Raw genomic sequence first — 43,856 nt, forward strand, 5'->3', positions numbered from 1 at the left:
CTGGCACAAGCAGGCGCGCGCGACTTCTACGAAGGTCAAATCGCCGAAAAGCTCATTGCCGATTTGTGCGCTGGTGGCAGCCTCATCGACAAGGACGATCTGCGCAACTTCCAGCCTGAGTGGAAAAAGCCGCTCACCATTGATTATCGCAATACTACTGTTCATGCTATGCCGAGGCTTTCCGGTGGGCCAACACTCGCACGCGTTCTTGAAGAACTCGACAGAACATTGCCGCAGGAAGATGCCCTTTCGGGAAAAACCGCGCTCGCCTTTGCGCGAGCTATTCGCCGCGCATCCGAAGAACGGCTTCGTACACTCGGACATGGCAGCAGCGGCGAAAGCTGCACAACACATATCAGCGTTGTTGATCGTGATGGAACCATGGTTTCGCTCACCAACACGCTGTTGTCGCGCTTCGGTTCGAAAGTCGTTGCGCCCTCGCTCGATCTTCTCATGAACAATGGCATGATGTGGTTCGACCCGCGCCCCGGGCAACCAAACTCCATAGCGGCTGGTGTGAAGCCGCTTGCAAACATGTGCCCGATCATTGCAAGCAAAAATGGTCAGCCCCATATCGCGCTGGGAGCTGCAGGTGGGCGTCAGATCATGCCAGCCGTCGCTCAGATACTGTCCTATATAGACGTATTCGGCCTTTCGCCAGAAGCGGCATTTCATGCACCGCGTATCGATGCAAGCGGCGTAAAGCTTCGCGTTAGTGAACGCGCGCAGCCCGATGTGGCAGCGCGTTTAAGTGAAGAATTTCCGGTCGAAATCATCGCCGACACACTCTATCCGGTGAACTTCTCCATCCCCTCCGTCGTGATGCGCGAAGACGGCCAGAATACCGGCATGGCTCATCCCTATCATCCATGGGCAGCGGTATGCACGGAGGCGGCATGACGAAACCTGTGCTTACAGTCGATGAACTTGTCGTCCATATTGCAGGCCAACCGGTGGTGGATGGGGTGAGCTTTCAAGTCAATGAAAGCGAAATCCTGTCTGTTGTGGGCGAGTCCGGCTGCGGGAAATCGCTGACGGCCTTCTCCGTCATGGGACTATTGCCCAGGGTAGCAAACATAGCATCCGGACGCATTCTATTCGGCGAGCAGGATCTTGTCAGTACGCCTGAAAAGACCAAACGCGACTTGCGCGGCAATGACCTCGCAATGATCTTTCAGGAGCCGGTCGCATCGCTTAATCCACTGATGAAAATTGGCCGGCAGATCGAAGAAAGCCTTGTCGTACACCGCGATCTGAGTGGCAAGAAAGCGCGCCACGCAGCCATTGCCATGCTCGAAGAAGTGGGAATTCCAGAACCTGAAATTCGCTTCGGACAATATCCTTTCGAACTTTCAGGCGGCATGTGCCAGCGCGCTATGATTGCCATGGCCCTGATCTGCCGTCCTCGCCTTCTGATCGCGGATGAGCCGACGACAGCTCTCGACGTGACCATTCAGGCGCAGATACTCGACCTCATGAAAAAGCTGCGCGACGAGACGGGAACAGCAATCCTGCTCATCACGCACGACATGGGCGTTGTCGCCGATATGGCCGATCGTGTGGCTGTGATGTATGCAGGCCGCGTCATCGAACAGGCGCCCGTCGATGCGATTTTCTCCCGGCAGGAGCATCCTTACACAAAGCTGCTGCTCTCAACCATTCCACGTCTCGAAGGCGAACCGAAAACCCATCTTCCGACGATTGAAGGCATTGTGCCTGATATCGGCTCATGGCCTAATGGTTGCCGTTTCGCGCCACGCTGCCCGATATCGGAAGATCAATGCAGGACGCATGTACCGCCGCTTTCAGCGCGCATGGATGTTGGTGCAGCGGCCTGCTGGCGCTCGCAACAAGTGGGAGCGGTGGTATGAGTGACATGTTGCTGTCCGTTGAAAATCTCAAAGTTCATTATCCCATTCGCGGCGGTCTGCTGGGCCGTGCCGTCAACTTTGTGAAAGCCGTTGATGGCGTCGATCTTGAGATTGGCCGTGGAGAAAGCGTGGCACTGGTCGGTGAGTCTGGTTGTGGTAAATCCACGCTCGGCACAGCTATCCTTGGCATGACCAGAGCGACATCCGGCAATATCAGCTTTGATGGGAAACCAGTCACGCATGGTCTATCTGAAACAATACGCGGGCTTTCGCGTGATATTCAGATCGTGTTTCAGGATCCTGCATCGGCACTTAATCCGAAATTGACGATTGGCGAGAGCATTGCCGAGCCACTGGCTATACACAATATCGGCACAGCATCCGAACGGCGTGCCCGCGTTGCAGAACTACTCAAGCTCGTAGGCTTGCATCCTGAACACGCGCTCAGAAAGCCAGGTGCATTTTCAGGCGGACAAAGGCAGCGCATCGTGATTGCCAGAGCACTGGCACTTAATCCCAAGCTGATGATTTTGGATGAGCCGGTTTCAGCGCTCGATGTTTCGATCCGCTCGCAGATACTCAACCTGCTGCTCGATCTTCAACGACAATTCCGACTGTCCTATCTGTTCATCAGCCACGATCTCTCGGTTGTCCGGCATTTCGCAGATCGTGTAGCGGTCATGTATCTTGGAAGGATCGTCGAAACAGGCGAAGCCTCCGAAGTCTTCAACCGTCCTGAGCATCCTTATACGGAGGCTCTGCTATCAGCCATTCCACTGCCTGACCCAATCGCCCAACGTCAACGTAGGCGTATTGTATTGCGTGGTGATCTGCCGAGCCCAGCCTCCCCTCCGAAGGGCTGCGGCTTCTCGACAAGATGTCCTCTCGCTGTCGCAGAGTGTCATCAAATTGCACCGTCTTTGGTGGCACGAACCATGACACGGCATGTGGCGTGTCATGTTCGACACAAATAAAATCTGGTGTTTTCTTGCGCCACGCGACTGGCCTATCACGCCGCAACAGCTTGTTTGCAACAACAGCAGGTGGTATCTCGATCACACCGCGACGGGCAAAATTACCCTCCTGCATCAGTCATAATCGCTTACGTAATAGTATCGTAACTTCGATTAGGTAACGTAGGTTAATGTATTTGGCGTTGCATCGCACCGCACGACTTTGACGAAACGTGGGTAAGCGCCGGCAAATGGTAGCGCGCGCTTAACAGTCTTCAATGTCTGTGAGACAAATCATCTGATTGCCAGTCAAGAGCACATCATACGCGCATCGGATAGAAAACCGCGACCATTTACTTTTTGATCAAAGCGACAGCGAAGTTTGGATTGCCGCTACGGGCGGTAAATCTCAGAATTCGTTGATCAGTCCTTCGTATGCTTTGTTAATCTCTCTCACATCCCGTCGATATTCATCGATGATCCAGTCGCAAATGTCGCGAATGAACCATTCATCCGGTTTGATCGAAGTCACTAGATTACAGCTTCTGCCAGTCGAAACCACAACAGGATGCGATGGAACGAGCGAGCCGTTGGCCAGCAAAGTTGACACTACGCTTAACCAGCCGATAGCGTTGCCTTGTCCCATCAGCGCGGCCTGTACAACGACATTGTAATCCGAGAATTGAAGTTCCCGGGCTATCTCTTTCAGTGCATCAACGGAATACAAATCTGCCCACCTGAACTGCGACCCGCTAAGAGTGATCACCTGATTCAAACCCGATTGGAACTGTGTCGAACTGGAAGCGAAAGCAGGAGATCGCACAGGCAACAGAAGCTCTGGCATAAGTGGCAAAATTCGATACCGGTCATCCACTTTGGGATCGAACCGCATCGCGATATCGGAGTCATTAACCGGACAATCGAGCGGCCCAATGATCAGTTGCCACTGAATGTCTACATCAGGAAACAGCGCTTGGAATTGGTTCATCCGCGGCATAAACCAATGCGTAGCGAAAGCCCCCGAGACTGATATTCGCACTGTACGTCGCTTCGTTTGCGCATTTTGTCTTAGTCCAGCCAAAACACGTTCAATGTTTGAAAAGCTTTTCGAGACTTCCGCAAAAAGATCACCTCCATGTTCAGTTAGTTCTGCTCCCGTCGGCGTTCGCTTGAAAAGCTGCATTCCGAGATGAAGCTCCAGACGCCCAATGGTGCGGCTGACTGCGGGACTTGTAACCCCAAGTTCCCGTGCCGCGTTTGCAAATGTTCCGCATCGGACTGCCGCTTCGAAGGCGACGAGTGCGTTGAGCGAGGGAAGGAGCCGTCGAATATGTGACATTACAAAATGTAACCCCAGAGGTGATTATTTTTGGAATTGATGGATTTGTCTCAAGTATCCCAATGTAGCCACACAACTGGCTTTTGCCCGGAACAGGAGAGACAATTCATGGGCTTCGAAAATTTTAAAGTTCTGACTTTTGATATCGTCGGGACCTGCATCGACTTCGAGAAGGGTATTCTGGACGGTTTCCGCGCCGCAGGCGGAGAGGCGGCGAAGACGCTGACTGATGATCAGATTTTCCAGCCCTATCTGAAAGCAAGAGAGAAATTTCCAGGCCGCGCAAGTGAGGTCATGCGCGACGTTTATCTCTACGCTGCGAAGGAACTTGGATTGTCGGACGACAGCGCCGCGGGGGACAAATTCCACAGCCACTTTTTTGATTTTCCCGCATTCGAGGATTCCGCTGAAGCGCTCAGACGATTGCGTAGGCATTTTAGACTGGTCGCGATGACCAATTATGATCGTGTCGGTTTCAGCGCCAATTCGAACAAGCTCGGCAACCCGTTTCACGACAGCGTCACTGCTGACGATGCAAGGTATCCAAAACCGGATCCACGCTTCTTTTCCTACAATCTTGGGCGCCAATCGGCATTTGGTTTCATGCAGGATGAAATCCTGCATGTTGCCCAGAGCCAGTACCACGATATAGGCGTCGCTAAAGAGCTTGGGTACAAAGTCTGCTGGATCGAGCGCCGAAAGGGTCTCAAGGGTTTCGGTGGAACGCCTGTTCCGAAAGTAGTGACGACGCCGGACTTCCATTTTTCGACTTTGCGAGAGCTCGCCGATGCTGTCGAAAGCGAGAGACAATAACTTGTAAGTAAGCCCAGGTATTTTCCAGATGCGAGAACTCGACCTACCCCGATCTTTGTGGCGGGAGACTGCAACACCACCTCTGAACTGCAAGACATTGCAGGACGACATTGCCGCTGATTTGGTCATCATCGGAGGTGGGTATACGGGCTTGTCGGCCGCCGTAAGAGCAATTGAACTTGGTTTGAGACCTGTTGTTCTCGAAGCAGAGGAAGTCGGCTTCGGCGCCTCTGGAAGAAATGGCGGCGTGGTATCGACGAAGTATCGTGTATCACTAAGCATCATGGCGCGAACTCACGGCAGGCAAGTCGCTCAACGCATGAACGCGCTCGGTCACGAAGCGATGAATTGCGTTGAAAGTTATGTCGAGCGATTTCAGATCCGAGAAGCGAATCTGACAAAAAACGGGAACATTCGCTGTGCGCATAACGAGGCCACCTTCGCGGCGCTCATGGAAGAAGCGAAGACGATCAGGGACATATTCGGCGATACGAGCATCACAGTGCTCGGGGCGAATGAGGTTGCGAAAGAGACCGGAAGTACGCGCTTTTATGGAGGAGTTCTGAACTCCCATGCTGGCACCATACATCCTCTTAGTTACTGCCGGGGTTTGGCCAACGCCGTTCTTTTGGCGGGAGGCCTCATTTACGAAAATAGTCCCGCTCTTCGCATCGCGGAAGAAGGCCCGGCAAAACTCGTTTGTACAAAAGCCGGATCGATCAGTTGCAAACAGATTCTGATCGCGACGAATGCCTATTCCGACATCACTCCTGCCACCGGCAATGTGAGTAAGACCATCATACCGTTCAGGAGTGCGATCATCTCGACGGAAGCGTTGCCCAGTTCTGTTTTTGATGAAATTCTTTGCAACAATCGGAGCTACAGCGAGACGCGAAGAATGATGCGATGGTTCCGACGTAGCGGCGACTCCTTGCTTTTTGGTGGCAGAGGCGCATTCGGCAAAAATGACTCCATGGCCGCCTATGCGACCCTTGAAAGAGCGATGTCTGATATCTTCCCGCAGTTGAAAGACTACCGGATTGCCAATCGCTGGTCGGGGCTTGTTGCCATGACGATGGACAGTCTTCCACAAATCGGGTTGATCGATAGGAATATTGGCTTTTCGCTCGGTTACAATGGAGCAGGAATCGCGATGTCGAGCCTTCTGGGGCGTTACGCGATTGAACTTTTGCAAGGCGAAAAGCCTGATCTGGCGCTGATGCGGCGCCAGAAACCGGTAGATATTCCATTTTTCTCGATGAGAGCGCCAGCCGTCCGTACAGTAGCCGCATGGTATCAGCTGCTGGATAAATTCGGACGCTGAATACGCTCCCAAAATTCTCAAAGCGAGCTGCATATTCTTATTGCGTCCAACATCGCGGAGTGAATGTTGCGACTGGCAAGAGCATCTCCTATCCGGTGAAGCTCAAATCCAGGTCTTTCGCAGATAGGCTGACGCGTGGCGTCAACCATAGCGCGCAGGTCGGTCACACCGTCGTTTGAAGAATGGGATCGCAGTGCTTCGAAAACTTCGTTGGACGGAACACTTCCTTGCTCCACGACAACATGATCGACCACAATCGTTTCTGCTTCTCGCGTAATATCGTTCACAAGCGTTGCGATCAGTCGATTGTCCTGGCGGTGGACTTCCGTCAAACGTGTTTCGGTTTTGGGATAAAGGCCAAATTTCAGAAAGAGCTTTTTCCAGCGTACCCGTTCGGCATAAGTCAGTTCTTCACAGATTTGGGCGTCTATGGTGACGAATTTCACCTTGGCGCCAAAGCCAACGGCCTTCTCGGCCGCCAGCGGAGCCGGATGTCGCCCGGTGCCATCAAAAACAAGAACTTCACCCGATAGCTTGGACTGACCTGCCAGAATATCCCACGTGGAGATGCATAGATCTCCGCCGTGCAGAAGATCAATTTGCGGCATACCGCCCGTTGCTAGCAAAACAACATCGGGATTCTGCGCCAGGATTTCGTTTTCATCAAGATAGGCATTCGTTTGGAGGGAGGCGCCGAGACGATTAAGTTCAGCCACGCGCCACTCAACTATGCCGATGAGGTCACCGCGCCACGAACCCTTCGCGCCAAGAAGAAGCTGGCCGCCGAAATCGGATGCCGCTTCAAACAACGAAACCTCATGACCCCGTTCCGCGCATATTCTGGCAGCCTCAAGGCCTGCGGGCCCCCCGCCAACCACGACGACCTTACGTTTGGTGCTTTCGGTTTTAGTAAAGACCTGAGGCAGGACTGTTTCTCTTCCCGTTGCCGGATTATGAAGACACGCGGGACGATGCGGCGACTGGCAATGTGTAGCGCCTACGCATGGCCGGATTTCGCTTTCTCGTCCCGACGCTATCTTACTTGCAAGGTATGGATCAGCGATCTGCGCTCTGGTCATGCCCGCCATATCCATTTTGCCTTCGCGGATAGCGTACCGGGCGGAAGCAGCATCGGAAATACGTGCGGCATGGAATACCGGAATATCGAGCTCCCGGCGGAACCGTCCGACCGGCTCGACCCAAGGTGCAAGCGGCGATCCCATTCCAGGCATAGCGTCTTCCGCGAGACCACGGGTCGTGTCCATCATGCCATAAATCGCATTGAAAAAATCGATCCCGCCAATATCGCGAAGTGCTTGTGCAACCTTCAGAGATTCATCGAAACTCATGCCGCCATCGGGTCCTTCATCCACTGCCATGCGGATACCAACGATGAAATCATCACCGACGGCCTTTCTGATAGCTTCATGCACCATAAGCGGAAACCGCATTCGGTTTTCGAGCGATCCGCCGAAGCGATCGGTTCTGCGGTTGGAAATCGGAGACAGGAACTGCCCTATCATGTGACCACCAGCATGCGTTTCGATGCCGTCCAGCCCTCCCTCCTTGCATCGCAGCGCCGCAGCAGCAAATGCCTTCACAACGCGATTAATATCATGGTCGTCCATCTCTCTTGGGATGCTGCGATGAAGCGTTTCCCGGAGAGGCGACGGTGCTATCATTGCCAGCCTATCGCCACCATAACTTTCGCCACGTCGACCGAGATGGGTTATCTGACACATGAGCGCTGCGCCGTGGCGATGCATACGCTCGGCAAACTGCTGAAAATGTGGGATGATGTCATCTGTTCCTACATTAAGTTGCCGAAAGACATTCGGGGAATCGATATCGATATTGGAGGATCCACCGAACATCGACAGGGCTATTCCACCCTTGGCCTTTTCTTCATGATACCGTTGATAGGCTTCAAGCGGTAGCCCGCTGACCTCCAGACCACACGCGTGGCTGGTGCTCATGATGCGATTCCGAAGTTCAAGATGCTTGATTTTCAGCGGCTGCAGCAGTGGGTCATTTTTGACACCGTTTGAGGCATGCTGGTACATCGCTTTTCCCTTTGGTTTATAGAAACCCGTTCACACCTGGCGCTCGGCCTGGCATGTTCCTGATGCTACTGATGATTGTCGTGTCGTAATACGGCTAGAATATCTGACTTAAGAACTGTTGGGTCCGAGGATCCTTGGCTGAGGTAAAGAACTCTTTCGGTGGAGCATGCTCGACGATCACACCTCGATCAGTGAAGTAGATGTGATCGGCCACTTCGCGTGCGAAGCCCATTTCATGGGTAACCAGAATGCAGGTCATCCCGTCGGACGCGAGTTCCTTTATCGTCGCCAAAACTTCCTTGACGGTTTCAGGATCGAGCGCTGCGGTAACTTCATCGAAAAGCATAACGTCAGGACGCATGGCCAGGCTTCGCGCGATGGCGACACGTTGCTGCTGGCCACCTGACAGCTGGCCGGGATACTGGTTTTCCTTGCCAGTAAGTTTGACTTTTGCAATCAGAGCACGCGCCCGTTCCTCAACTTCCTGTTTTGGTTCACGCAGGACTTTGATCGGCGCCATCATGACGTTCTGCAAAACCGTCTTATGCGGAAACAGATTGTACTGCTGAAAGACTATTCCGACCTTTCGCCGCAATGCGAGCTTGTCGAGCTTGGGATCATTCACCTCCTGCCCTGCGACGATTATCGAGCCCTTCTGCACTGGGCTTAGACCATTGATACAACGAATAAGAGTCGATTTGCCCGAACCCGACGGACCGATGATGCAGATCACCTCGCCCTTGCGAACATCAAGACTTATCCCTTTGATAACTTCCAGATCGCCATACGCCTTGTGCACATCCTTTAGAGAAACCAGAGGGGGTGTATCGATATTTTCTTTATGCAGCATATCTTTTCTCCAGTTTCCTTGTCAGAAGCGCGATTGGATAGATGTACGCAAAGAACAGACAGAGAAGGAACAGATAGAACGGAAAGAGAAATTCCGGTCGTCCGCCCGACGCTTCCATTGCAGCCTGTGCGTTGGCAACAGACTCTCTGACGCTGAAAATAGAAGCCATCGGAGTGGAGAGCGTGAGTAGCGCATACCAGTTCATCCATGGGGGTATTGAACGCCGGAAGCTCTGTGGCAGTATGATATTCCAAAGTGTCTGAACACGCGTAAAGCCGAGACTTTCAGCCGATTCCCACTGCCCGGACGGAATGGACCGAACCGATCCGCGGACGATCTCGCTTATGTTCCCCATGACGGGCAATGCAAAAGCAACGGTTGCTTTCATCCAGCCGGGAAACGGTATCACAATCCCGCCCGGAAGGCGAAAATCCTCTGGCATCATATACATGGCGATAAAGAGAATAACGAGCCAAGGCGAGTTTCTCAGGAGATGCGTCAACAGGCGCGCGATAGCTCTTACCGGCCAGAACAAGCTAATCTGCATGAGACCGAGTAAAATTCCGAGAACGGTCGCCAAGGCCATGGCCAGAAAACTCATGTAGAGGTTTAACAAAAAGCCGCGCAAGATAAATGGAACCCAACCGAAAAGTGTCTCGACTGCAGTCGGCGTTCCGGCATTCATTGTTTGCGCATAAGCGACACACAATGATCCGAAAAACATTGCAACGAGAACAATTCCGTATCGCAACGACAGAGCGCTAGAGAATGCCGTTACGCCGTAATGCGAAGGAACAATTGTGAAAGCGCGCTTATTCATGTCCATACCCCGGTAGTGCCAAACGGCGTTCGAGAGCGTGGAGGCCCCAGGCGAGGATACTCACAACCGCGACATAGAACACAAAAAGCACGAGGATCATCTCAGGCACGTTGATGTTGTCCGACCAAACCTGATTGAGGACATAGGTCATTTCTGGAACGGCGATAACATAAGCAAGCGAGGTTGTTTTTGCCAAACTCACTAGGTTATTCGTCAAAGCTGGCAGGCTAATGCGAAACGCCAGTGGAAGTGTCACATACATATAGATTTGCCAGTTCGAAAAGCTGAGGCTTTCAGCCGCTTCTTTTGTCGTTTCAGGAACGGCTTCCAGGCCAGCCCGGAATATCTCGACGTTGAACGCCCCACCAAAGATACCAAGCGAGATTACAGCCCACCCAAAAGAAGAGATAATGGGCTCGTAATATCCCCCCATGTCTACGGCTGGCGTGAACGCACCTAGGCCGAAGTAGAAAAACAAAAGCTGGATCATCGGAGGTGTATTTCGAAACGCCTGGATATAAGCATCAACCGCCACGCGAATTATCGCGCTTTTTGACGTTTGTGCCCAAGCTCCCAACACGCCGATCACCAGCGACAGCAAGATGGAAAACGCCATAAGCCGCAGTGAAATCAACGCCCCTTCAAGAAAGCGGCTGAACTCGTAGTCGTCATAGAAGACGATAAAGTTCAAGCCCGCAGTCTCGTTCAGATTACGGAAGAAACTTGATATATGTTCGATCATCATCACTCCGAGCTACTGCTGATCAGAAAGCACCGGCCTTACTCTTTCGGCTCGAGGTAAGCGGTATCCCAATGGAGCTTCTTAGTCTGCTCGGTGAACCAATCAGACGGTGCTACACTCCATTTCTTGGCGAGTTCAATCAGCGTACCATCAGCTTGCCAGCGATATGCCATACCCGCCATGAATGCGCCCCAGCCCTTATCGCGTTCTTCAAGCGGGACAGCAGCAGCCCACGGATTATTATAGAGGGCCTGAACAGGCATTTCGTAATCTTGCCACTCTGGTGTCTCGAGATCAGCCATGATGCTGACATCATCGTAGACCCAAGCAATGCAACGTCCAGCACGCAGAGCTTCCTTACCTTCGGAATTTCCGGTAAATGCGATCAGCTTTGCTTTCAGTTGCCGTTCGACTTGTTGATTATAGTAGTTTCCCTGCTTTCCGCACACCGGCTTTCCGGCAATGTCGTCCCAGCTTTTGATAACACCCTTCTTGGCAAGCAAGGTCGGCCCCGAGGCCCAGTAAGCGGGTTCAATAATGCCGATGACCTTACGACGTTCCGCAGTATCATACATACCGCCGACAATCAGATCGATCCGGTTCTGCTGGAGGAACTGCATGCGGTTCGCAGATGTAATAATGACGGGCTCTAGTTTGACACCCAGCGCATCCGAGACGCTCTTGGCGAGATCAACTTCGATACCTTGAAGATTGCCGTCCGCACCTGGGAAAGACCAGGGCTTGAAAGCCCCTTGCAAACCAACACGGAGAGTGCCGCGCTCCAGGATTTCCTTCAATCGCTCGCCATCAGCACGAGCCTGGCTCGCAAAAAGCGAAATCGCCATAGTAAGCGTGGAAACTGCCACCAAAGCAAGATTTTGATGTCTGCGCATACCCATTTCAGTTCACTCCTCTTTTTTGTTTCGTTAGGATTTTGCAGGCTCTCCCGAACGGTGAATTTCCCGTTGGTATTGAAGAAACTTGTCTACTTCGCGCTCGATCTGCTCTGGCTCCCATCCTAGCAAATCCGCGATTTCATTCGCCACATTGGTGGCAGTGGCGCGGTCTATATGCTGCCCCCAACCTATGCCGCTACGGGTATAGAAGATACCTTTCAAATCCCGGGCATGTTCCCGCAAGACATAATGCTGAAACGACGGAGTGTCTTCATCAGCGCCCGACGTGTTCGACTGTTTCATTTGACTTGTTTGCCGATCACGCCGCATCGGAATATTTGCTTCAACCGTTGCCAGTAGCTCCCGCCCTGCACTCATATGGCTCATGACCGGTCCGGCAGTCATCGCAAAAATTCCCGGATGGCCTTTGTCCTTCAAATCATGGATATGCCGAACTCTGTCACCGTCAGGGTTTTTGGGATTAAAGGTCAACGGCCGCACACCGGCCCAGGTAAATTCGACATTCTGTTTCGTCAGCTTAAGAGCAGGAAGAAGAAAATTGATTTCATCGAGTAGAAACTCAATATCGACGTCATCTGCCATAACGTTACTGGCGTCGCCTTCGAAATAGGTTTCGGTCGGGCCAATATGATAAAGGTCCTCCTTGAACGGCAGACAATAGATCGGCATTCCCAATCGATTAAGCGCCGCAACCCCGTGACCACGATAATAATCCGGAAGACGAACGACTATATGCGCGCCTTTCGTCCCGTGAATCAGACGATCATTCCCCTCCCCGGATATCTGTAGAACGTCATCGATCCAAGTTCCGGCAAGATTGAGAATGATAGGTGCGAACACGCTGCTTATTTCACGATCTGCAGAGCTAAGATCGACCCGCCACAGCCCATCAGAGTTTTTTTCTCTGATGCTCGCACTGGTGAACAAACGGACATCAGCGCCTAGCTTCTCTGCTTCGATGGCCGCATCGACGCAAAGCCTATCGGGCCAGTCCATGATGTATTCGCGGTAAGTCGCTATCGACTTCAGTTGTTTCCGATCTCGAAGGTCCTTTGCCAAAGGCACTGAGCTATCAAAGTTGCGCTTGTGCCGTTGGTACTCCAGCGGCAGTCGCCCCGATCCAAGACGCTTCAAGAGCGAAAGCCCAATATCCAGGTGCCATCCACGCAGATCATCCGCTTCGTATAAAGGAAAGCACATTTTGAAAGGCTTGCATCGCATTGGTTGGAGACGCACCAGTTCTTCCCGCGCATTCATAGCGGCACGCGCCATGGAAATCGCGTTCTTCAACTTCAAAGGCGACGATACGAACGTGCGGACCGGATGTCTCGTCTCAAAATATCTGAGACCGCAGTGGAGTATCCTGGACGATCTGCTCGACGCGCCGTTTGCGAAATCACCCTTTTCAACAAGCAAGACCTTGAACCCAGCGGCGGAGAGTTCGCGGACAGCGCTGGTACCGTTGATACCGCCGCCAATGACGATCACATCATAACTTTCGTCCCGCGTGGCCTCCATCCTCATTTAACTGCTCCCTTCCTCGGCGTCGGGCGAGTACAGCAGCTAATTCGGAATGCTCAAAATAAAAAAATCGGCCTCCTATATGCAGTAAATGCATAATGGATTGAGCCCCCCGGAAGTCTGGCAACTTAACGATTCCTATCCGTCAAAAGTACGGCAACTTCGCCAACACTGCGTCTCGCTCGCTGAAAAGAAGGTCCAGAAGCGCTTCCGACACGCGACTTTGTGGACGGGAATAAGGGCGAAGAAGCGCCACGTTGAACGGTATTTTTGGCAGGAATGGCACCAGCGTTACCCGATCATCAAGTTGGTGAATGGCCGTGTAAGGGTCTATAAGCGCGACCCCCAGGCCAATTTTGGCAAATTCATATGCCGCAGCGGAAATCGTTGTTTCATAAGTTGGGTCAAGTTTTTCACCCGCAGCGCGGAATGCCTGCGCAATAATCGGGCCAGCTGCGGTGAATGACGCAAATGATACAAATGGTACGTTTCGAAGATCCAGTGGTTCGATTTTGTCGCGGCTCGCGAGATGGTGGTCACGTGGAACCGCAGCAATATAAGCGGCATCGCTGAAAACTTCTGTTTGAAAGCCAGATCTGCGGAATGGGAGTTCTGCAAGACCAAAATCCAGCTGTTGGGACGCCGCCCATTCTTCGATCTTGGCAGAAAGCCGTATATTCAGCTGCACACGTGTTTGAGGCCAGCCATCTTTAAATTTCTTTAGCGCCTGGGGCATGAAACTTATCCCAAGGGCGGGCATAACAGCCGCGGTTATACGGCTGGTTTCACCTTCGGCGACGGTTGCCGCGAAATTTCTCAAAGAATCGAGAGATGTATACGCTCTATCGATTTCATCCAGAAGAAGGTGGGCAACCGATGTCGGCGTGATCAACCCTTTTCTGCGCTCAAACAAGGTGACACCCAACTCGGTTTCAAGCTTGTTCAGAAGCCGACTGACGGCGGGTTGACTTCGCCCAATAAGTTCAGCAGCGGCGCTTACCGTTCCAGTTAGCATCACTGCCCGGAAGGCTGAAAAGTAGATGAGGTTCATCCCTACTTCCCAGTTTTGTTTCCCTGGCTTCTTCATCAAATATCATCCCAGCATTTCAGTTGTGGCACACACTCGCCTACAACAGTGCCAAGGGCAAACGAAATAGCAGACAATACCGATGTTTGATTGCAGTTCACCCGTCAGTATGAAGTAACGGCGTTTATCGGATAACAGCCCAAAGATGTTCCTTCATTACAGCCTCATGCAGCTCGACTCCAAACCCAATGTCTTCTGAGATCGGAAGGCGTCCGTTCCTGACTGTTTCCTCAAAGGGCACGGTAGCCACTTCAATATATCCCGGTATGTCAGCCCAATATGGGAAATGTTCTTGAACATAAAAATTGGGCAAACAGGCGCTCATGTGAGTCGCGATGTTGGCTGCGATAGAACTTCCGCACACATGCGGCTGCACCTTCAAACCGTAGGCGTCAGCCATCGCTGATATTTTATGGACTTCCGCGAAACCACCCGCATTGCCAATATCGGGCTGCAATATACTGATCGCACGTCTCTCAAGAAGATCGCGAAAACCTTGTCTGAGATAGTGCCGCTCTCCAGTCGCAATTGGAATATCAATCGACGAAGCGACTTGAGACAACGCACCGAGGTCGCCGGGATCGGTGATTTCCTCCACAAACTCGATATCATATTCTTTGATACGCTCACAAAACCGCATGGTGTCTGCGATAGAAATGCCGCCACCCAAATCAAGCATAAGCCTGATATCGGAACCGATCGCCTTTCGTACGTCGCGCACGCGTTCGATTCCAGCGGTGACGGCGTCACGATTGTCAGAGTATCGACCATTTGGATGCCGCAATGTTCCATTTGGCTGTATCTGCGCCAACGGATAGATCTTCAGGGCATAATGTCCGTCGTCAACAGCGTCGGCAGCTTTTCTAATCAGGTCTGAGTTGGATGTCGCTCCGAAATACCAGCCATTCGCATAGTAGTTCAGTTCATCGCGAATTTTTCCGCCAAAGAGTTCATATACTGGCACATTCAACGCTCTGGCGCGAATATCCCAAAGCGCCTGTTCTATGGCGCTCATCCCGGCACAAGCAATTCCGCCGGGGTTCTTTAACCAGAACGCCTGGTCGTACATGTCCGAAACGATCCGATTGATGTACAGTGGGTTAACCCCCAGCAAAAACCGTTCGCTCAGATCTTTAATCATACCCGCTACAGCCGAGCCACCGGTTCCATAGGAAATCGCGGCCTCGCCTAATCCAGATATGCCTTCATCCGTCTGAATTTTCACCAGAACGGGCTTCAGGCCCTGTCCGCGCACATAGTAAACGTTGACGGACACAATTTTCATTTTTCAAACCTCACCCGGGAGAACACTCATTCCGCCTCCACACCCGCCTGACGCAGTTTCAACCTGAAATCCTCCAGCGTTCCCTTATACTCCCACGTCTGGACGGTGTTGTGAGGACACTCAATAAAAATATAATCTTCGGTGACCGACAAAATTCTGGCGACCTTGATAAGTTTCTTTACGAATCCGCCCGCGCCAAGATCGTCGACGACGGCTTTCCGATCCTCGTCATATCCATGGTATACTTTCGACGCTCGAATCTCGGCAGTGATATACGCCATATATTCGTATCCCCTTGTCTTTTTTACATAGCGATGAATGATAAATAGTTATAAGAGCCGAACCTCGAAAACAGAAATCGAAAGTACGCTGATCGATATGTCGATTTTGCATACCCAAAGTCTGGCGGAAAGCTGTCGTGGTGTTCTCGTTAAGCTAAGACCTTTTGAACTGAGAATACTGGATAACCTCTTATTCGAAAGCTGGAAGCACCAGGAAGCTCAGAAATTGTCGGAAGCGTTTTATTCTCAAGGACCGTGGTTTCCGGTCGAGGATCGCCTTATCACTGTGCCGAACACTATCACTTCGCCTTGAAGGAGATATGAACCGCTGGCCCTTGCCACTGGTAGATGTGCTGATTGCCAGTCAAGATTCTTGACGGCTACGCCTCACTAACAGCAAATGACCCTCATCGTGGAAGGACGAACACTCCCCACTGTTGTGCAATACGTCGATTACCGGTGAAGGTCCAAAGCTTAACCCTTCACGACAGTTGCCCACAACGACCATTCGCAATGGCGCGCACAAAATTACATAAAGCTCAATTTACAATCATATGGAATAAATTCGCCCATTATAGAACCGGCACATAGTAAACACCTCGCATTGGTATGGCACTTTCGATAGAAATACATTAATATATTTACAAGATGTAGAATAAATGGATAAATTGTCGCTTCATTTTGACGGTTAGGAATTTTCACAATGGCAATATTTGATTTTCACATTGAAAATTCATTCAATATTTACTGTTCGCAAATTTTTTTCAGCCGTTTGAGATATTAAATCTATGTTCGAGCAACGGCATATATAAATCCTTTGTCAATTAGTTTTTCACTTTTAGAACACCCTGGTGTTCAACTGAGTTAGTTTTTCTGGAAACCTCTCGCTTCAACACGCCAATTATCCATTTTGGATGTTTGCGAAGCTCCCCAAACTCCGTTCAACGTTATCGTTTGCTAACCGGCGCCGGTGTCACATCCTGCATTGGCGAGACGGTTAAACCCTGCGATGTGGAGCAGAGCTTGTGGCAGACACTTCCATTTCACTCATAGCATATCAGTACCCAAAACCTGAAAAGCGAGACGAACTCGAAACCAGATTAAAAGAACTGGCGAAAGCATCAGCGCTGGAGCAGGGCTGCCTCGCCTATGAATTGTCCACGCTTGCAGACAACAACTCGGTTTTCGTCTTCTACGAACGCTGGGCCAGCCAGGCCGACTTGGATCGCCATTTCAACGGCGAAACGTTTCAGGCGTTCTGGAGCGAACGCATGTCATATCTCACCAAAGACGTCGAAGTTAAAATTCTACAGTCTGTCTAAATACACGTAAGGAAAATACACATGGAAAAAGACCTACAGGAACAGATTGCGAGACTATCCTCAAAGCTTGACAGGCTAGCAGCAGAATCGGAGATCCGCCGTATCATCAGCCGTTATATGTTGCTTTGCGACACGCCTCTACCTGAAGGAGATACGACGCCTGAACAACGTATCGAGCTCATTGTTGACCTGTTCTCCGATGATGCGACTTGGGAAGGCGTTGGTCCGTATTATGAAAATCAGTTTGGTTTCAGTTCCGGAAAAGCAGAGTTGGTGAAGCATTTCCAAGGCTTCTTCCAGCCTCGCGAACCTGAGATGCTGCTCAACTGCCACTATCTGACATCAGAGCATATCACCGTCAACGGTGATACCGCAGAGGGCAAGTGGGTTCACTTTCAGCCTTGGATCTTCAGCGACGGCTCTTCGGTCCTGCGGTCAAGTCGGCTGTTCAATGCCTTCAAGAAGGTGAACGGCGTATGGAAGATGTCACGCTACCGCACGGAAAACGTATTCATTGCGCCGCTTACACCTGGTTGGGCCGAGAATATCCCGAAAAGCTCTGTGCTTTTCAATCCGCAACTCGCGCGCTAGCAGTTAGAAACAAAAAAGGGGAACAAATAATGCAACCTGAAAACCGGGGCAGGACTGAACAAAACCGAGAGCGCAACACGTTTCGTGCGCTCTCGCTCCTAACACGCTTTGCGTTGGCCAGCGCCACCGCCATGGTGTTTGCAACATCTGCATTGGCCGCAGATATTAATTACCCCACCTTCCAATGGACGGAACCGACGTATGGCGCCTTTCTTAAGGAACTTAAAGCCGAATTCGAAAAGCAAAATCCGGGGGTCACCATCAAGGACACGTTCATCCCATTCGCGTCTTTTGCCGACCAGATGTTCATCGATATCTCATCAGGTAATCCGCCAGACGTTTTGACGGCTTTCGATCCTGATTTCAAAAGATATATCGAAGCCGATCTGCTCGAGCCTCTCAACGACTACCTTGATGCCGCGGGGATAAAGGTCGATGATTTCATAGCACCAGAACAACTGGCGGTTAAGGACGGTAAAATATACGGCATTCCCTTTGCCACTAATCCACGCGCCCTCTTTATCAATAAAGCCATGCTGGATGCAGCGAGCCTCGGCATCCCCAAAAACGCTGAGGAATTTGAGAACGTGGTCAAAGTTCTTCGCGACCCCAAGCAACAGAAGTTTGGACTTGCTCTTTCCGCCTACTCTGGTGCGCCTTCCCAGCAATATCTGGAATACGCACCGATCATCGCCAGTTTCGGGGGAAAGTTTTTCACCGAGGGCAAACCAACGGCCAATACGCCGGAGATGATAAAAGCCCTGACGTTCTACAAAAATGTGGTAACGAACAATCTTGTACCCAAAGGAGCCAAGTTCGAAGTCTTCCGGCCAATGTTTGTAAATGGCAAGATCGCCATGTATGCAGCTGGCCCGTTTATGGCTGCAATGGCGAAATCCGGCAATCCAGAGACCTACAACAATCTGGTTACGGAACCACTGCCTCTCGGCGCTGGAAAGCCCATTACAGTCACAAGCTTTCTTGCAATACCGAAAGCATCCCAGAACAAGGATGAGACCGCCAAGCTTCTGATGATGATGCTGGAGACGAAATGGCAGGAACGCCTTGTACAATTGGCAAGTGTCATTCCCGGTCGTAAGGGCATGGTTCCAGCTGATTACCTTAAGGAAAACCCTTGGTTCGAAACCTTTACTAATCTCGCCAGCACAGCTGTTAGCTATGCGCCGGAAGGTGTCGAGCAATATGGTAGCGACGTGATCTCACTGATCGGGAAGCGTATCGAAGCAATGCTGTTTAACGGCGCTACACCGGAAGATACTGCCAACGCCATCCAGAAAGATCTGGTGGCATTCATGGGAACCAAGAAATAGCCACGCACGACGGGACGCGAAAACTGTCCGGTCCATTCGAGGTAGAACATGTCAGCCATCACATCAGATCAGACCCCAACCAAATCTGTGCGGTCCCGCCCGCATATGCATTTATTACTCTTTTTTGGTCCCTGTGTCGTCTCACTTATCGCGGTGTTTGTCTTTCCAGTCTGGCAGACTTTCAAGATGAGCTTTTATGCCGATACGATGGGGGGGAACCCCGCCTTTGTGGGGTTCGCAAATTACGCGAGGATCATCGGCGCAGAAGATTTTCTGAAGCTCGTCGCGACTTCAGTCATCTACACACTTGGCAATGTTGTTTTGGTCTGGGGGCTCGGTCTGGCAATCGCCATTTTGTTAAATCAGCACTTTCCCGGTCGCGCTGTTGTACGGGCGTTGTTCATCGTACCTTGGGCAATTCCCTATGTTGCAGCGAGCCTAATTTTTTCGCTGTTATTCAACTTCGACGTAGGTGTTATCAACTATTTGCTTTCGACACTCTTAGGCGCCCATCTCTCAGTGGACTTCCTGAACAGTTGCCCGAATGCGCTTGTCACGCTTACTGGAATATCGATCTGGAAACTGCTTCCACTCGGCATGGTCATGATGCTGTCGGCGCTGCAATCAATTCCCGGCTCGCACTACGAGGCGGCTAGAGTGGACGGGGCGACCACGCTACAGGCGTTCTGGCATATTACTTTGCCCGGCGTGAGATCAACAACCGTGATGCTCACACTTCTTATGATGATCTGGTGTTTCGGGCGATCTTTCACGGCGATCTACCTCCTTACGGGCGGAGGCCCCGCTGGCTGCTCCGAAACGATCGTGCTGCGCAGCTATCTTGAAATGTTTCAGCAGTTTCATCCAGGCACCGCCGCAGCCCTTGGCGTCGCAGTTCTGCTAATCTCAATGATATGCGCCGGAATTTATTTTGCTGTCATCAACGCACGAGGTAACCAGGCATGAGCATCGGATCCCATTCAATGAAAAGAGCCCACTGGTCCCTCGTCCTGCTTGCCTATCTTTTGGCGTTCATTATTTCGATCCCTCTTCTCTGGATGGTCAAGTCATCCTTTGAAAGCGATGCAGCCGCAACAGCATACCCTCCTGCCCTATTGCCGGATGGGCATTTTATCGGAACGTTCAGTACAATTTTCTTCGATACCCGCCTTTTCCATTGGCTTCTGAACTCCTTCCTTGTCGCAGCTCTTTCAACCTTGGTGGCGCTGGCAATCGGCATTCCGGCCGCTTATGGCTTGTCCCGCTTCAAATTCAGACACAAGAGTCTTCTGACATTGTCGATCCTTGGAACGCAAATGATGCCGCCAATCGTTCTCATCATTCCGCTCTACACAACGTTCATCAGCTTTGGACTGGCGGATAGTCTGGTTGGTGTTATCGTCGCAAATGCGGCATTCGCGTTACCGGTCATGGTCTGGATGCTGAAGACCGTTTTCGACGGCGTTTCTTTCGAAATTGACGAGGCGGCTCGCATCGACGGCGCATCGTGGTACTACATTGCACTGAGAATCGTAACGCCTCTTTCGCTTCCAGGTGTTATCGCCGCATCGATCTTTTCATTCTTGAACGCTTGGGATGAATTCATGCTTGCGCGCACCTTGCTGCGCAGCGTTGATCAATGGGTTGGGACCATTGGTTTGTCCTCGCTATTCGGTGAGTACGTCACTCCGTGGAACCAGATCATGGCCATGGCGCTCGTCTTCACCATCCCACCTGTCCTCCTCTTCCTGCTTGTGCAACGCTACTTCGTTTCAGGCCTCAGCGCCGGAGCAGTCAAAGGCTAATTCAACTACATCACGCGCCCGTCGGCGCTAGCAACGAGGCAATCCATGGCTTCCGTTTCTCTGGATAATGTACAGAAAGCTTACCATAACTTCTCCGTCTTGAAGGACATCAGTGTCGGCATCGATGATGGATCTTTCGTGACGCTCGTAGGGCCGTCAGGTTGCGGCAAATCCACCCTGCTGCGTATGATCGCAGGACTGGAAAGCATCACCGCCGGAACAATTTCGATCGGCGGCGGCATAGTAAACGAGCTCGAGCCCAAGGCGCGTAACATAGCAATGGTTTTCCAAAACTACGCCCTCTATCCGCATCTGACCGTGGCAGAGAATATGGGCTTCGCACTTAAGCTCGCCAAAGCGGATAAAGAGGAGATTAGCCGGAAAGTCCGACATGCGTCGCAAATACTCGGATTGGACGCTCTTCTTCATCGTTACCCCAAGCAGCTTTCCGGCGGACAGCGCCAGCGCGTCGCTATGGGACGCGCTATTGTCCGCAACCCCGCCGTCTTCCTGTTCGACGAACCTCTGTCCAATCTGGACGCCAAACTGCGCGTGCAAATGCGAGCCGAAATCAAGTCACTTCACCAAAAACTGCGGACAACGACCATCTACGTCACGCATGATCAGGTCGAGGCAATGACAATGGCTGACAAGATTGTCGTCATGAAAGATGGGTTCATAGAGCAAGTCGGTGCGCCGCTCGATGTCTATGACCGCCCCGCCAACGTCTTTGTTGCGGGATTCATCGGATCGCCTGCGATGAACTTTCTCAAGGGAAAAGTTTCAAAAGATAGCTTCATCACAGCCGGTGGCGTTCAGCTTCCCTTGCCGGCCTATGCCGACCTGAACGGGCGGTCCGTGATCTATGGCATCCGTCCGGAACATATGCATGTCTCTGCGTTTGGCGTGATCGCAACCGTTACCGTCATTGAGCCAACAGGGGCGGAGACACTTGTTACGGCAGAAATCGACGGACAACCGGTTCACTTCGCAATTTCGGGCCGCAGCAATCTGACTCTGGGATCCACCGTGCATATTGCTCCGCAAGTCCAGCATATTCATCTTTTCGATGAGACAACTGGACGTAGGATCAATTGATGAGCTCATTCCAGAATTTGTTGGGATCGCCACAATCGCCTTTTGTCATGCAGACGTCATTAGGCGGCAATGGACTACGGGTCGCGGTCAAGGATAATATCGATATCAAGGGGCTCAACACGACGGCGGGAAGCCGTGTTTATCTGACCGAACCGCCTGCTCTCGAAAGCGCCACTATCGTTCAGCGACTGCTTGCCACCAATTTCCAGATTGTTGGCAAAACGAAGCTGCACGAGCTTGCCTTTGGCATCACCGGCATAAATGACGCCTTCGGCACCCCTGCCAACCCGCGTTTCCCGAAGTTTATTCCTGGTGGTTCCTCCAGTGGTTCCGCCGCAGCAGTCGCCGCGTCCCTGGCCGATGTAGCGATTGGCACCGATACCGGCGGATCCATAAGAATTCCCGCCGCCTGCTGCGGCGTCTTCGGACTGAAGCCAACGTTCGGACGGATCCCGCGCGACGGGGTTTCACCAGCCAGATCCTCGCTGGATTGCGTTGGTGTATTTGCACAATCGGTCGCCCAGCTGGAAGCGACAATGGAGGCCCTTGATCCGCACTATAAGAGGAAAGATTCCCGCGACTATAAGCTCGGGTTGGTTACGCCTCCTGGCAACCCCGAGATATCCGATGCGATAATAGCCGCAGTCCGCGCAACAGGGTTGCCGATCTGTAGGGTTATGCTTGCACATTTCGACTCTGCGTTTTCAGCTGGCTTAACGATGATCGAATATGAAACCGCGAACGCATTTCGCGACCTGTTGGATTCCTCACTGATTGGCGATGACGTGTTAACACGACTTAGAAAGGCGGCGCGTATAACCGCAGAGGACGTGCGTATCGCCGAAGTCATAAGAAAGCAATTTCGCGAAGAGCTTGAAAGAGCCTTTGAGACAGTCGACGTGCTGGTTTTACCGACTATTGCGGACTTTCCTCCTGCGCTGACGGACGCGAGAGCCGATAGAAGCGCGGTCTCGCTGACCAAAAACGTACGCCCTTTCAACCTTTCGGGTAATCCGGCCATTGCTGTCCCATTACCCTCCATCAACGAACGGCCTGTATCCTTGCAAATAGTAGGACCAATGGGCAAGGACGATGTTGTATGCGCAGTTGCCCGCCAGTTCGAGGCCTGTCTCTCACGTTAACGTTCTTGCGTTGCATCTGCCGCTCACTTACGGTCGCACGAAGTCTCCACCTATTGGATGCTGATGGAGAGTTTGATTTTGAGCCCGTATGAGATCGCACGTGTGATTGCTTTCATGTCGCGTCTTCGCGATGCCTTCCGGCCGATGCATGGCAAGGTTGAGGATGACGCGCACTGGCGAATAATTAGTCATGTTGTCAAGCGCTTCATCGAAGGGGGGGCCGTCACTCTGACAGAATTGATTCAGATTTCGGAGCTTCCCTATGCAACGGCCCACCGGAAGATAAACGAACTTCTGCGCGAACACATGCTGGAAAAGTTTTTCAGCGGCTCTGACACCAAGCGCTTTCAACTGATTCCCAGTAATCTGCTGCTCGATCAGTTCTACAACTACGCGAAGGACGTCAAAGTAGAACTTGCGCGCGTTTATGGTGACAAAAACTTCAGCAATGATGAGGAATATTTTTTTGGAGGCGATCATCAGGCGCTGGCGCTGAGCGAAGACCAGCTTCGTGCTGTTCGCAACATAGACGGTGTCGAAAAGGCGACTTTTCTCCTTCACAATGACTTTTATTTCATGTCCTTGCGACATCTCTGGTCCGATTTCCGTAAACGGTTAGGCCCCTATCAGAACTTCCACATGCGCAACATGGAGGATTTGCATGCTGAATTGTTGGCCAATGCCAAGCGGCCGGAATCCACCTTCGATATCGTTGCGCTGAATGCGCCCTGGGTTGGGCAGTTTGCTGAAGCCGGCGCCGTCATCAACCTCAACTCCCTCACGGACGCAAGGCGGGTCGTGCCTCAAAGCTTTAATCCTGAAGTCTGGGATATGGGGATGTCGAAAGGAAAACAGTTTGGCATTCCCAGCTATGCTGCAGTCGAAATCCTGGCGGCCCGAAAGGACCTTCTGGAAACTGAGGGCCTGAAATCTCCAGCAACATTCGCCGATGTGCTTAAATGCGGTCGCGCCTTGCATGACCCCAATAACGGGCGTTACGGGATCGTTTGGAACGCCAGTCGCGGCATCGATGTCGCGCATACGTTCATGTTCATTATTGGCTGTTGCGGCGCTCCCATCCCGGACCTCGCCCAGGTAAAAGGCGGCTTCGAGAAAAAGGATATGAACGGGGGCAAGGTGCGAGCACTGATCGATAGCTATGCGGCGCACGAAGCGCTGGAATACATGAAAGAACTTCTGAGCATATCGCCGCCGAATATTCTCGAAACATCGCGCCAAACCGTTCTTGACTTATTCACACGCGGGAAAGCGGCTATGGCCTATACGTGGTCAATCCATGCGACGCGTTTTGAAATGCAGATCGATTCCGCCGTCAAGCGGCGCGTAACCTATCTGCAACCTCCGTTTGGAAGAGGTGGAAAAAGCCTTGCCCCCTTGGGCGGATTTGTCTTCGCAATTCCGAGCAATCTGCCGCCGTTACGGATGGAAAAAGCAATGCAGATCCTCACTTGGATGTGTAGTCCTGAAGCGATGCTCGCGCGCGCAAAGGACGGGCTACCGCTATCTCCTCTTTTCAGCCTCATGGGGGACCCGGGAGCCAACCTCAATTCACCAATCTACACACTGGTAAAGTCGCTGTCGCAACGTCGTCTGCTCAACGTATGGCAACGTCCCGCCATACCCAAATACATCCATATCGAAACCATTTTGGGCGAGGAGGTTCACGACGCGTTGATTGGCCACAAGTCAATCAAGGTGGCCTTGGCCGACGCCAATACGAGGATCAAATCCCTTGATCAAGATCTCCTCTATTCGTGATTACCCATAGTCCCCAGAACCAATTCCATTCCCGGGAATCCAGCTTTAGCCTGACGCGTGCTCAGTCTCGGAAGTGAGCACAAAGAAATCACGGTCTTCAAGACCATTCTCCGCGGCATGAAGGAAACGCTCTAGGGAAAGCGCATTTACTGCCATTTCGACATCGACATCAGCTGCGGCTTCGGCAATCAAACCCGTATCTTTAATCATCTGGGAGACGGAAAATGCCGGTGGATAGTCGTTCTGCTCTATATTGGTTCGCTTGTATTTGAGAAGTGGCGAAACTACTGCACTTTCGCAGATAACTTCCATGATAACGTTCCGGGAAAGCCCACCCGCTTGACCCAGCTGTAACGCGTCCGCCATTAAAGTTGCATTTGCCGCTACAAGACTGTTCAGGACCAGTTTCAGATATCGCGCCTCCTCACTCGGACCGACGTAATATTGTCGACTTGAGAACGCTTCGAACGCCGGCCGGCATATCTCAAAATCAGCCTGCGGGCCGGATACCATGACCGTAAGGGATCCCGATTTCGCAGTATGGGTGCTCCCAGAAACGGGCGCGCGCAGATAACGGGTTGTCCGGATGCCGTTGGAGACCTTTTTCGAAATACGGGGAGAAACCGTACTCAAATCCACGAATATCTGATCCTCGTTCAAGTGGCCTGCGAACCCAGATTCGCCGAAAACGAGATCATCGAGAACTTGATCATTAGGGATCATCGACATGATAATCTCGACGTCCTTCAAAAGCTCACCCACGGACGGAGCGATTTTGGCTCCATCTCCGCGAACTGTATGACAGTTTGCCGGATTTCTATCATAGACTGCCACATGATGGTTCTTCGCCAACAGATGACGCACCATCGGTTGGCCCATTTTACCAACCCCTATCCAGCCGATTCTTCGTTGCTTTGCCATTCTTGTCTTCTCCAAAACGCCTGTCTTCTCCTAGTGGTGTCCGAACATCACCTGGTCACAGTTCAAATCTCCAGTGACAAAACATCCAGAATGGATACTCTGCACATTGCAAGAGATGCAGAAAAAGAGACGATAAGTTTGGCCTCATCCTAATGCTATGAAAGCAAAATCTCATGCTCTACGTCGTCCATTGTATCGATTTCGAAGACGCCCTTCCTCGCCGACTGGCCAACTACGACGCTCACAAGCAATATCTCGCAAGCGCTACCGTGAAGACAGTCATTTCAGGTCCGCTAGTCGCTAAGGACGGAGTCACCATGATCGGCTCAATGTTCATCGTTGATGCCGAACGGCTGGAAGACGTTGTTTCCTTTAATCGCAACGATCCATTTCAGGACGCACATGTGTGGGCCGACACTCGGATTCATCCGTTCCTGATGCGTGTGGACAACCGTGCGCTCAAGATTGACTGAGGATCGGCATGCACTCATTCGCTTACAATTCAAACAAAGCTCGTATTCTTTTCGGGGTCGGGACGTTTCAAAAGCTGCCCGACGAAAGAGACAGGATGGGATTGAACAGGATTCTTGTCCTATCCACCGACGCTCAGCGTGACGAAGCGGTGGAATTAGCCAATATCATTAAAGACAGTTCCGTTGGCGTTTTCAGTGAAGCAGTCATGCATACACCAGTCAACACAACTGAGAAAGCCGTCTCAATCGCCAGAAACCTGAATGCGGATGGAATCCTTTCTATCGGTGGCGGTTCGACTACCGGCCTGTCAAAAGCTATCGCTCTCAGGACCGGCCTTCCGCAGATCATCGTTCCAACCACATATGCGGGATCTGAGGTCACGCCTATACTCGGACAGACAGAAAACGGCTCCAAGACCACCATTCGCGACCCGGGCATCCTTCCCGACCTTGTGATCTACGATCCCAATTTTTCAATGAAGCTTCCGGTCGAGCTCAGCATAACCAGCGGCCTCAATGCTATGGCCCATGCGCTGGAAGGGCTCTACGCCCAAGACAGAAATCCGATTTCGTCCCTGATGGCGATAGAAGGCCTCCGCGCCCTGCATGGCGCATTGCCGATAATAAGGGAAAAACCCGACGACACAGACGCGCGAACGTCCGCTTTGTTTGGTTCCTGGTTGTGCGGCACGGTTCTTGGCACAGTAGGGATGTCGCTCCATCACAAGATTTGCCACACGCTCGGAGGAATGTTCGACCTCCCTCATGCCGAAACACACGCGATCCTGCTTCCCTACACAATCGCATACAATAGTGAGGCGGCGGCGGTGGAACTTGCGCCTCTTCAAGACTTATTCGGCGCGTCAATCCCTGCTGGCATCTTTGATTTTTCACGACGCCTGGGCGCGCCGTATTCTCTCGCTCAACTTGGACTCGTGCGCCGCGATATAGAGCGGGCCACCGAACAGTCCCTGAAAAACCCTTACTGGAACCCCCGCCCCCTGGAGCGCCAAGCTATCCAGCAACTCCTTGAAATGGCGCTGGAAGGCGCTCGCCCGCGCTGAACTATATTGGGAGATGGACATATGAATGCGTACTTTTCGGAGGAAAACTCCACTGAAACCGTGAATGGACGAATGAAACCGAACTCGGCCCGGCTCACGGAAGTCATGGGGGCATTGGTCAGCCATTTGCACAGTTTTATAAAGGAAGTGGCTCTGACACAGAACGAGTGGGAGTACGCTATCGACTTTTTGACACGCACTGGGCGGATATGTAGTGAAGAACGGCAAGAGTTTATTCTGTTGAGCGACACGCTAGGAGTTTCAATGCTTGTCGACGCCATCAACAATAGACGCCCCTGCGGTGCCACCGAAAATACAGTTTTTGGACCCTTCCATGTGAAAAACGCACCCTTGCGAAAGATGGGCGACTGCATTTCCCTAGACGGTAAGGGAGAAAGCTGTCGCTATTTTGGACGAGTGATTGATCTGAATGGCATTCCCATCGCTGGTGCGAGCATCGACGTGTGGTCCGACAATTCAGACGGCTATTACGACGTCCAACAGCCAGACATACAGCCGAAATGGAATAATCGTGGCATTTTCGTAACCGGGAATGATGGTTACTACGAGTTCTTCGGCATCAAACCGGTCTCATATCCTATCCCAGACGACGGGCCGGTAGGAGAAATGCTCGGCCATCTCGGCAGGCACCCATACCGGCCTGCTCATATGCACTACCTGGTGAATGCAGACGGCTATGAAAAGCTAATTACCCATACCTTCGTCGGAGAAGACGCCTACCTCAAATCGGATGCAGTATTTGGCGTTAAAAAGACCTTGATTGCCCCATTCGAGCGCACATCGGGATCTATCAGCCTATGGCAGTCAAAGTTCGATTTCGTTCTTGTCAAAGCAGGAAATAAACAATGATCGCATTTCGATTTGCAGTCTCAGATCCCCGAAGGACCCGCGCACGCGCGCAGCTTCATGATGCACACAAAAAACACATTGCTGACGCACCGTTCGAGATTCTTATGTCGGGTCCCGCGTTCCAAGAAGGCAGTGATGCCACCACTGCCGCATTACTAATTGCAAATGTTGCAACGTTAGCAGAATTGGATTCGTTTAACTTGACCGATCCGTATGTAAAATCCGGCGTATATATAAAAACATGGATCCTTGAATGGAAAAATTCTAAAATCTTAAGAATTATATGACCGAATATTTGTGATAGTCATCGCAATATTTATGAAATTTACGCAGATTGCGTTTAATATAATCTGCTTATTTTAATAATGTTTATATTAATGTAATATTAATGTAATATTAATGACGGCACAAGGATTAAAATTATAATTATGCTATATAAAGCAATACATATACTGACATTTAGTCAGAATCTGGTTAGCCTGAAACATCGTTTCCTCGTCCAGGCAAATACCAAGATTAACTGTGGATCACGAACATCTTCTAACTAATTGGTTTTATTACCTTTGGCGGTCGAGTTGAAATGTCCGCCGCTTTGCAAAGTTAAAATGTCCGTCTGAGGCGTTTGCTGGCACGACGCTCTGCCCCGGCCAGCCCTTGCAACCCTGACCAGCCGGGCAGGCCGGGCCAAGTCGGGGTGCTGTTAGGAACAAGCGGACATTTTAACTTTGCAAAGCGGCGGACATTTCAACTCTGCCGCCACATCGCGAACACCGTCGCAAATCCGGTTGTTCGACGGACGACCGATCGCCTTATGCCGGATCGACGACGCACCGTCGGTTTGCATCCGCTGCAGCAGTCGACGGACCGGACGCTCACTCAGATCAAGCACATGCGCCGCTGAAACCATCGTCATCCGACTGGCCATCACCTTCGACAAAATCTCGATCCGCTGCAGATCACGCTCGCTCATCGCAATCAATCCCATCTGCTTGTCTCCCAGACGTCTTTCAGACCGGGGAGAGTGACATTCCAACTTTGCAGAAACAGGACACTTTAACTTTGCGGCTACATTACCGTGAGGTGTAATCACCATTATGGAACTTTCCCGTATTATTATGACAGATTGGATCTTCTGATGATAGGCCTTTTCAGTCGGGTAGGAATTCGGCTGTCAATGTTGAGATTCGCCAGCCGTCTATGGTTTTGGAAAAAACAAAATCATAGGCCCCTGCCATCGCAATTCTTCCCGGTCCGCCTCGCCAGTCGGTAATAAGCATTCTACAGCGCCCCTTTGCCTCCAAAGGATCGTCACTCTTCCAAAGGACCAGATCAGTAATGAAGTGGCGACTTCTGCACTTAAAATTCACGGCTATTGCTTCTGTAACCAGTGCAGTTAATTCTTTTTGACCCTTTCGCACTCCTGCAGCAATACCTGACCCGCCGTGTTCGATGGGCGCGGCATTCCGTCTAATCCAACTTGCGTTCTCCGTGAATAGCGCTGCCCACTTTTTAGCGTCAGCGGAATCAAGGAAATGAACGTAGTGGCCGAGAACAAAGCGAATTTCTTGTTCGTCTTCCGCTGAAAGCATATCTCCATACACGTTGTGCCCTCCGGTTCGTAGTCGTTTGAGTCTCCAATCACGTCGGCACTGAGAGGAGAGGTTACCTATTCGTGCTTGAGCAAGTAAATCGGTGTTCCAAATTCGCGTCGAGAACAACTCTTCTTTCTTAGCGAAGATTGGTGATGGAAGTCAAAGAGTAGCTCGTCGTAGTGACACTGTCTTTCCAGGTGCTATGGAGCAAGTGCTGCCAACCGCTGCGTGATGTCCTTAGCAGCTTTCTTAGAGAGTTTAATCATCTCAGCCTCGCTCACGGGCGGGGGAGCATGCATGGGGTAAGATAACGAGATTGCGCCAATGATTTCATTGTTTTCATCGAAAACGGGAGCTGCGACACCAATCAGCTCCGCTGTGATCTCACCACGCGATAAATAGTAACCTTTACTGCGATTTTCCCTCAACGCAGAACTGAACGAGGTCCAATCAGCACCAATTGCGTCTCGCCCTTTATCTCCTTCATGACGCTCGAAAATCCTCCTCTGGCGTCGCCGATCAAGGTGAGCGAGGATGATACGTGCTTGGGCTCCCCTGAAAACAGGAAGCCTCCTTCCCGGTTTGAGCGGCATTTCGGACGAACTTTCCGGTCGCGTCGAATATACGTTGACGGCGCGGTCCTGATACATCCTGCACAAGAAGGTGTGGACGCCAAGCCGCGTCGATATCTCTTCCATGACTTCCTTGGCCGCCAACAAGATTGGGTCGAAGTTCACGAGAATGAACTCAAGCTCCATGATTGTTGGCCCCGGCACATACCGTCCAGAAATCCGCGAGAGTAATCCGATCTCGTGCAGATCATGTAGATATCGGTAGGCGGTCGCTTGACTGACCTGCAATATGGTTTCGACATCTGCAAGTGAGATAGTCGGCGAAGTTTCCGAGAACAGGTTCAAGATCTCGGCTACCCGTTTGAGTACAGACGTCTCATTCTGCGACTTACCGGCGGCGGCACTTTCTCTTTTTGTCATGAAATGACCCTGTTCTCGCTAACTTATCGTCCTTGAAATCGGATATCCAATTTCGAGGACGATGTCTTCATTATCTAAGGATAAATTCACTTACGAAGTATCGCGTACCGTGCGCAATGAAATGAGATATGTCGTGCAATATCTCCTCCCTTCCGCGCTCACTGTCGAAATATCTCTTAAGCATATCTTCAAATGTTGGAAAATTCAGCTCGGCAATTCCGTCTGCAGGACGGCCTCGAGAATCGTCGACTATCCAGTTTCTGACATATTTGTCCATTCCAACATGCACTCTCAACGCAAGTGGAACGTGGATATCCCAACTGCGCCGCGCCGCTGACTCAGGCAGGTCCGGATGGAAGTTTAGCCTTCCGATATACTTCATGCCGGGTGATCGTTGGCCCTTGATTGCAGTCTGTCGATCAAGTTGCACCATCTCCTCGACCTGATATATCTCGGTCGTAGCGATATCATCCATGCAGGTAACGAATGACGCAAGCACATCCTCGGCCCTATCGACCGGTGGATAAATCTCCACTATGACGTCACAATAGGGATCTACCAAATCGGATTGCGTTTCTAAGGGGCGGTAGGGAACACCTTCGGGCGTATCCTCCACTATATTGACGATCACGCCACCCCCGCAGGAATCGGAATTGGCAATTCGCCGAGCGGCATGAAGATATCGCGCCTGGAAATCCGTCTTTTTTATGCGATCGCTGCCAGCCAGATAGATGAAATACTTTGATGCCATCGAACGTGTTCCCAAAAGCCGTGCCAACGTCTAGGCAACTTCAAGCCATTCCCTCCGCACCGATGGCGTAGCGAGCAGTTCCTCTGGCGTACCCTCGAAGACGATGGCGCCGTGTCCCATGATCAGGCATCGGCTGCAAAGCTTTAAGGCAATCGTCATTTTTTGCTCCACCAATATCGACGCTACGCCCTGACGGTTAATGTCCAGCATCACCTCAGCGAGATGGTCCACAATCTTGGGTGCGAGTCCCTCGGTCGGTTCGTCGATCAGAACGGCTGTAGGCTGCCCCAGCAATGAACGGCACAGGGTGAGCATCTGCTGCTCACCGCCAGAGATTGACCCTGCTTTAACATTGCGACGTTCCTTGAGACGGGGGAAGAAGCCGTACATCTCGTCCAGGCTCCACGTTTTCGTATTCGGCCGGGGCTTGGCGAGCCCAATGTGTAAGTTCTCTTCAACGGTGAGATTGCTAAAAGCCAACCGCTCTTCTGGGACGTAGGCGATACCGGCGCGGTTGATCTTGTAGGACGGGAGCCCTGCAAGCTCTCGGCCAGCCAGTTTGATCGAGCCGCGCGTGGGTGTGACCATACCCATTATGGCCTTCATGGCTGTAGACCTGCCAGACCCATTACGGCCGAGCAAGGCAATCATCTCGCCGTTTCCCAGGGTTAAACTCATCCCGTGAAGGATGTGGCTCTTGCCGTAGTGGGTGTGTAGGTTGGTTACGGAAAGTAACGTCATGCGGGCACCTCGCCGAGATAAGCTTCCTGAACCCGAGCACTCGCACGTATCTCTTCCGGCGTGCCCGATGCGATAATCTCGCCATAGACAAGGACGGATATCCGGTCGCAAAGAGAGAAAACAACCTCCATATCATGCTCGACAACGAGGAGTGTTTTCCCCACCGTGATTTCGCGGATCAGATTGAGCATGTAATGGGTTTCCTCCCGTGACATTCCTGCCATAGGTTCATCAAGTAGAATTACGTCGGCCCCCGGTCCGATCGCCATGGCTATCTCAAGGGCGCGCTGCTCGGAATAGGTCAGATCTCCCGCGAACTTGTTACGCACGTTGGTCAGACGGACCAACTCCAGCAACTTATCGGTATCGCGGTTGATTGCGGTTGCCTTCGAGGCGAGAGAAAACATCGGATAACGCCGGCCATGCCTGGCCATGGCCGCGATGCGAAGATTCTCATATACGCTCAGACGCGGAAAAATCGTGGTGATCTGAAACGATCGCGACAATCCACGGCGGGTGATCAGGTGAGGCGGCATACCTGCAATTGAGGCGCCGTTCAAACGAATATCACCACTCGACGGCGTATAAAGCCCTGAGATCAGATGAAACAGCGTCGATTTACCAGCGCCGTTGGGTCCGATCAAAGCGTGCCGCTCGCCCGCTCTTACGACAAGGTCGACGCCGCGGATGATTTCGCTTTCCCCAAAACGCTTGGTGAGTCCGGAGAGCTGGATGATATCTTTCATCATCGCGCGTGTTCCTCTGCCAGAGAGGTCATCGGCGAAGCCTCCCTTTCCGTTCGCGATTTGACCAGTAGCAAAATGCCCATGCCAGCGCCGATCGCTAAGACTGGGACGATCCATGTTGTAGTTGCCATCGGATCCCAGTTGTAACCATAGAGGGAGATTGGAGGCCAAGCCTTGGTTCTATCAACTATGGCAGAATACTGTTGGTCAAGAATACGGGATGTTAGCTCGAGTAGCGTGACGATCCCTGCCGTGATGAGGAGACCTGGCGGAAGCAGGAGGACACGGCGTTTGAGGGAACCCCAGTTTCGGTCCTTGAACTCGCTCACGATTCTCAGCCCGAGCACGGCCAGACCATCACCCATGAACATCATGATGCCAACGAAGAGTATGCCTTGATAGAGTAGCCAGTTCTTTGTCACATCGGAAACCAGACTACCGAACAAAGCGAAGGTAAAGGCGCCAATCGCTGGACCGAAAAATACGCCCGCCCCTCCGACGAAAGTATGCAAGATAACCGAGGCAGACATTCCCATGCCCAGCATCGAGTAGTTGATGCTTTCCGTCGTGAAGGCCAGAAGGCCGCCCGCGATGCCGGAAAACATGGCCGACACACCGAACACAATGGTCTTCGTGTGATGGAGATTGTAGCCGAGAAAGGAAACCCGACGCTCGGCTTCCCTAAGACCGACAGTCAGGCGCCCGAATAGTGTTTGATTGTAGGCATAGAGCAGTCCGATGCACAGCAAGACCCAGGCGACAACCGTATAGTAGACATGAACCTCACTACCGAAATCGAATTGGGACCAGGGCATCCTCATCGTCGTCAGCCCCACCTCACCACCAAAAATTCCGCTGAGATTGGGTGCGATCGCATGGAGGAGCTCCGCCAACGCGAGCGTTACCATCGACAGGTAAACACCACTTCTCAACGTGGCGAAGTATCCCGCGCAAAGACCGCCGATGAGTCCGGCTACACCGCCAACGAGCGGAATCAGCGGCGTGGGAAGCCAGAAACTTCCGTTCTCGACGGCCTGCATCGCGTGAATGACAGCAAATCCGCCGATAGCAAAATACGCCGCGTGACCGAACGAAAGCATCCCAGCGCGACCACTTAGAAGGTTGAACGCCATAGCGAACAAGACGGCAATCAGCGCTGTAGTCAGAACACCGATGACGTGTCCACCCAAAACAAAAGGGGCGACGAGAAACAAGGCGACAACAAGCGCCAGTATTCCATTTCTAATCATATTCTAGTTCCTTTCGCCCATCAGTCCGGCAGGCCGCGTCAACAGCACAACAAGCATCAGCAATGCGGGGAGCGAAGCCGACAGCGACGAAATTTGCAAAGTAAGCAAACCGCCGATCTCCCTGGCTTCCATGCCATAGCCGAAGATCTGCGCTATATCTGCGAGCGACACCTGAAATCCAATCGAGAACGACGTGAGAAGGCCAATCAGCAGCGATGATATGAATGCGCCTATAAGCGAACCAAGGCCTCCCACGACCACGACAACAAACGCTATAACGCTCATCTCTGCTGCCATGGAGGGGCTCGTTGTCAGAAGAGCGCCGCCGACGGCTCCGGCAAGACCTGCCATCCATGCACCGACACCGAACACACCAAGAAAGACCAGTGGAACGTTGTGTCCCAACGCGGATACCATACCCGGGCGTTGGACCGACGCACGAACGACGATACCGATGCGCGTCTTCTGGAGCAGCAAGAAGAGTATGCCCAACAGCACCAAAGCCACGGAGGCGACAAACACCCGATAGGACGGAAAGTTCGTCCCGAACAAAGAAAACGCGGGGCCGCTGAGTAGAGACGGAGGGCGGTATGCAACAGGAAAGTTGCCCCAAAAGAGCTTGATCACTTCCTCGAATACGAAGGCGATGCCAAAGGTGAGAAGAAGTTGCTGCGAATGCCCGAAGCCATGAACGCGTCTTAGCATATAGCGTTCTATGAATGCCCCTATGACCATTACCAGCAGGGGGGCGATCAGTAAGGCAAGCCAGAAGTTAGACATCTTGGCGATCGTGAAGGAGAGATAAGCGCCCAGCATATAGAACGAGGCGTGCGCAAAGTTTACGACGCCCAGCAGGCCGAAGACGAGGGTCAAACCCGCCGAGACCATGAAGAGAAGAAGCCCATAGACGAGGCCATTGAGCGTCGAAATAATGAAGAATTCCATGCCGGAGACCCTTGCCGAGAATGTCGGCTCCGTCATCGGGAGCCGGCATTCAACCAGTTTCAGCGTGAATGTATTAGGATGGTCGATTCATTTTGCACTTGGGATCGACGGGTACAGCACTGTCTTCGGGCGAAACGATCTTCAACAGCTTGAAGCCCATGTCGGTTCCGTCGACCTTGTATCGAGCCTCTGTCGAGACTTCGGACACGGTAACAGGCAGAAGGACTTGGTGATCCTCTTTCCTGAATGACCAACGGCCCGCCGGGCTCTCATAGCTGGCATCCTCAAGAGCAAGAGCTATGGTCCGAATATCGACTTCTCCACCGGGCTTGCTGACCTTTTTCAGAGCTTCGCCCAGCAGCAGGGTGCCGAACGCGGTCGTCGGTTCTTCGTTGTATGGATAATGGCCGACTGAAGCCTTGAAGTCCTCCGCAAACTCCTCGCCCGCCTTGCCGCCAGCTTCCAGGTTGTAAAGCTTTACCAGCACGGCGCCCAGGGCCGAATGCCCCATCGCGCTCAGCGCCCCGTTCGTGTCTAGGCTAGTATTGCCGACATTAACTTTAAGACCCGCATCACCGAGCGCGCGCATGAATAAAATAATGTCGTTGCCCCAGTTTCCACTCAGGATCGTGTCGGCGCCAGAAGCTTTGATCTGTGCGACGAAAGGCGAGAAGTCCTGGATTTTCGCGGTGTCGTGCAGTGTTGAACCGACGATCTGCGCGCCTGCGGCCGTTCCGTACAGTGCCTGCGCCTTTTCGTGGTCGACACCATAGGAGTAATTTTGGTTGATGCTGTAGATCTTGGTTCCCAGCTTACCCGTATCCTTCATCGCTGACACAAGGGCATTGATCCTGATGAAAGGGTTGCTTGCCAGCTTGAATGCCCAGAACTGACATTTGTCCGCCGTGAATTCGGCCGCTTCCGATCCCTCCATCATGAAGAGAATCTCTTTACCCTTGTTGCGCAGGTTGTATTTCCGGACGTCTTCGGAGATCTGTGCGGTGATAGCCGAATTGGTCGACTGGATAATGATGCGCGCACCGTCTGCGATCGCAGCCTTGAGTTTCTCTGCCGCGCCCGCCGTCTGATTGAGGCTATCATATTCGGTCAAGGCGATGGGGTCGCCGTTAAAGCCACCCTCTTTATTCAACTTTCCAATCGCGTATCGGACGCCCTCAACGAACGGGATAGCGGTCTGAGCGTTTGGCCCCGAGAACGCCTCGATGACTGCAATCTTTAGCGGCTCAGCCTGAGCCGAAGCATTGCAGAAAGCAGTCAGCGCAGTGAATGCAGCATAGGCAACGTATTTTTTCATTTTTTACTCCCTATGAATCTTTTTTGATGCTGTGAACTTGAATAAATTCGAGCACCAACCGCCCTTCAAGCCAAACAATACTTGAAGAAGCCGAATTCGTTTCGCCAGCACTCGATTTTGCAGCTCGCGCCGCTCTCAGCCCGCAATACACGCCAGAAGGGTCAGAGACAGGCACAAAACAGCGATCGCTTGCAAAGCTATCGTTATGATTATGAAGAGATTTTTGACTAGATCAGTCGCCGTTCAACCGCAATGATTGGATCAATTTCTGTTTCCTCCCTCTTGTGCGAAGCATCGTCTTGTGCGATCAATCTTCGCATCTAATGAGAATATGGTCGCACACTTGCCGCATGCTGTCAACGATGGCGCTGGAAACGATCAACGATTTAAGTATTCGATGCCACGTTCGAAATAACAATCGAACGACGCAAATGTTTAACCGAATCTCCGTCGTCAATGGCGGAGCTTGCAATTTGGCGGCTGTGGTCGGCCCGCCAGCGGAAACAAAATAGGGTGGTGAAGATGAACGCTAAACGTGAAGCGTGGCTAGATTTCTCGGGCAAGACCTGTGTGGTCACCGGCGCCGGTGGTGGGATCGGGCAAGAAATCGCCGCATCTTTCGCAACTTCGGGAGCGCGCGTCGCGATTCTCGACCACGATCTCAAAAAGGCGAAGGCGACGGAGGAAATGATTCTCGATTTCGGTGGGGCGGCTATCTCGATCGGCGTAGACGTGACTGACGCCACTGCGATCGATCGAGCTGTCGATCAGACCAGGGAGGCTTTCGGAGATTGCGATATCCTCGTCAACAATGCCGGGATTCTGCGTTTCGGCCCGCTGGAATCGGTTGCTCCTGAGACCTGGGACCAGACGGTCGCCGTCAACGTGAAGGGTTACCTTCTGTGCGCGCAACGCTTCAGCGAGCCTATGCGGCAGCGTCGGTCCGGAACAATTGTCAATGTAGCCTCGATCGCCGCAACTGAACCCCATCCTTATTGCGGATCTTACAGCGTGAGCAAGGCGGCGGTCGTCATGTTGACACAACAGCTCGCGCTTGAATGGGGAACGTCCGGCGTAACGGTCAATGCCGTCAGTCCCGGCTTTATCCCGACGCCGCTCAACACCGAATTTTACGCTGTTCCCGGAGTAACGGAGCAGCGCAGCAGCCTTGTGCCGCTTGGCACGCTCGGTTCGACCCGTGACGTTGCCAACTCGGTCATGTTCCTGGCCAGCAGCTTCGCCCGATACATCAACGGGCACAATCTTGTCGTTGATGGCGGGCTGTCCCACACATCGATGATCCATGTTCCGAGACCCGGCTACGACAATAGCGGGAAGTGACGCAGCGGCGTGATCATTAAGCCACAAGAATGCCGAACCGAGACTAACCCGCGACGTATTGGCCTTATGAAAGGCGTGCTGGAATAAAACGCCGACCTTAACGGGCTACCGCGCGGCATGAATCGCCGCGCATACCCATAAGCGCCACCACAACCGCGATATTCGACGTTCACCATGGTCAGGTCCGCCCTGGCCATCGATGCCACAGCCAGACGCGGCGAAGGCACTCGCGAGATTTTGTAGCCAACAGGCAGGAAGGACTAAACATGCTTCGATTGAAGGATAAAATTGCGATTATCACTGGCAGTTCTTCGGGAATCGGCTTCGCCATCGCGACGACGTTTCTGCGCGAAGGCGCGTTAGTTTTCGGGGCCGATCAGAATCCCGCTCCGGTCGAGTTGACCAAAATGGCTAACTTCGACGCAGTGGAGTTGGATTTGACCTCGCCAGATGCTGCCGAGCGCGTCATCGCGGCAGCTATGGAGAAGCATGGCCGTGTTGATGTGCTCGTGAACAATGCCGGTATCGGCAACTCCCGACCAGTCCTTGATACCAGCGATGACGATCTAGCCCGCTATCTCAGCGTGAACATCGCCGCGCCTTTCGCCCTTTGCCGCTCCGCAATTTCCGTGATGCGCGGAAAAGGCGGCGCCATTATCAATATCGCTTCTGTATTTGGGATGCTGGGAACAACCCGAGCTTCCGCATACGCCGCGACCAAAGCGGGCTTGGCGGGACTGACAAGGCAGTTGGCGGCTGAGTACGGACGCGACGGTATCCGTGTAAACGCAGTGTCGCCAGGACTCATCGCAACACCGCTGGTCCGCGAACGACTGGAAACGAATCCGTGGTTTCGCCGGTCGATGATCGAGGATTGCCCGTTGGGTCGACCCGGCCGTCCTGAAGAAATCGCAGAAGTCTGCGCCTTCCTCGCTTCCGATGCAGCCAGCTTCGTGTCGGGTATCGTGATGCCTGTGGACGGTGGATGGTCCAGCACCAAATTTCTGCCGGAGCCATATGCGCAAGCGGAAACAGGGGTGGCCTGATGCGGGCGATTTCGTGGAATAGCCCCGACACCGAAGAGGACGTGGACATTCTGGTCTTCGGTAGTGGAGCCGGCGGATTAGCGGCAAGCCTCTTTGCCGCCAAGCGTGGCATGAAAGTGCTGCTGTGCGAGAAATCTGACTTGGTAGGTGGTACGACCGCGACCTCAGGAGGGGTTCTGTGGGTACCGGGCAATCGTCAGGCGAAGGAAGCCGGAATCAACGACTCTATAGAGGACGCGCGCACCTATCTTCGGCATGAGCTCGGCAACTACTATCGAGAAGATCTGGCAGAGGCGTTTCTGGAAAGCGCGGGGCCGGCAATAGACGATATCGAGGACGGCACGTCGGTCGTGTTCGATCTGATCCAGTCACCTGATTATCACCCGGACAGTCCCGGAGGAGTGGACAAGGGACGTTCGATCATGGCGCGCCGCTATGACGGCAATCAGTTAGGACGAGACTTCGATCTGGTGCGTCCGCCAATGGACAGACTCATGGTGTGCGGCGGTATGATGGTAGGGCCAGACGAAATTCCCGCTTTCGTCAGACCTTTCGCCTCTCTCGCAAATTTCAGCCGCGTCATGAAACGATTGGCTCGGCACGGACTCGATCGATTCAAATATAGACGGGGAGCACAGATTAGCAACGGCAATGCGCTCGTTGCGCGAATGCTTCACAGCCTCAAGGCTTATAAAGCAACGATATGGGTCAATGCCCCATTGAAGGAGTTGGTCCGTAACGGGGACCGCGTGGAGGGCGCGATTGTTCAGAGGAACGGTCGCCTCGTTCAAGTGCGGGCCCGTCTGGGAGTTGTGCTGGCGACGGGAGGTTTCCCGCAAGATCCGGCGCTGCGTCGCGAGTTTGCCGCTTCCTTCCCGCATGATTATTCAATGGCGTTCGAAGGCAATACCGGCGACGGCCATCGAGCGGCGCGCGCTATCGACGCAGTCGTCGACACCCAGTTGAGCAGTCCCTGCCTATGGACCCCCTCTTCTTTGTTGACGGAGCGAGACGGAAAAAACGTTCCGGTCATATACGGCTATCTCGATCGGGGCCGTCCAGGAATAATAGCAGTCGATCCTGAAGGACGCCGGTTCGTCAACGAGTCCAATTCATACCATGACATTGTCGCAGCTCTGTTCGAACGGCGATCGGCGCTTGGAGCGGCTGCGGACGCGCCGTTTCATTTCATCTGCGACGCGGCTTTCGTTCGAAAGAACGGCTTGGGCGCGATCCGGCCCTGGCCATGGTCGCCCCGCCTCTCGTCTTATGTCCGCAACGGCTATATCACCACCGGACAAACACTACCGGAACTCGCCCTAAAAATCGGCATTGATCCCGCTTCACTCACTGCGACCGTCGAACGGCATAACATGTTTGCCACGACCGGTAAGGATGCGGATTTCGGCAAGGGATCGACATCTTTTAATCGTATCTGGGGCGACCCTGCAGCTGGTCCGAATCCCAATTTGTCGCCGATTGTAAAGGCGCCCTTCGTGGCGCTTCCGATCCTCCCGGCAACGCTCGGCACTGCAGTGGGATTAATGACCAATGGCGATGCTCAAGTGCTTGATTCGTCGGGTGCCGCTATCCCTGGATTGTTTGCCTGCGGCAATGAACTGGCCTCGTCCATGCGCGGCTTTTATCCTGGCGGCGGGATCACGCTTGGACCCGCAGTCGTATTCGCCTACAGGGCGATTCAGAAAGCGGCGACGGACCTCTCAGTACCTCGCCTTGCCCAAAACCATTTACGGGAGAAATCAAATGCCCTATGCAATTAGCTGGATCGATGAGCCGGAAGCGGCAAGCCTGCGCCTTGAGCTGCGCGATGCCCATCTGGACTATATGCGCGAAAATCTAGCCAGGGTTCTTGCCAGCGGTGGATTGCTTGATGATCCCGGAGAGGTCGGGTTGGGTGGGCTAATTCTTCTCGATATCGATACCAGAGAAGAGGCCGAGAATTTCGTGAAAGCAGACCCTTTTTACATCGGTGGGGTTTATAAGAATCCTACCATTTACCGGTGGAGGAAGGCATTTTACGACGGAAAAGCCCTGATCTAAAATCGGGTAAGTAACGTCTGCTAGTCCGACGCTTCTGACGCGGCTCGCAATGACTTACAACGCTGGGGTTCACGATTCATCCCATCGCGCGTACCTTGCCGGTTCACGGCAAGGTGCAGATACTGATCTGCTTTGCGCGCCTGAGAATTTCCGTAATCGTGGGATCCCCTTCCCCCGCTCGAGCCACAACCTGAAACACCATTGGGTTCACCGGTCGCTCAGTCAGCACCGATACGAGTAGTCCGGCATCAAGCTGTGGCTGAGCCATTGATTTGGGAACAAGAGCAAAGCCGGCGCCTTGAGCGACTATGTCAATCATTGTGCGCACGTTATTGCACAGGTTGACAGAGCGCAGTGGAATTGGAAAAGTTTCCAATGCAGTTTTCATGATCTGATAAATGGGTGAGTGGCTTGGCAGCGACCAGGGCGACAGGCTTGGGTCAGGCTGCCTTGCTTCAATCTGAGCTGCAATATCCGGGCTTGCTACCCACAAGAGATCAACTGCTCCAATCGAAGTTGCTTCCAAAGCAGGGTGCGCCACCGTCCCAGCCGTGAATGCTATATCTATTTTTCCACCCAACAGCGCCTGGATCATATTTGCTGTAAGTTCGATTTCTATTTCAAGCGTCAGCTCAGGCCAGCGTTTCTTCATGTCAGCCACAAATGAAGGCAGACAGGTAGCGGCGGCGATTTCACCGGCACCGACCCGCACGATACCCTTGATCTGATCAAAGCCAGCCGTTCGCAGCAACATGCCCTGCAGCTGCTCCCAGACCGGCTGATACTCTCGTACAAGCTCACGTCCTGCTGGCGTCAGATTTGCGGTGCGGCCATTTCGCTCAAACAGCTTTGCGCCCAAGCGCTCCTCAAGCTCACTGATGCGGGCAGATATTCCGGGCTGAGTCGTGTTCAGCTTATCGGCAGCTGCCGCGAAGGTGCCGAGCCGAGCAATCCAGATCAATGTCTCAAGATGATAAAGAGAGATACGATTAATAGCCATTACTTATCATTAGAGCAAAAAACAAATAATTGGAAATGATGATTAGGTTGGGTTCCAATGCCCTCTGTACAGGGAGGATAACTTGGTAAAAAAGCTCTATCTCGATGCCGCAGCAGCGCTCGACGGCCTGCTTTTTGATGGTATGACAATCTGCGCAGGCGGTTTCGGACTTTGTGGCATCCCCGAACGGTTGATCGATCAGTTGCGCGATAGCCATGTGTCGGGCCTGACAGTTGTTTCCAACAACGCTGGCATCGACAATGAGGGTCTTGGTAAACTTCTGAGAACCCGACAGATCAAGAAGATGATCTCCAGTTATGTCGGAGAAAACAAAGAGTTCGAACGGCAGTACCTCGCCGGAGAACTGGAGGTGGAGTTCTGCCCGCAGGGCACGCTGGCCGAACGCTGCAGGGCTGGCGGCGCAGGCATTCCCGGTTTCTATACCAAGACAGGTGTCGGGACCACTGTGGCCGAAGGCAAAGAAACCAAAGTTTTCGACGGACAGGAATATTTGCTGGAACGCGGCATCTACGCTGATCTTGCTATCATAAAAGGCTGGAAGGCAGACGAAAGCGGCAATCTGATTTTCCGCAAAACTGCGCGTAATTTCAATCAGCCCATGGCAACGGCAGCGAAAATCTGCGTTGCCGAGGTCGAAGAGATCGTGTCTACGGGTAATCTGGATCCCGACAGCATTCACCTTCCGGGTATTTATGTGAAGCGACTGATCGTCGGCAGTCCTTATGAGAAAAAGATCGAATCTCGTACAGTTCGTAAGATGGAGAACGCTTGATGGCCTGGACACGCGATCAGATGGCGGCCCGTGCCGCACGCTCCTTGCGTGACGGGTTCTATGTCAATCTTGGCATTGGAATCCCGACACTTGTCGCCAATCACATTCCGGCAGGTATCGAAGTTACTCTGCAGTCCGAAAACGGCATGCTTGGTATCGGCCCCTTCCCTTTTGAAGGTGAGGAAGATCCAGATCTGATCAACGCTGGAAAACAGACAATCAGCGAGCTTCCGAGTAGCTGTTATTTTTCAAGCTCGGATAGTTTCGCCATGATCCGTGGCGGTCATATCGACCTTACGGTGCTCGGCGCCATGGAAGTCAGCGAAGATGGTGACATTGCCAACTGGATGATACCGGGCAAAATGATCAAGGGGATGGGTGGCGCCATGGACCTTGTCGCAGGTGTCAAGAAGATCGTTGTCCTTATGGAACATGTTGCAAAGGACGGAACAGCGAAATTTGTACCATCTTGCAGCCTGCCGCTGACGGGCCGTAATGTCGTGGACACCATTATCACCGATCTCTGCGTTTTTGAACGCCGCGGACCCGGACAGCCATTTTCACTTGTCGAACTGGCAGACGGAGTTTCTGCCGATGAAGTCGCGTCTAAGACCCCCGCGCGTTACATGACATAAGATCGAACTCACCGAGCAGTGCTCGCCTAGACATCGAATACATCGCAACATGCCCTTTTGGGAGTCCCGCATGCTCAACAGATCAATCGTCATCGCCAGCGCTGCGCGGACCGCAGTGGGGTCCTTCAACGGTGCTTTCGCTACTGTGCCTGCCCATGAACTGGGCGCGACCGTGATCAAGGCGGCTCTGGAACGGGCGGGCGTTGCGGCTGACGATGTCGATGAGGTCATTCTCGGGCAGGTGCTGACGGCAGGTGAAGGGCAGAACCCCGCGCGTCAGGCCGCAATGGCGGCGGGTTGCCCGAAAGAAGCAACGGGTTTTGCGATCAACCAGCTTTGCGGCTCGGGCTTGCGCGCCGTAGCCCTTGGCATGCAGCAGATCCAGT

General features: G+C 52.6%; 43 protein-coding genes and 2 pseudogenes (1 of these 45 only partly in view). 24 read left to right on the top strand and 21 right to left on the bottom strand.

Going from position 1 to position 43,856, the window contains the following annotated elements:
• The 3 genes in view from JAU75_RS18945 to JAU75_RS18955 are tightly spaced (each overlapping or abutting the next) and all read left to right on the top strand, a layout consistent with a single transcriptional unit that may run on beyond the window.
• A protein-coding gene (locus JAU75_RS18945) for a gamma-glutamyltransferase (protein ID WP_199058013.1) crosses the window boundary here: on the top strand, nt 1–900 show its 3' portion. It extends 645 nt beyond the left edge of the window; only the last 900 of its 1,545 coding nucleotides appear in the window; its start codon lies beyond the left edge, outside the window; it ends in the stop codon at nt 898–900.
• On the top strand, nt 897–1,871 hold the full coding sequence (locus tag JAU75_RS18950) for an ABC transporter ATP-binding protein (protein WP_199058014.1): 975 nt from the start codon (nt 897–899) through the stop codon (nt 1,869–1,871). The genes JAU75_RS18945 and JAU75_RS18950 overlap by 4 nt, the downstream gene beginning before the upstream one ends.
• Nucleotides 1,868–2,845, top strand: a complete 978-nt coding sequence (locus tag JAU75_RS18955) for an ABC transporter ATP-binding protein (protein WP_152850325.1) — start codon at nt 1,868–1,870, stop codon at nt 2,843–2,845. The genes JAU75_RS18950 and JAU75_RS18955 overlap by 4 nt, the downstream gene beginning before the upstream one ends.
• A gap of 388 nt (nt 2,846–3,233) precedes the next feature.
• On the opposite strand, the gene JAU75_RS18960 is transcribed toward JAU75_RS18955, so the two are convergent.
• Nucleotides 3,234–4,163, bottom strand: a complete 930-nt coding sequence (locus JAU75_RS18960; protein WP_199058015.1) for a LysR family transcriptional regulator — start codon at nt 4,161–4,163, stop codon at nt 3,234–3,236.
• Between the two features lie 108 nt (nt 4,164–4,271).
• On the opposite strand from JAU75_RS18960, the gene JAU75_RS18965 reads away from it, so the two are divergent.
• The gene (locus JAU75_RS18965; RefSeq protein ID WP_199058049.1) at nt 4,272–4,976 is read left to right on the top strand and encodes an HAD-IA family hydrolase; all 705 of its coding nucleotides are present in this window, start codon (nt 4,272–4,274) and stop codon (nt 4,974–4,976) included.
• 28 nt (nt 4,977–5,004) lie between these two features.
• Entirely contained in the window at nt 5,005–6,300 is a 1,296-nt protein-coding gene (locus tag JAU75_RS18970; RefSeq protein WP_199058016.1) for an FAD-binding oxidoreductase, read from the top strand.
• Nucleotides 6,301–6,317: 17 nt separating this feature from the next.
• Here the strand turns inward: JAU75_RS18970 and JAU75_RS18975 are convergent, their stop codons facing one another.
• From JAU75_RS18975 to JAU75_RS19015, 9 genes are all read right to left on the bottom strand, one after another.
• Nucleotides 6,318–8,363, bottom strand: a complete 2,046-nt coding sequence (locus JAU75_RS18975; RefSeq protein WP_199058017.1) for an NADH:flavin oxidoreductase — start codon at nt 8,361–8,363, stop codon at nt 6,318–6,320.
• 94 nt (nt 8,364–8,457) lie between these two features.
• Nucleotides 8,458–9,213, bottom strand: coding sequence for an amino acid ABC transporter ATP-binding protein (locus JAU75_RS18980; protein WP_371836209.1), 756 nt, complete (start codon nt 9,211–9,213; stop codon nt 8,458–8,460).
• Entirely contained in the window at nt 9,203–10,033 is an 831-nt protein-coding gene (locus JAU75_RS18985; RefSeq protein ID WP_199058018.1) for an amino acid ABC transporter permease, read from the bottom strand. The genes JAU75_RS18980 and JAU75_RS18985 overlap by 11 nt, the downstream gene beginning before the upstream one ends.
• Nucleotides 10,026–10,775, bottom strand: coding sequence for an amino acid ABC transporter permease (locus JAU75_RS18990; RefSeq protein ID WP_029928513.1), 750 nt, complete (start codon nt 10,773–10,775; stop codon nt 10,026–10,028). The genes JAU75_RS18985 and JAU75_RS18990 overlap by 8 nt, the downstream gene beginning before the upstream one ends.
• Before the next feature lie 38 nt (nt 10,776–10,813).
• On the bottom strand, nt 10,814–11,674 hold the full coding sequence (locus JAU75_RS18995) for a transporter substrate-binding domain-containing protein (RefSeq protein ID WP_371836210.1): 861 nt from the start codon (nt 11,672–11,674) through the stop codon (nt 10,814–10,816).
• 27 nt (nt 11,675–11,701) lie between these two features.
• Nucleotides 11,702–13,216 carry an FAD-dependent oxidoreductase gene (locus tag JAU75_RS19000; RefSeq protein ID WP_199058019.1) on the bottom strand — a complete coding sequence of 505 codons (1,515 nt, stop codon included), beginning with the start codon at nt 13,214–13,216 and terminating at the stop codon, nt 11,702–11,704.
• Nucleotides 13,217–13,358: 142 nt separating this feature from the next.
• Nucleotides 13,359–14,300 (bottom strand): LysR family transcriptional regulator, encoded by a 942-nt coding sequence (locus tag JAU75_RS19005; RefSeq protein ID WP_247880543.1) that lies wholly within the window; start codon nt 14,298–14,300, stop codon nt 13,359–13,361.
• A 124-nt stretch (nt 14,301–14,424) separates the two neighbouring features.
• The gene (locus JAU75_RS19010; protein WP_199058020.1) at nt 14,425–15,585 is read right to left on the bottom strand and encodes a mandelate racemase/muconate lactonizing enzyme family protein; all 1,161 of its coding nucleotides are present in this window, start codon (nt 15,583–15,585) and stop codon (nt 14,425–14,427) included.
• A gap of 26 nt (nt 15,586–15,611) precedes the next feature.
• On the bottom strand, nt 15,612–15,866 hold the full coding sequence (locus tag JAU75_RS19015; RefSeq protein WP_199058021.1) for a hypothetical protein: 255 nt from the start codon (nt 15,864–15,866) through the stop codon (nt 15,612–15,614).
• A gap of 1,025 nt (nt 15,867–16,891) precedes the next feature.
• Between JAU75_RS19015 and JAU75_RS19020 the strand changes: the two genes are divergently transcribed.
• From JAU75_RS19020 to JAU75_RS19055, 8 genes are all read left to right on the top strand, one after another.
• Complete coding sequence (locus JAU75_RS19020) at nt 16,892–17,188, top strand: putative quinol monooxygenase (RefSeq protein ID WP_199058022.1); 297 nt, start codon at nt 16,892–16,894, stop codon at nt 17,186–17,188.
• A gap of 21 nt (nt 17,189–17,209) precedes the next feature.
• Complete coding sequence (locus JAU75_RS19025; RefSeq protein WP_199058023.1) at nt 17,210–17,779, top strand: nuclear transport factor 2 family protein; 570 nt, start codon at nt 17,210–17,212, stop codon at nt 17,777–17,779.
• 29 nt (nt 17,780–17,808) lie between these two features.
• Nucleotides 17,809–19,110 (top strand): sugar ABC transporter substrate-binding protein, encoded by a 1,302-nt coding sequence (locus JAU75_RS19030; protein WP_199058024.1) that lies wholly within the window; start codon nt 17,809–17,811, stop codon nt 19,108–19,110.
• Between the two features lie 48 nt (nt 19,111–19,158).
• Nucleotides 19,159–20,076: a carbohydrate ABC transporter permease gene (locus JAU75_RS19035; RefSeq protein WP_199058025.1), complete on the top strand. Its 918-nt coding sequence runs from the start codon at nt 19,159–19,161 to the stop codon at nt 20,074–20,076.
• A 17-nt stretch (nt 20,077–20,093) separates the two neighbouring features.
• Entirely contained in the window at nt 20,094–20,915 is an 822-nt protein-coding gene (locus JAU75_RS19040) for a carbohydrate ABC transporter permease (protein WP_167836161.1), read from the top strand.
• A 45-nt stretch (nt 20,916–20,960) separates the two neighbouring features.
• Nucleotides 20,961–22,013 (top strand): sn-glycerol-3-phosphate ABC transporter ATP-binding protein UgpC, encoded by a 1,053-nt coding sequence (locus tag JAU75_RS19045; protein ID WP_199058026.1) that lies wholly within the window; start codon nt 20,961–20,963, stop codon nt 22,011–22,013.
• Nucleotides 22,013–23,155 (top strand): amidase, encoded by a 1,143-nt coding sequence (locus tag JAU75_RS19050; RefSeq protein ID WP_247880544.1) that lies wholly within the window; start codon nt 22,013–22,015, stop codon nt 23,153–23,155. Before JAU75_RS19045 ends, JAU75_RS19050 begins: the two co-directional genes overlap by 1 nt.
• Before the next feature lie 63 nt (nt 23,156–23,218).
• The gene (locus JAU75_RS19055) at nt 23,219–24,934 is read left to right on the top strand and encodes an extracellular solute-binding protein (protein WP_199058027.1); all 1,716 of its coding nucleotides are present in this window, start codon (nt 23,219–23,221) and stop codon (nt 24,932–24,934) included.
• 45 nt (nt 24,935–24,979) lie between these two features.
• Here JAU75_RS19055 and JAU75_RS19060 read toward each other — a convergent pair whose 3' ends face one another.
• On the bottom strand, nt 24,980–25,855 hold the full coding sequence (locus tag JAU75_RS19060) for an NAD(P)-dependent oxidoreductase (protein ID WP_199058028.1): 876 nt from the start codon (nt 25,853–25,855) through the stop codon (nt 24,980–24,982).
• A 173-nt stretch (nt 25,856–26,028) separates the two neighbouring features.
• Between JAU75_RS19060 and JAU75_RS19065 the strand changes: the two genes are divergently transcribed.
• Genes JAU75_RS19065 through JAU75_RS19080 form a run of 4 tightly spaced genes read left to right on the top strand, consistent with a single transcriptional unit; the run spans nt 26,029 to nt 28,549 of the window.
• Nucleotides 26,029–26,328: a YciI family protein gene (locus JAU75_RS19065; RefSeq protein WP_199058029.1), complete on the top strand. Its 300-nt coding sequence runs from the start codon at nt 26,029–26,031 to the stop codon at nt 26,326–26,328.
• A gap of 8 nt (nt 26,329–26,336) precedes the next feature.
• Nucleotides 26,337–27,392, top strand: a complete 1,056-nt coding sequence (locus JAU75_RS19070; protein WP_199058030.1) for a maleylacetate reductase — start codon at nt 26,337–26,339, stop codon at nt 27,390–27,392.
• Between the two features lie 21 nt (nt 27,393–27,413).
• A complete protein-coding gene (locus JAU75_RS19075; protein WP_199058031.1) occupies nt 27,414–28,262 on the top strand; it encodes a dioxygenase in 849 nt (282 codons plus the stop codon).
• A complete protein-coding gene (locus JAU75_RS19080; RefSeq protein WP_199058032.1) occupies nt 28,259–28,549 on the top strand; it encodes a YciI family protein in 291 nt (96 codons plus the stop codon). The genes JAU75_RS19075 and JAU75_RS19080 overlap by 4 nt, the downstream gene beginning before the upstream one ends.
• Before the next feature lie 458 nt (nt 28,550–29,007).
• Here JAU75_RS19080 and JAU75_RS19085 read toward each other — a convergent pair.
• The 9 genes and pseudogenes from JAU75_RS19085 to JAU75_RS19125 form a co-directional block, all read right to left on the bottom strand.
• A pseudogene (locus JAU75_RS19085) lies at nt 29,008–29,247 on the bottom strand (helix-turn-helix domain-containing protein); the annotation flags it as partial.
• 163 nt (nt 29,248–29,410) lie between these two features.
• The gene (locus JAU75_RS19090) at nt 29,411–29,863 is read right to left on the bottom strand and encodes a nuclear transport factor 2 family protein (RefSeq protein ID WP_199058033.1); all 453 of its coding nucleotides are present in this window, start codon (nt 29,861–29,863) and stop codon (nt 29,411–29,413) included.
• Between the two features lie 191 nt (nt 29,864–30,054).
• Nucleotides 30,055–30,846: an IclR family transcriptional regulator gene (locus JAU75_RS19095; protein WP_199058034.1), complete on the bottom strand. Its 792-nt coding sequence runs from the start codon at nt 30,844–30,846 to the stop codon at nt 30,055–30,057.
• A 70-nt stretch (nt 30,847–30,916) separates the two neighbouring features.
• The gene (locus JAU75_RS19100; protein WP_199058035.1) at nt 30,917–31,597 is read right to left on the bottom strand and encodes a hypothetical protein; all 681 of its coding nucleotides are present in this window, start codon (nt 31,595–31,597) and stop codon (nt 30,917–30,919) included.
• A gap of 30 nt (nt 31,598–31,627) precedes the next feature.
• Nucleotides 31,628–32,338 carry an ABC transporter ATP-binding protein gene (locus tag JAU75_RS19105; RefSeq protein WP_199058036.1) on the bottom strand — a complete coding sequence of 237 codons (711 nt, stop codon included), beginning with the start codon at nt 32,336–32,338 and terminating at the stop codon, nt 31,628–31,630.
• Nucleotides 32,335–33,087: an ABC transporter ATP-binding protein gene (locus tag JAU75_RS19110; protein ID WP_199058037.1), complete on the bottom strand. Its 753-nt coding sequence runs from the start codon at nt 33,085–33,087 to the stop codon at nt 32,335–32,337. The genes JAU75_RS19105 and JAU75_RS19110 overlap by 4 nt, the downstream gene beginning before the upstream one ends.
• On the bottom strand, nt 33,084–34,334 hold the full coding sequence (locus JAU75_RS19115) for a branched-chain amino acid ABC transporter permease (RefSeq protein ID WP_199058038.1): 1,251 nt from the start codon (nt 34,332–34,334) through the stop codon (nt 33,084–33,086). The genes JAU75_RS19110 and JAU75_RS19115 overlap by 4 nt, the downstream gene beginning before the upstream one ends.
• Nucleotides 34,335–34,337: 3 nt before the next feature.
• Nucleotides 34,338–35,279 (bottom strand): branched-chain amino acid ABC transporter permease, encoded by a 942-nt coding sequence (locus tag JAU75_RS19120; protein WP_199058039.1) that lies wholly within the window; start codon nt 35,277–35,279, stop codon nt 34,338–34,340.
• A 73-nt stretch (nt 35,280–35,352) separates the two neighbouring features.
• Nucleotides 35,353–36,594 carry an ABC transporter substrate-binding protein gene (locus JAU75_RS19125; RefSeq protein WP_199058040.1) on the bottom strand — a complete coding sequence of 414 codons (1,242 nt, stop codon included), beginning with the start codon at nt 36,592–36,594 and terminating at the stop codon, nt 35,353–35,355.
• Between the two features lie 522 nt (nt 36,595–37,116).
• On the opposite strand from JAU75_RS19125, the gene JAU75_RS19130 reads away from it, so the two are divergent.
• The 4 genes from JAU75_RS19130 (at nt 37,117) to JAU75_RS19145 (ending at nt 41,042) form a co-directional block, all read left to right on the top strand.
• Nucleotides 37,117–37,935, top strand: a complete 819-nt coding sequence (locus JAU75_RS19130; RefSeq protein WP_199058041.1) for an SDR family oxidoreductase — start codon at nt 37,117–37,119, stop codon at nt 37,933–37,935.
• A gap of 266 nt (nt 37,936–38,201) precedes the next feature.
• Entirely contained in the window at nt 38,202–38,981 is a 780-nt protein-coding gene (locus tag JAU75_RS19135; protein WP_199058042.1) for an SDR family oxidoreductase, read from the top strand.
• A gap of 41 nt (nt 38,982–39,022) precedes the next feature.
• Nucleotides 39,023–40,762, top strand: a complete 1,740-nt coding sequence (locus tag JAU75_RS19140) for an FAD-dependent oxidoreductase (RefSeq protein ID WP_371836211.1) — start codon at nt 39,023–39,025, stop codon at nt 40,760–40,762.
• The gene (locus tag JAU75_RS19145; protein WP_199058044.1) at nt 40,746–41,042 is read left to right on the top strand and encodes a YciI family protein; all 297 of its coding nucleotides are present in this window, start codon (nt 40,746–40,748) and stop codon (nt 41,040–41,042) included. Before JAU75_RS19140 ends, JAU75_RS19145 begins: the two co-directional genes overlap by 17 nt.
• 103 nt (nt 41,043–41,145) lie before the next feature.
• On the opposite strand, the gene JAU75_RS19150 is transcribed toward JAU75_RS19145, so the two are convergent.
• Complete coding sequence (locus JAU75_RS19150) at nt 41,146–42,042, bottom strand: LysR family transcriptional regulator (protein WP_199058045.1); 897 nt, start codon at nt 42,040–42,042, stop codon at nt 41,146–41,148.
• Nucleotides 42,043–42,124: 82 nt separating this feature from the next.
• Here JAU75_RS19150 and JAU75_RS19155 point away from each other — a divergent pair, with 82 nt between their 5' ends.
• The 3 genes and pseudogenes from JAU75_RS19155 to JAU75_RS19165 form a co-directional block, all read left to right on the top strand.
• Nucleotides 42,125–42,835 carry a CoA transferase subunit A gene (locus JAU75_RS19155; RefSeq protein WP_199058046.1) on the top strand — a complete coding sequence of 237 codons (711 nt, stop codon included), beginning with the start codon at nt 42,125–42,127 and terminating at the stop codon, nt 42,833–42,835.
• Nucleotides 42,835–43,470 carry a 3-oxoacid CoA-transferase subunit B gene (locus JAU75_RS19160; RefSeq protein ID WP_199058047.1) on the top strand — a complete coding sequence of 212 codons (636 nt, stop codon included), beginning with the start codon at nt 42,835–42,837 and terminating at the stop codon, nt 43,468–43,470. Before JAU75_RS19155 ends, JAU75_RS19160 begins: the two co-directional genes overlap by 1 nt.
• Before the next feature lie 70 nt (nt 43,471–43,540).
• Nucleotides 43,541–43,856: pseudogene (locus JAU75_RS19165) on the top strand (acetyl-CoA C-acetyltransferase); the annotation flags it as partial.

It is taken from the genome of Ochrobactrum sp. Q0168, from assembly GCF_016427605.1.
GTDB lineage: Bacteria > Pseudomonadota > Alphaproteobacteria > Rhizobiales > Rhizobiaceae > Brucella.

Bases quoted from the DNA above. Each gene is read 5' to 3' on its own strand.
- JAU75_RS18980 (WP_371836209.1), bottom strand. From the start codon at position 9,213: ATGCTGCATAAAGAAAATATCGATACACCCCCTCTGGTTTCTCTAAAG.
- JAU75_RS19110 (WP_199058037.1), bottom strand. From the start codon at position 33,087: ATGATGAAAGATATCATCCAGCTCTCCGGACTCACCAAGCGTTTTGGG.
- JAU75_RS19045 (WP_199058026.1), top strand. From the start codon at position 20,961: ATGGCTTCCGTTTCTCTGGATAATGTACAGAAAGCTTACCATAACTTC.
- JAU75_RS19095 (WP_199058034.1), bottom strand. From the start codon at position 30,846: ATGACAAAAAGAGAAAGTGCCGCCGCCGGTAAGTCGCAGAATGAGACG.
- JAU75_RS18975 (WP_199058017.1), bottom strand. From the start codon at position 8,363: ATGTACCAGCATGCCTCAAACGGTGTCAAAAATGACCCACTGCTGCAG.
- JAU75_RS19065 (WP_199058029.1), top strand. From the start codon at position 26,029: ATGCTCTACGTCGTCCATTGTATCGATTTCGAAGACGCCCTTCCTCGC.
- JAU75_RS19055 (WP_199058027.1), top strand. From the start codon at position 23,219: ATGGAGAGTTTGATTTTGAGCCCGTATGAGATCGCACGTGTGATTGCT.
- JAU75_RS19130 (WP_199058041.1), top strand. From the start codon at position 37,117: ATGAACGCTAAACGTGAAGCGTGGCTAGATTTCTCGGGCAAGACCTGT.
- JAU75_RS19135 (WP_199058042.1), top strand. From the start codon at position 38,202: ATGCTTCGATTGAAGGATAAAATTGCGATTATCACTGGCAGTTCTTCG.
- JAU75_RS19070 (WP_199058030.1), top strand. From the start codon at position 26,337: ATGCACTCATTCGCTTACAATTCAAACAAAGCTCGTATTCTTTTCGGG.
- JAU75_RS19040 (WP_167836161.1), top strand. From the start codon at position 20,094: ATGAAAAGAGCCCACTGGTCCCTCGTCCTGCTTGCCTATCTTTTGGCG.
- JAU75_RS18990 (WP_029928513.1), bottom strand. From the start codon at position 10,775: ATGATCGAACATATATCAAGTTTCTTCCGTAATCTGAACGAGACTGCG.
- JAU75_RS19010 (WP_199058020.1), bottom strand. From the start codon at position 15,585: ATGAAAATTGTGTCCGTCAACGTTTACTATGTGCGCGGACAGGGCCTG.
- JAU75_RS19080 (WP_199058032.1), top strand. From the start codon at position 28,259: ATGATCGCATTTCGATTTGCAGTCTCAGATCCCCGAAGGACCCGCGCA.
- JAU75_RS19035 (WP_199058025.1), top strand. From the start codon at position 19,159: ATGTCAGCCATCACATCAGATCAGACCCCAACCAAATCTGTGCGGTCC.
- JAU75_RS18995 (WP_371836210.1), bottom strand. From the start codon at position 11,674: ATGGGTATGCGCAGACATCAAAATCTTGCTTTGGTGGCAGTTTCCACG.
- JAU75_RS18965 (WP_199058049.1), top strand. From the start codon at position 4,272: ATGGGCTTCGAAAATTTTAAAGTTCTGACTTTTGATATCGTCGGGACC.
- JAU75_RS18985 (WP_199058018.1), bottom strand. From the start codon at position 10,033: ATGAATAAGCGCGCTTTCACAATTGTTCCTTCGCATTACGGCGTAACG.
- JAU75_RS19120 (WP_199058039.1), bottom strand. From the start codon at position 35,279: ATGGAATTCTTCATTATTTCGACGCTCAATGGCCTCGTCTATGGGCTT.
- JAU75_RS19000 (WP_199058019.1), bottom strand. From the start codon at position 13,216: ATGAGGATGGAGGCCACGCGGGACGAAAGTTATGATGTGATCGTCATT.
- JAU75_RS19015 (WP_199058021.1), bottom strand. From the start codon at position 15,866: ATGGCGTATATCACTGCCGAGATTCGAGCGTCGAAAGTATACCATGGA.
- JAU75_RS19160 (WP_199058047.1), top strand. From the start codon at position 42,835: ATGGCCTGGACACGCGATCAGATGGCGGCCCGTGCCGCACGCTCCTTG.
- JAU75_RS18950 (WP_199058014.1), top strand. From the start codon at position 897: ATGACGAAACCTGTGCTTACAGTCGATGAACTTGTCGTCCATATTGCA.
- JAU75_RS19115 (WP_199058038.1), bottom strand. From the start codon at position 34,334: ATGATTAGAAATGGAATACTGGCGCTTGTTGTCGCCTTGTTTCTCGTC.
- JAU75_RS19005 (WP_247880543.1), bottom strand. From the start codon at position 14,300: ATGAAGAAGCCAGGGAAACAAAACTGGGAAGTAGGGATGAACCTCATC.
- JAU75_RS19125 (WP_199058040.1), bottom strand. From the start codon at position 36,594: ATGAAAAAATACGTTGCCTATGCTGCATTCACTGCGCTGACTGCTTTC.
- JAU75_RS19025 (WP_199058023.1), top strand. From the start codon at position 17,210: ATGGAAAAAGACCTACAGGAACAGATTGCGAGACTATCCTCAAAGCTT.
- JAU75_RS19100 (WP_199058035.1), bottom strand. From the start codon at position 31,597: ATGGCATCAAAGTATTTCATCTATCTGGCTGGCAGCGATCGCATAAAA.
- JAU75_RS19060 (WP_199058028.1), bottom strand. From the start codon at position 25,855: ATGGCAAAGCAACGAAGAATCGGCTGGATAGGGGTTGGTAAAATGGGC.
- JAU75_RS18970 (WP_199058016.1), top strand. From the start codon at position 5,005: ATGCGAGAACTCGACCTACCCCGATCTTTGTGGCGGGAGACTGCAACA.
- JAU75_RS19030 (WP_199058024.1), top strand. From the start codon at position 17,809: ATGCAACCTGAAAACCGGGGCAGGACTGAACAAAACCGAGAGCGCAAC.
- JAU75_RS19050 (WP_247880544.1), top strand. From the start codon at position 22,013: ATGAGCTCATTCCAGAATTTGTTGGGATCGCCACAATCGCCTTTTGTC.
- JAU75_RS19105 (WP_199058036.1), bottom strand. From the start codon at position 32,338: ATGACGTTACTTTCCGTAACCAACCTACACACCCACTACGGCAAGAGC.
- JAU75_RS19075 (WP_199058031.1), top strand. From the start codon at position 27,414: ATGAATGCGTACTTTTCGGAGGAAAACTCCACTGAAACCGTGAATGGA.
- JAU75_RS19150 (WP_199058045.1), bottom strand. From the start codon at position 42,042: ATGGCTATTAATCGTATCTCTCTTTATCATCTTGAGACATTGATCTGG.
- JAU75_RS18955 (WP_152850325.1), top strand. From the start codon at position 1,868: ATGAGTGACATGTTGCTGTCCGTTGAAAATCTCAAAGTTCATTATCCC.
- JAU75_RS19145 (WP_199058044.1), top strand. From the start codon at position 40,746: ATGCCCTATGCAATTAGCTGGATCGATGAGCCGGAAGCGGCAAGCCTG.
- JAU75_RS18960 (WP_199058015.1), bottom strand. From the start codon at position 4,163: ATGTCACATATTCGACGGCTCCTTCCCTCGCTCAACGCACTCGTCGCC.